This is a genomic window from Mesorhizobium sp. B1-1-6 (assembly GCF_006443035.1).
GTDB lineage: Bacteria > Pseudomonadota > Alphaproteobacteria > Rhizobiales > Rhizobiaceae > Mesorhizobium.
Map to the genome: position 1 here is coordinate 1 of NZ_VFWR01000021.1, position 55,638 is coordinate 55,638.

Annotated in this window: 55 protein-coding genes; 38 read left to right on the forward strand and 17 right to left on the reverse strand. The window is 63.7% G+C overall.

Annotation, left to right across the window (positions count from 1 at the left end):
* The first annotated feature begins 283 nt into the window (after positions 1-283).
* Positions 284-1,993 carry a pilus assembly protein gene (locus FJ979_RS29285; RefSeq protein ID WP_140584446.1) on the forward strand — a complete coding sequence of 570 codons (1,710 nt, stop codon included), beginning with the start codon at positions 284-286 and terminating at the stop codon, positions 1,991-1,993.
* Between the two features lie 45 nt (positions 1,994-2,038).
* Here FJ979_RS29285 and FJ979_RS29290 read toward each other — a convergent pair whose 3' ends face one another.
* Positions 2,039-3,967 carry an LTA synthase family protein gene (locus FJ979_RS29290; protein WP_224646406.1) on the reverse strand — a complete coding sequence of 643 codons (1,929 nt, stop codon included), beginning with the start codon at positions 3,965-3,967 and terminating at the stop codon, positions 2,039-2,041.
* Positions 3,968-4,243: 276 nt separating this feature from the next.
* Here FJ979_RS29290 and fabD point away from each other — a divergent pair, with 276 nt between their 5' ends.
* The 10 genes from fabD to FJ979_RS29340 all read left to right on the forward strand — a co-directional run bounded on the left by fabD (position 4,244) and on the right by FJ979_RS29340 (position 15,243).
* Positions 4,244-5,185, forward strand: a complete 942-nt coding sequence (fabD, locus tag FJ979_RS29295) for an ACP S-malonyltransferase (protein WP_140584447.1) — start codon at positions 4,244-4,246, stop codon at positions 5,183-5,185.
* 132 nt (positions 5,186-5,317) lie between these two features.
* Entirely contained in the window at positions 5,318-6,055 is a 738-nt protein-coding gene (gene fabG / locus FJ979_RS29300) for a 3-oxoacyl-[acyl-carrier-protein] reductase (protein ID WP_140494457.1), read from the forward strand.
* A 269-nt stretch (positions 6,056-6,324) separates the two neighbouring features.
* Complete coding sequence (locus tag FJ979_RS29305; RefSeq protein WP_006203723.1) at positions 6,325-6,561, forward strand: acyl carrier protein; 237 nt, start codon at positions 6,325-6,327, stop codon at positions 6,559-6,561.
* Positions 6,562-6,595: 34 nt separating this feature from the next.
* On the forward strand, positions 6,596-7,858 hold the full coding sequence (gene fabF, locus FJ979_RS29310; protein WP_140494455.1) for a beta-ketoacyl-ACP synthase II: 1,263 nt from the start codon (positions 6,596-6,598) through the stop codon (positions 7,856-7,858).
* Positions 7,859-7,960: 102 nt separating this feature from the next.
* Positions 7,961-9,169: an endolytic transglycosylase MltG gene (mltG, locus tag FJ979_RS29315; protein WP_140494453.1), complete on the forward strand. Its 1,209-nt coding sequence runs from the start codon at positions 7,961-7,963 to the stop codon at positions 9,167-9,169.
* 170 nt (positions 9,170-9,339) lie between these two features.
* Positions 9,340-10,230, forward strand: a complete 891-nt coding sequence (locus FJ979_RS29320; RefSeq protein WP_140584448.1) for a YicC/YloC family endoribonuclease — start codon at positions 9,340-9,342, stop codon at positions 10,228-10,230.
* A gap of 3 nt (positions 10,231-10,233) precedes the next feature.
* Complete coding sequence (gmk, locus tag FJ979_RS29325) at positions 10,234-10,890, forward strand: guanylate kinase (RefSeq protein WP_140494448.1); 657 nt, start codon at positions 10,234-10,236, stop codon at positions 10,888-10,890.
* A gap of 227 nt (positions 10,891-11,117) precedes the next feature.
* The gene (locus tag FJ979_RS29330) at positions 11,118-12,494 is read left to right on the forward strand and encodes a c-type cytochrome (RefSeq protein WP_140584449.1); all 1,377 of its coding nucleotides are present in this window, start codon (positions 11,118-11,120) and stop codon (positions 12,492-12,494) included.
* A complete protein-coding gene (locus FJ979_RS29335) occupies positions 12,491-12,994 on the forward strand; it encodes a (2Fe-2S)-binding protein (protein ID WP_140584450.1) in 504 nt (167 codons plus the stop codon). Before FJ979_RS29330 ends, FJ979_RS29335 begins: the two co-directional genes overlap by 4 nt.
* The gene (locus FJ979_RS29340) at positions 12,994-15,243 is read left to right on the forward strand and encodes a molybdopterin cofactor-binding domain-containing protein (RefSeq protein WP_140584451.1); all 2,250 of its coding nucleotides are present in this window, start codon (positions 12,994-12,996) and stop codon (positions 15,241-15,243) included. The genes FJ979_RS29335 and FJ979_RS29340 overlap by 1 nt, the downstream gene beginning before the upstream one ends.
* 57 nt (positions 15,244-15,300) lie before the next feature.
* Here FJ979_RS29340 and rsmA read toward each other — a convergent pair whose 3' ends face one another.
* The 6 genes from rsmA to lptF all read right to left on the reverse strand — a co-directional run bounded on the left by rsmA (position 15,301) and on the right by lptF (position 22,905).
* Entirely contained in the window at positions 15,301-16,137 is an 837-nt protein-coding gene (gene rsmA, locus FJ979_RS29345) for a 16S rRNA (adenine(1518)-N(6)/adenine(1519)-N(6))-dimethyltransferase RsmA (protein WP_140584452.1), read from the reverse strand.
* A 10-nt stretch (positions 16,138-16,147) separates the two neighbouring features.
* Positions 16,148-17,164, reverse strand: a complete 1,017-nt coding sequence (pdxA, locus tag FJ979_RS29350) for a 4-hydroxythreonine-4-phosphate dehydrogenase PdxA (RefSeq protein WP_181181820.1) — start codon at positions 17,162-17,164, stop codon at positions 16,148-16,150.
* Positions 17,165-17,177: 13 nt separating this feature from the next.
* Positions 17,178-18,110, reverse strand: coding sequence for a peptidylprolyl isomerase (locus FJ979_RS29355; RefSeq protein ID WP_181165136.1), 933 nt, complete (start codon positions 18,108-18,110; stop codon positions 17,178-17,180).
* Positions 18,111-18,200: 90 nt separating this feature from the next.
* Positions 18,201-20,621, reverse strand: a complete 2,421-nt coding sequence (locus FJ979_RS29360; protein ID WP_181168497.1) for an LPS-assembly protein LptD — start codon at positions 20,619-20,621, stop codon at positions 18,201-18,203.
* Complete coding sequence (lptG, locus tag FJ979_RS29365; protein WP_181165175.1) at positions 20,621-21,706, reverse strand: LPS export ABC transporter permease LptG; 1,086 nt, start codon at positions 21,704-21,706, stop codon at positions 20,621-20,623. The genes FJ979_RS29360 and lptG overlap by 1 nt, the downstream gene beginning before the upstream one ends.
* Entirely contained in the window at positions 21,703-22,905 is a 1,203-nt protein-coding gene (lptF, locus tag FJ979_RS29370; RefSeq protein ID WP_140517856.1) for an LPS export ABC transporter permease LptF, read from the reverse strand. Before lptF ends, lptG begins: the two co-directional genes overlap by 4 nt.
* Positions 22,906-23,267: 362 nt before the next feature.
* Between lptF and FJ979_RS29375 the strand changes: the two genes are divergently transcribed.
* Positions 23,268-24,788, forward strand: coding sequence for a leucyl aminopeptidase (locus FJ979_RS29375; protein WP_140584455.1), 1,521 nt, complete (start codon positions 23,268-23,270; stop codon positions 24,786-24,788).
* A 9-nt stretch (positions 24,789-24,797) separates the two neighbouring features.
* Positions 24,798-25,247: a DNA polymerase III subunit chi gene (locus tag FJ979_RS29380; protein WP_140517858.1), complete on the forward strand. Its 450-nt coding sequence runs from the start codon at positions 24,798-24,800 to the stop codon at positions 25,245-25,247.
* 93 nt (positions 25,248-25,340) lie between these two features.
* On the opposite strand, the gene FJ979_RS29385 is transcribed toward FJ979_RS29380, so the two are convergent.
* Together FJ979_RS29385 and FJ979_RS29390 are read right to left on the reverse strand one after the other, a co-directional pair.
* A complete protein-coding gene (locus tag FJ979_RS29385; RefSeq protein WP_140517859.1) occupies positions 25,341-25,940 on the reverse strand; it encodes a YdeI/OmpD-associated family protein in 600 nt (199 codons plus the stop codon).
* 140 nt (positions 25,941-26,080) lie between these two features.
* Positions 26,081-26,545: a carboxymuconolactone decarboxylase family protein gene (locus FJ979_RS29390; protein WP_140555737.1), complete on the reverse strand. Its 465-nt coding sequence runs from the start codon at positions 26,543-26,545 to the stop codon at positions 26,081-26,083.
* A 136-nt stretch (positions 26,546-26,681) separates the two neighbouring features.
* On the opposite strand from FJ979_RS29390, the gene FJ979_RS29395 reads away from it, so the two are divergent.
* The 5 genes from FJ979_RS29395 to FJ979_RS29415 all read left to right on the forward strand — a co-directional run bounded on the left by FJ979_RS29395 (position 26,682) and on the right by FJ979_RS29415 (position 29,646).
* Positions 26,682-27,290 carry a TetR/AcrR family transcriptional regulator gene (locus FJ979_RS29395; RefSeq protein WP_246679385.1) on the forward strand — a complete coding sequence of 203 codons (609 nt, stop codon included), beginning with the start codon at positions 26,682-26,684 and terminating at the stop codon, positions 27,288-27,290.
* Positions 27,291-27,327: 37 nt separating this feature from the next.
* Positions 27,328-27,939, forward strand: a complete 612-nt coding sequence (locus FJ979_RS29400; protein ID WP_140555734.1) for a hypothetical protein — start codon at positions 27,328-27,330, stop codon at positions 27,937-27,939.
* Positions 27,936-28,784, forward strand: a complete 849-nt coding sequence (locus tag FJ979_RS29405) for a 23S rRNA (adenine(2030)-N(6))-methyltransferase RlmJ (RefSeq protein ID WP_140584457.1) — start codon at positions 27,936-27,938, stop codon at positions 28,782-28,784. The genes FJ979_RS29400 and FJ979_RS29405 overlap by 4 nt, the downstream gene beginning before the upstream one ends.
* 35 nt (positions 28,785-28,819) lie before the next feature.
* Positions 28,820-29,080 carry a DoxX family protein gene (locus FJ979_RS29410; RefSeq protein ID WP_181168496.1) on the forward strand — a complete coding sequence of 87 codons (261 nt, stop codon included), beginning with the start codon at positions 28,820-28,822 and terminating at the stop codon, positions 29,078-29,080.
* A gap of 113 nt (positions 29,081-29,193) precedes the next feature.
* On the forward strand, positions 29,194-29,646 hold the full coding sequence (locus tag FJ979_RS29415; protein WP_140494414.1) for a hypothetical protein: 453 nt from the start codon (positions 29,194-29,196) through the stop codon (positions 29,644-29,646).
* A gap of 133 nt (positions 29,647-29,779) precedes the next feature.
* Here the strand turns inward: FJ979_RS29415 and FJ979_RS29420 are convergent, their stop codons facing one another.
* On the reverse strand, positions 29,780-30,091 hold the full coding sequence (locus tag FJ979_RS29420) for a transcriptional regulator (protein WP_140584483.1): 312 nt from the start codon (positions 30,089-30,091) through the stop codon (positions 29,780-29,782).
* A 226-nt stretch (positions 30,092-30,317) separates the two neighbouring features.
* On the opposite strand from FJ979_RS29420, the gene FJ979_RS32720 reads away from it, so the two are divergent.
* From FJ979_RS32720 to FJ979_RS29430, 3 genes are all read left to right on the forward strand, one after another.
* On the forward strand, positions 30,318-30,488 hold the full coding sequence (locus tag FJ979_RS32720; protein ID WP_181181821.1) for a hypothetical protein: 171 nt from the start codon (positions 30,318-30,320) through the stop codon (positions 30,486-30,488).
* A gap of 142 nt (positions 30,489-30,630) precedes the next feature.
* Positions 30,631-31,077 (forward strand): histone, encoded by a 447-nt coding sequence (locus FJ979_RS29425; RefSeq protein WP_140555732.1) that lies wholly within the window; start codon positions 30,631-30,633, stop codon positions 31,075-31,077.
* A 385-nt stretch (positions 31,078-31,462) separates the two neighbouring features.
* Positions 31,463-32,059: a glutathione S-transferase family protein gene (locus FJ979_RS29430; protein WP_140494408.1), complete on the forward strand. Its 597-nt coding sequence runs from the start codon at positions 31,463-31,465 to the stop codon at positions 32,057-32,059.
* Between the two features lie 62 nt (positions 32,060-32,121).
* Here the strand turns inward: FJ979_RS29430 and FJ979_RS29435 are convergent, their stop codons facing one another.
* Complete coding sequence (locus FJ979_RS29435; RefSeq protein ID WP_140494406.1) at positions 32,122-32,778, reverse strand: outer membrane protein; 657 nt, start codon at positions 32,776-32,778, stop codon at positions 32,122-32,124.
* A 411-nt stretch (positions 32,779-33,189) separates the two neighbouring features.
* On the opposite strand from FJ979_RS29435, the gene FJ979_RS29440 reads away from it, so the two are divergent.
* From FJ979_RS29440 to FJ979_RS29465, 6 genes are all read left to right on the forward strand, one after another.
* Positions 33,190-33,951, forward strand: coding sequence for an SDR family oxidoreductase (locus tag FJ979_RS29440; protein WP_140584458.1), 762 nt, complete (start codon positions 33,190-33,192; stop codon positions 33,949-33,951).
* A complete protein-coding gene (uvrC, locus tag FJ979_RS29445; RefSeq protein ID WP_140584459.1) occupies positions 33,948-36,011 on the forward strand; it encodes an excinuclease ABC subunit UvrC in 2,064 nt (687 codons plus the stop codon). Before FJ979_RS29440 ends, uvrC begins: the two co-directional genes overlap by 4 nt.
* A 171-nt stretch (positions 36,012-36,182) precedes the next feature.
* A complete protein-coding gene (gene pgsA / locus FJ979_RS29450) occupies positions 36,183-36,779 on the forward strand; it encodes a CDP-diacylglycerol--glycerol-3-phosphate 3-phosphatidyltransferase (protein ID WP_140494400.1) in 597 nt (198 codons plus the stop codon).
* A gap of 1 nt (position 36,780) precedes the next feature.
* The gene (gene moaD, locus FJ979_RS29455) at positions 36,781-37,035 is read left to right on the forward strand and encodes a molybdopterin converting factor subunit 1 (RefSeq protein WP_140520631.1); all 255 of its coding nucleotides are present in this window, start codon (positions 36,781-36,783) and stop codon (positions 37,033-37,035) included.
* Position 37,036: 1 nt separating this feature from the next.
* Complete coding sequence (locus tag FJ979_RS29460; protein ID WP_140494394.1) at positions 37,037-37,519, forward strand: molybdenum cofactor biosynthesis protein MoaE; 483 nt, start codon at positions 37,037-37,039, stop codon at positions 37,517-37,519.
* Positions 37,520-37,604: 85 nt separating this feature from the next.
* A complete protein-coding gene (locus FJ979_RS29465; protein ID WP_246679386.1) occupies positions 37,605-38,372 on the forward strand; it encodes a YbaY family lipoprotein in 768 nt (255 codons plus the stop codon).
* A 26-nt stretch (positions 38,373-38,398) separates the two neighbouring features.
* On the opposite strand, the gene FJ979_RS29470 is transcribed toward FJ979_RS29465, so the two are convergent.
* Positions 38,399-39,007 carry a class I SAM-dependent methyltransferase gene (locus tag FJ979_RS29470; RefSeq protein WP_140520628.1) on the reverse strand — a complete coding sequence of 203 codons (609 nt, stop codon included), beginning with the start codon at positions 39,005-39,007 and terminating at the stop codon, positions 38,399-38,401.
* 131 nt (positions 39,008-39,138) lie between these two features.
* The gene (gene ndk / locus FJ979_RS29475) at positions 39,139-39,561 is read right to left on the reverse strand and encodes a nucleoside-diphosphate kinase (protein WP_010915217.1); all 423 of its coding nucleotides are present in this window, start codon (positions 39,559-39,561) and stop codon (positions 39,139-39,141) included.
* 240 nt (positions 39,562-39,801) lie between these two features.
* Here ndk and FJ979_RS29480 point away from each other — a divergent pair, with 240 nt between their 5' ends.
* Entirely contained in the window at positions 39,802-40,050 is a 249-nt protein-coding gene (locus FJ979_RS29480; protein WP_224620106.1) for a DUF2934 domain-containing protein, read from the forward strand.
* Positions 40,051-40,114: 64 nt separating this feature from the next.
* Here the strand turns inward: FJ979_RS29480 and FJ979_RS29485 are convergent, their stop codons facing one another.
* On the reverse strand, positions 40,115-40,807 hold the full coding sequence (locus tag FJ979_RS29485; protein ID WP_140584462.1) for a glutathione S-transferase family protein: 693 nt from the start codon (positions 40,805-40,807) through the stop codon (positions 40,115-40,117).
* Positions 40,808-40,872: 65 nt separating this feature from the next.
* Between FJ979_RS29485 and FJ979_RS29490 the strand changes: the two genes are divergently transcribed.
* From FJ979_RS29490 to FJ979_RS29505, 4 genes are all read left to right on the forward strand, one after another.
* A complete protein-coding gene (locus FJ979_RS29490) occupies positions 40,873-41,385 on the forward strand; it encodes a DinB family protein (protein WP_140494383.1) in 513 nt (170 codons plus the stop codon).
* Between the two features lie 320 nt (positions 41,386-41,705).
* Positions 41,706-42,155, forward strand: a complete 450-nt coding sequence (locus FJ979_RS29495; RefSeq protein WP_140494381.1) for a MucR family transcriptional regulator — start codon at positions 41,706-41,708, stop codon at positions 42,153-42,155.
* Positions 42,156-42,291: 136 nt separating this feature from the next.
* Complete coding sequence (locus tag FJ979_RS29500; protein ID WP_140494379.1) at positions 42,292-44,169, forward strand: ABC-F family ATP-binding cassette domain-containing protein; 1,878 nt, start codon at positions 42,292-42,294, stop codon at positions 44,167-44,169.
* A gap of 155 nt (positions 44,170-44,324) precedes the next feature.
* Positions 44,325-46,433, forward strand: coding sequence for a molybdopterin oxidoreductase family protein (locus FJ979_RS29505; protein WP_140584463.1), 2,109 nt, complete (start codon positions 44,325-44,327; stop codon positions 46,431-46,433).
* Between the two features lie 11 nt (positions 46,434-46,444).
* Here the strand turns inward: FJ979_RS29505 and FJ979_RS29510 are convergent, their stop codons facing one another.
* Together FJ979_RS29510 and FJ979_RS29515 are read right to left on the reverse strand one after the other, a co-directional pair.
* Positions 46,445-47,587, reverse strand: coding sequence for an NAD(P)/FAD-dependent oxidoreductase (locus FJ979_RS29510; protein ID WP_140584464.1), 1,143 nt, complete (start codon positions 47,585-47,587; stop codon positions 46,445-46,447).
* Between the two features lie 69 nt (positions 47,588-47,656).
* Positions 47,657-48,142 carry an Lrp/AsnC family transcriptional regulator gene (locus tag FJ979_RS29515; RefSeq protein WP_181165174.1) on the reverse strand — a complete coding sequence of 162 codons (486 nt, stop codon included), beginning with the start codon at positions 48,140-48,142 and terminating at the stop codon, positions 47,657-47,659.
* Between the two features lie 96 nt (positions 48,143-48,238).
* On the opposite strand from FJ979_RS29515, the gene FJ979_RS29520 reads away from it, so the two are divergent.
* The 3 genes from FJ979_RS29520 to FJ979_RS29530 are packed head-to-tail and all read left to right on the forward strand — an operon-like array spanning position 48,239 to position 51,846.
* The gene (locus FJ979_RS29520; protein ID WP_140584465.1) at positions 48,239-49,447 is read left to right on the forward strand and encodes a diaminopropionate ammonia-lyase; all 1,209 of its coding nucleotides are present in this window, start codon (positions 48,239-48,241) and stop codon (positions 49,445-49,447) included.
* Entirely contained in the window at positions 49,444-50,670 is a 1,227-nt protein-coding gene (locus FJ979_RS29525; protein ID WP_140584466.1) for a Zn-dependent hydrolase, read from the forward strand. Before FJ979_RS29520 ends, FJ979_RS29525 begins: the two co-directional genes overlap by 4 nt.
* An 18-nt stretch (positions 50,671-50,688) precedes the next feature.
* A complete protein-coding gene (locus FJ979_RS29530) occupies positions 50,689-51,846 on the forward strand; it encodes a M20 aminoacylase family protein (RefSeq protein WP_140584467.1) in 1,158 nt (385 codons plus the stop codon).
* A gap of 213 nt (positions 51,847-52,059) precedes the next feature.
* Here FJ979_RS29530 and FJ979_RS32725 read toward each other — a convergent pair whose 3' ends face one another.
* Positions 52,060-52,200 (reverse strand): hypothetical protein, encoded by a 141-nt coding sequence (locus tag FJ979_RS32725; protein WP_181165131.1) that lies wholly within the window; start codon positions 52,198-52,200, stop codon positions 52,060-52,062.
* Between the two features lie 110 nt (positions 52,201-52,310).
* On the opposite strand from FJ979_RS32725, the gene FJ979_RS32730 reads away from it, so the two are divergent.
* From FJ979_RS32730 to dapB, 3 genes are all read left to right on the forward strand, one after another.
* A complete protein-coding gene (locus FJ979_RS32730) occupies positions 52,311-52,484 on the forward strand; it encodes a hypothetical protein (RefSeq protein ID WP_181168495.1) in 174 nt (57 codons plus the stop codon).
* 69 nt (positions 52,485-52,553) lie between these two features.
* Positions 52,554-54,647, forward strand: coding sequence for an ATP-dependent helicase (locus FJ979_RS29535; protein WP_140584468.1), 2,094 nt, complete (start codon positions 52,554-52,556; stop codon positions 54,645-54,647).
* An 8-nt stretch (positions 54,648-54,655) separates the two neighbouring features.
* Positions 54,656-55,429 (forward strand): 4-hydroxy-tetrahydrodipicolinate reductase, encoded by a 774-nt coding sequence (gene dapB / locus FJ979_RS29540; RefSeq protein WP_140584469.1) that lies wholly within the window; start codon positions 54,656-54,658, stop codon positions 55,427-55,429.
* Positions 55,430-55,638: the final 209 nt, after the last annotated feature.

Here is a 55,638-nt window from a genome sequence, read left to right on the forward strand (position 1 = left end):
GTGAACCGCTTCGACGCCAAAACAGAAGCGGACAGATCATGTGCTACCAAACCGGACAACTTGATTAGCTACCGACAGAGCAAGCGGCAATCCCGGATGTCGCAGGGCCGGAAAAACCGGCATGTGCGGAAACAGGACTCCGTGGTTCCCGGAAACCAGGCCTTAACCACCATGACAGGTTGTATGGGGTTGCGGCCCCGGCATCAACCGCCGATTCATCATGTCTGGCGCAAAAAGCGGCATCCCGCTGTCAGCAACGGGCTAGGCATTTCCGGGGGTAAGGATGCTTCTCAAGAAATTCTGGCGCTCGAAAAGCGGCAACTTCGCGCTTTTGCTCGGGATCGGCTTGCCGGCCATCCTGTCGGCGGTGGCCTTCGCAGCCGATGTCTCTACCATCATGCGGGCCAAGAGCAACCTGCAGAATGCGCTCGACGCGGCAAATCTCGCCTCCTCGCATCTCGGCGATCTGGACATCACCCGCACCGACGCCTTCAACCGCTATTTCCAGGCCAACGTAGCCGGACATGGCGAACTCACAAATGCGCAGGCCACGTTGACGGTCGACAGGGGCGTCAACTTCGTCAAGACGAAGGCCGTCGCCTCGGCTGACGTCGATTTGAACTTCGCCTTTCTGCTCGGTGAGAGCAGGCACATCGTGGTCGATGCCTCGGCGGTCGAATCGAACAACCAGCTCGAAGTCGTGCTGGTTCTGGACAACACCGGCTCGATGGCCGGCGCCAAAATTGCTGCCCTCAAGACAGCGACGGACAATCTGCTCAAATATCTGGAAGCGGCGCAATCACCGACGCGCAAGGTCCGCGTGGCGCTGGTCCCCTTCGTCACGGCTGTCAATGTCAACGGCGACGGGTTCGACCCGTCCTGGATCGACATGGACGGCAAGTCATCCACCAATGGAATCAATTTCCCCGTCATCAACGACAAGCGTCCCAATCATATGGCGCTGTTCAGGCAGTTGATGAAAGATCCGGCCTCTGCCGCCAAATTGACGGGGTGGAAGGACGGCAAGGGGGAGGATACGGGTTGGAAAGGCTGCGTCGAGGCGCGGCCTGGTGTCCTTAATATCGCCGATACGCCGCCTGATCCACGTTACCCTGACACTCTGTTCGTGCCTTATTTCGCGCCGGACAGTCCGGGAAAGGGGACGAGACCTTCCAGCGGCTATTCAAACGATGCCTATCACTACAACAATTCCTTTATCGACGACGCCCCCGACGAGGCCAAACTTGCTCGGAATGGCGGACTGAATATTCTCGGAATAGATCTGAGCGGCTTGCTTGGAAGTGCTGCCGGGCTTTTGCGGGGTGATCTTGAAACAGTCGCCAAATATGTGGCGCCGCAGAACACCGCCATTGCCACCGCGGTCACAAACGATCCAAACGCCTTGCAATTGACGGTGGGGCCAAACCGGTCCTGTCCCTCGCCAATCGTCCCCTTGACCGAAGACTTTACAAAACTTCGCAACGAGGCCGCCAAGATGCTTGCATGGGCGGGGTCCGGCACCAATGTTTCCGAGGGCCTGGCCTGGGGCCAGCGAGTGTTGTCGCCGAGTGCGCCATATGCCGAGGGGACGCCTTGGAAGACGCCTGGGGTGAGCAAGATCGTCATGTTGCTCACCGACGGCGAGAATGTCGTCTACGGCGCCAGCAACGAGACGACCAAGTCCGACTATACGTCCTATGGTTTTCTCGCGGGCTCAGCCTATGGCGCTGCCGGTCGGCTTGGATCGGACAATCAGACGACCGCCGCGCGCAATGTCGACGGATGGACCAAAAGCGTCTGCACGCAGCTGAAGAAGCAGGGCGCCGAAATCTACACGATGGTGCTGCAATCCGACACCGCCGCCAACCGCACGCTCTACAGCGCCTGCGCCTCGGATCCCAGCGACTACTACGCCGTCAACGATCCAAACAAATTGCCGAACGTGTTCCAGCAGATCGCCAACAAATTCTCGAAATTGCAACTGACGAATTGAACGCTCGACCCCGCTGGGCGGCATCCTGGAAGGATGCCGCGAATTTCAGCTCATATGGGCGACGACCTTGTCCACCGTTTCGGGGAAGAAGTCGGGCGCCGCGTGGCGTTTGCCGAACATCATGTCGTATTGCAGCAGCCGGAAGTCGCGGATCGCCGGGTCGATCTGCTTTTGCCGCGCCCAATCGGGCGTGGCTTCTCCCGCCGGCGTCAGCAGCAGATTGCGGTCGACCACGCGGTAGCGTTCGCGCATCTCGCCCAGGAAGCCGGTATAGTAGGGGTGGGTGATGCCGGCCGTTTTCAGGATGTGATAGGGCAGGAAGGCGGGGCTGACGGCGCCCATGTCCTTGGCAGGGCCTGTGCGGTTCGACCAGATGACCAGTGGCGTCTGATGATGCTCCAGCGCCGCCTCGGCGGAAGCCTCCTTGCGCGGCGCGACATTGTCCTTCATGAACCCGGTCTCTACATAGACCGGCCCAAGCGGCGGCAGATGGTCGCCGAAGAAGGCGATGACGGTGGGGCGAGAGCGTTTCTTTGCCCATTCGATCAGGCGTTCGAGACCGCGGTCCGCGTCGGCCGAGCCCTCGGTGTAACTCAGCAGCGATTCACGCGCCCATTGGCTGATCGGCGCCTGCACGGTGTGGGTCGGGTTGTAGTAGCGGTTCGGCTCGTAAGGGCCGTGGTTCTGCAGGCTGACGGCAAAGAAGAACACCGGGGCATCGCTGGCATCGGCCTCGCTGATGATCTCGTCCGTCATCGCCGCGTCGGATGCCAGCGGCCCGCGCTTTTGCATCGGCGGCAACGTCTCTTCCGATCTGAAGTCGTCGAAGCCGAAATCGGCATAGACCGCGCCGCGGTTCCAGAACCAGTTGGTGCCCGGATGGATGGCGCGCGCCCTGTAGCCCTCCCTCTTCAGGAAGGTCGCCAGCGACGGCGTCGGCGTGCGCACATATTGCTGGTAGGGGATGCTGCCGGCCGGCAGGAAGGCGTTGGAGAAGCCGGTCAGTGCCTCGAACTCGATATTGGCGGTCATGCCGCCGAATTCGGGTGAGAACATGGAGCCCGAACGCAGCGCCCGCACGTTGGGGATCGGATCGGGCGTGATGGTGACCCCGGGCAGCTTGGTCGGATCCCAGAAGGATTCGCTCATGACGACGATGATGTCGGGCTTTTCCTGGGGCACCGAGGCGGTCACCTGCGGCCTGTCGATGGCCGCGATCGCCTTTTCCGAATAGCCTGGCGGCGCCGAGACATGCGCCATCGGCACGTTCAGCGCGAAGGCGAGCGCAAAGCCGTTGGAGGCGTAATTTTCCTTCTGGTCCCACATAATCGGGATGATCTGCAGCCGGTCCCGGGTCCAGGAGAAGGTGGCATAGTCCATGATCGAGACGAAGAAGGCGAGCAGCGGCACGGCCAGCGTCAGCCGGGCGAGACGGCCCTTGCGGCTGAGTATGGGCACTTTTCGACGCCAGACCCGCCAGCCATAGATGAGCAGCGACAGGCCGGCGACGATGCCGACAATCATGGCAAGGGCAGTCATCGGACGGTCACGCACCAGAAGCGGCAGCAGCGCCACGATCTGGCGGGAGTAGAGGAAATCGGTCGGGTAGAGGGGATCGCCGAGATAATGTGATTTCTGGTGACCGATGAAAGCCAGCGAGAGCGTCAGCGGCGCGACGATCATCAGGCTTTGATAGCTGCGGCCGAAAACGGCATCGAGGCCGACCAGAACCAGTGCGAACACCACGATCGTGGTCCAGCCCGGCTTGAGCGGCTGCAGGAAGAAGGAAACCGTGCCGGCGAAGTCGCCGCGCACGATCAATTCGATGGCGAACACCAGGACGGCCGCGATCAGCAGGCTGGTCAGCCCATAGCGTATGGTCGGCCACTTCCGTCCCGGCAGGTAGCCGGTGGAAGGATCGTCTTCCAGAAACTGTGGCGCGGCTTTGCCTGCGCCTTTCGAAATCCTAGCCACTTTAACTTCCCCACCCAGCGACAGACCCGTCACTCGATTGTCATGGAATTGTCACGCAAAGCTAGCGCCTGTGGCGGAAATAAGAAGAGCCAGCAAACGATTCGTGAGCGGTTTTCATCAGGAGTGATCGCCAAAAAGCCTTTTGGAACAGGCACTCGGCCGGCAAAGCTGCCAAGGGGCCGGGTCGAACCGGGCTTGACTTGGCAGGCCGCGTTGCGTCACAGGCAGGAAAATTCGTGTATCAGGCAAGCAGAACCGAGCTTTGGGAGCCCACACATGGCCGTTGCATTCACCTTTCCGGGACAAGGCAGCCAGGCTGTCGGCATGGGCAAGGACCTCGCCGATGCCTTCCCCGAGGCGCGTAGGGTTTTTAGCGAAGTCGACGACGCGCTCGGCGAAAACCTGTCGAAGCTGATCTGGGAAGGGCCGGAAGAGACGCTGACGCTCACCGCCAACGCGCAGCCGGCGCTGATGGCCGTATCGCTGGCCGCGATCAGGGCCTTGGAAGCGCGCGGCTTCTCGCTGAAGGACAAGATTACCTACGTCGCTGGCCATTCGCTGGGCGAATATTCGGCGCTTGCCGCCGCCGGCTTCGTCTCGGTTGCCGATGCCGCCAGGCTGCTGCGCATCCGCGGCAATGCCATGCAAGCGGCGGTGCCCGCCGGCGAAGGCGCCATGGCGGCGATCATCGGACTGGAGCAGGCCGATGTCGAAGCCGCCTGCGCCGAGGCTGCCAAAGGATCGGTCTGCCAGATCGCCAACGACAATGGCGGTGGCCAGCTGGTGATTTCCGGCGCCAAGGCAGCGGTCGAACTGGCTGCCAAACTGTGCACGGAAAAAGGCGCCAAGCGAGCGCTGATGCTGCAGGTCTCCGCGCCCTTCCATTCGGCGCTGATGGCGCCCGCCGCCGAGATCATGCGCGAGGCGCTGGCCGGGGTAACCAAGAACGCGCCTGTCGTGCCGCTCGTCTCCAATGTCACGGTCACTCCGACCAGCGATCCCGAAATCATTGCGCGCCGTCTGTTCGAACAGGTGATCGGCCGCGTGCGCTGGCGCGAGACGGTGGAGTGGTTCGGCGCGAACGGCGTCACCACGCTCTATGAAGTCGGCGCGGGAAAAGTGCTTTCAGGGCTGGCCCGGCGCATCAACCGCGAATTCGCCACGGCATCGGTCGGTTCCGCGGCCGAGGTCGAAACCGCACTGGCGGCGCTCGGGTGAGGCGCCGCGTGTGAATTTGATGGCGCGGCTTGTATCGCTGAAGATATTCCGTTGGTGATGGCAATCGGATACCCGCGAGACGTATACAGATAAGGTTGCTCGCTGAGCTTCCGAAACCAAAGAGGAAAACACATGTTCGAACTGACCGGCCGCAAGGCACTTGTCACCGGCGCGTCGGGAGGCATCGGCGAGGCGATCGCCAGGGTGCTGCATGCGCAAGGCGCCATCGTCGGCCTGCACGGCACGCGCGTCGAGAGACTGGAGGCGCTGGCCGCCGACCTGGGCGACCGGGTGAAGCTGTTTCCGGCCGACCTGTCGAACCGCGACGAGGTCAAGGCGCTCGGCCAGAAAGCGGAGGCCGATCTCGAGGGCGTCGACATCCTAGTCAACAATGCCGGCATCACCAAGGACGGGCTGTTCGTGCGGATGTCGGACGCCGACTGGGACAGCGTGCTCGAAGTCAATCTGACGGCCGTGTTCAGGCTGACGCGTGAGCTGACCCATCCGATGATGCGCCGTCGCCACGGCCGCATCATCAACATTACCTCGGTGGTCGGCGTCACCGGCAATCCCGGCCAGACCAACTACTGCGCCTCCAAGGCCGGCATGATCGGCTTTTCCAAATCGCTGGCGCAGGAGATCGCCACCCGCAGCATAACCGTCAACTGTGTCGCCCCGGGCTTCATCGAATCGGCGATGACCGACAAGCTCAACGACAAGCAGAAGGAGGCGATCATGGCCGCTATCCCGACGCGCCGCATGGGCACCAGCGCCGAAGTGGCGTCCGCCGTCGCTTATCTTGCCTCCAACGAGGCCGGCTACGTCACCGGCCAAACCATCCATGTGAACGGCGGCATGGCGATGATCTGATCGGGTCGGCCAAAGCATGCATTTCGGGCCGGGCCCGGGCATTCGCGGTGGCTTTGAGACGGCGACAGGCAACGCCTGGGCGGGCTGTGAAAAGCGACCATTTCGGCTTGGACGCCCACGATTTTTCGTGTAATGCGGCCCGCAACCCGGCGGTTCGGGCAAAAACCGGTCTGCGGCCATTGCGTTTCCGGCGGGACCATCTTTCAGCTTGATTAGCGGCATTCCGCCCGCTAACGAAGACAGACAACCAAAAGACGAGGATGCCCCAAATGAGTGACACCGCAGAGCGCGTCAAGAAGATTGTCATCGAGCACCTGGGCGTCGATGCCGACAAGGTGACGGAGCAGGCGAGCTTCATCGACGATCTGGGCGCCGACAGTCTCGACACGGTCGAACTCGTCATGGCGTTTGAAGAAGAATTCGGCGTCGAGATCCCCGATGACGCGGCTGAAACCATCCTGACGGTGGGCGATGCCGTGAAGTACATCGACAAGGCTTCGGCCTGACGCTTTCCGCAGTCATCACCGGGGAGGACCTGCGATGAGGCGTGTCGTCGTCACGGGCCTTGGATTGCTGTCGCCGTTCGGCATGGGCTTCGAGCACAGCTGGAAGGAACTTCTGACCGGCCGCAGCGCCGCCAAGCGCATCACCGAGTTCGAGGTGGAGGATCTTGCCTGCAAGATCGCCCATGTCGTTCCGCGTGGTGACGGCAGCAACGCCACCTTCAATCCCGAGGCGGTGCTCGAGCCGAAGGAACTGCGCAAGATCGGCGACTTCATCCTGTACGGGATCGCAGCCGCCGACGAGGCACTGAAGGATTCCGGCTGGCAGCCGAAGACCCATGCCGAGCAGTGCGCCACCGGCGTTCTGATCGGTTCGGGCATTGGCGGCATCGAAGGCATCGCCGAGAACGCGATGATCCTGAAGGAGCGCGGCCCACGCCGCATCAGCCCCTTCTTCATCCCCGGCCAGATCATCAATCTCGTCTCCGGCCAGGTTTCGATCCGGCATGGGCTGAAAGGCCCCAACCATGCCGTCGTCACCGCTTGCTCGACCGGCGCGCATGCGATCGGCGACGCAGCCCGGCTGATCATCTGGGGCGATGCCGACGTCATGGTCGCCGGCGGCGCCGAAGCGCCGGTGACGCGACTGTCGATCGCTGGCTTCGCTGCCTGCCGTGCGCTGTCGACCGAGCGCAACGACGCGCCGCAAACGGCTTCGCGGCCCTATGACCGCGATCGCGACGGCTTCGTCATGGGCGAGGGCGCCGGCGTCGTCGTGCTTGAGGAACTCGAGCATGCCAAGGCGCGCGGCGCGAAGATCTATGCGGAAGTGACCGGCTACGGCCTGACCGGCGACGCCTATCACATCACCGCACCGGCTGAAGATGGCGACGGCGCATTCCGTTGCATGACGGCGGCGTTGAACCGGGCAAAGCTGACGCCCGCCGATGTCGATTACATCAACGCGCACGGCACTTCGACCATGGCCGACACGATCGAGCTCGGCGCGGTCGAGCGGCTGGTCGGCAATGCCGCATCGAAGATTTCGATGTCGTCGACCAAGTCGTCGATCGGCCATCTCCTCGGCGCGGCAGGGGCTGCCGAAGCGATCTTCTCGATCCTCGCCATCCGCGACAACATCGCGCCGGCGACCATCAACCTTGACAATCCGGAGCGTGAGACCGCGATCGACCTGGTGCCGAACAAGCCGCGTGCCCGCCAGATCGACGTGGCGTTGTCCAATTCCTTCGGCTTCGGCGGCACCAACGCTTCACTGGTCTTCCAGCGCTACAATGGCTGACCGTCCGCCTGCCGGACGGCGCTTCGGCGTGTCGTCAATTTTGCCATATTCGCCCCTACTCTGCCGCAGGGGATTCGTTGAGAGATCAAACGGTAGGGCGAAATGAACACAAATCCGGCCGGCAACGGAGAGTTCGGGCAAGGGCAGGCGACATCGGGGCCGATCGTACCGAAGACAGCCGCCGAAGCCTTGCGGCCGGAGGCCGGCACGCCACCGCCGAAGCGCTCGCGTGCTTCGCGCAGTCAGGTCGTCGTGTTCATGAACTTCGTCATCTCCTTGGTGATGCTGATGGTTCTGGCGGCGGGTATCGCGCTTTACTTCGGCAAGCAGGAATTCACCGAGCCCGGCCCATCGGCCAATGGCGACACCTTCCTGGTCAAGCCGAACACCGGCGTCCAGGATATCGCCGACCAGCTCGAGCGGCGCGGCCTGATCAGCGACGCCCGCATATTCCGTCTTGGCGTTAGGGCCTTCGGCAATGATTCGGCGCTGAAGGCCGGCGAATACGAGATCAAGCCCCGGGCGTCCATGCGCGACATCATGGAATTGCTGAAGAGCGGCAAGTCGGTCATGTACTCGCTGACCATTCCCGAAGGGCTGACAGTCGAGCAGGCGCTGGCGCGCATCGCAGGCGAGCCCGCCTTGAGCGGCGACATGCCGGCCACCGTGCCTCCAGAGGGCAGTCTCGCCACCGATACGCTGCGCTTCACGCGCGGCGCCACGCGCCAGCAGATGATCGACAAGCTGCTGGCCGACCAGAAGAAGCTGGTCGAGGAGGTCTGGCAGCGGCGCGCCGCCGACCTGCCGCTCGCCAGTATTGACGAGTTCGTCACGCTGGCCTCGATAGTCGAGAAGGAAACAGGCAAGGGCGATGAGCGCTCGCGCGTCGCCGCGGTCTTCCTGAACCGGCTGGCCAAGGGCATGCGCCTGCAATCCGATCCGACCATCATCTACGGTCTGTTCGGCGGCAAGGGCAAACCCGCCGACCGGCCGATCTATCAGTCGGACATCCAGAAGCCGACGCCCTACAACACCTATGTGATCAACGGCCTGCCGCCGACGCCTATCGCCAATCCCGGCCGCGCGGCGCTGGAGGCGGTAGCCAATCCATCAAAGACCGACGACCTCTATTTCGTTGCCGACGGCACTGGCGGACACGTCTTCGCCGCCACGCTTAACGAGCACAATGAGAACGTTGCGCGCTATCGAGCCCAGCAGAAGAAGCAAGTCGACGACGCGGCCAAGGCTGATGCCAAGGTGGAGGGGCAGACCGACGCGCCCATTGACGGCGACGCGGGGGCGGCCCAGTAGCGGCGCACGGTTTTTCCAGCTCGTCCACGCTATCGGTTGAAGACAGGAGCGTTTGGATTTATCGGGGCGCCTCGTAAGCCGATTGGCAGGCGGGCATTTCGGCTTTCTGAAGGTGCGCGAGGCCGGATCAAGCAGTATCCGTAGTACGCGCCAGGGGGTATGCAGGCACCATGAATTTGCAGAGCATGACCGGGTTTGCGCGTGCTGTCGCCGAGCATGACGGCACCTCGATTGCCTGGGAGGTCAAATCCGTCAACGGCAAGAGCGTCGAGGTGCGGCTGCGGCTGCCGCAGGGCTTCGAGCGGCTGGAGCCGGCCATCAGGCAGACGCTTCAGAAACGTTTCGCGCGCGGCAATTTTCAGGCGACGCTGACCATCACGCGCGCCGCCGGAATGCAGTCCCAGCCCGTTGTCAACGAGGCCTTCCTCAAGGACCTGGCCGGGCTCGCCAAGCGGATCGAGGAACAATTTGGTGTTGCTCCTGCGACCGCCGACGGATTGTTGTCGCTGCGCGGCGTGCTCGATATTCCCGAGACCACCGAAACCGAGGATGTGCGCACGGCGCTCGACAACGCCGTCATGGCGGCACTCGAGGTGGCGCTGGAGGGGCTGGAGCGGTCCCGCCAGGGTGAGGGCGCGGCACTTCGCACGCTTCTGCTGGGCCACATCGACGCCATCGAGGCGCTGACGCTGGGCGCTGAAGCGGATCCGTCGCGCGAACCGGCGGCCATCCGCGAGCGCCTCGCCGAACAGGTGCGGCTCTTGATGGATGCTTCGGCCAACCTCGATGTCGGCCGCTTGCACCAGGAAGCCGCCTTCCTCGCCACCAAGGCCGATATTCGCGAGGAGATCGACCGCTTGAAGACGCATGTGACGTCCGGTCGTGCGTTGCTTTCCGGCGGCGGCGCCATCGGACGCAAGCTCGATTTTCTGGCACAGGAATTTAACCGCGAATCGAATACGCTGTGCTCAAAGTCGAACGCTGCCGCGGTCACCGCCATTGGACTGGAACTGAAGGCCGTGGTCGATCAGTTCCGTGAACAGGTCCAGAATCTGGAGTAGCCGATGGTCGCCAGGGATTTAGGGTCCCGCATTCGCCGCCGGGGCCTGATGCTCGTGCTGTCGTCGCCGTCGGGCGCGGGCAAGTCGACGATTGCGCGCAACCTTCTGGAAAGCGATTCCAGCCTCGAATTGTCGGTCTCCGTCACCACCAGGCCTCGCCGCGGCTCGGAGATCGAAGGCGTTCACTATCATTTCCGCACCATGCGCGAGTTCGAGCGGCTGCGCGATTCCGACGCCCTGCTCGAATGGGCGGAGGTGCATGGCAATTGCTACGCGACACCGCGCGAGCCGGCGGAACTTGCGCTGGCTCAAGGGCGCGACATGCTGTTCGACATCGATTGGCAAGGTGCCCAGCAGCTCAAGGAAAAGATGCGCGCCGACATTGTCTCGATCTTCATCCTGCCGCCGTCGATGAAGGAGTTGAAGGCAAGGCTGAAGCGCCGCGCCGAGGACCAGGAAGCGGTGATCGAGACGCGGCTGAAGAACGCGCGCAACGAGATCGAGCACTGGAAGGAGTATGATTTCGTCATCGTCAACGATGATCTCGATCGCGCCTTCGCCGAAGTGCGCGGCATCGTTGTCGCCGAGCGGTTGCGGCGCGATCGTCGGCCCGGCTTGTTCGACTTCGTCTCGGGACTTTTGGACGAGAAGACGAGCTAGCCTTTCCTTTGCCCACGAAGATGGGCCGGCGGACAAGCCGAAGGCCGGCAGCACCAAACGATGTGCCCGGGCAGGTCGCGCCTGCAAGATGCGCTTTTCGGCGCCATAAATCAGACAATTGACGAAGAGGGCAGCGCCCCTAGTTTCTCCCGCACGAACGCGTCCGCGGCGCCGGTAACGGCCGGGGCGGCAGCGTTTCAGCGTACCGCCATGAGGGAGAGCAGATCTTGAAACGCTTCTGGCTGGGCGTTCTTCCCATCATCATTGTCTGCGGCGCCGGATTTTTCGCCTATGCCTGGAAGCCGGCGATCGATCCTGTCGAGCCGCCGCAACGATCGTCGTTCGATCCGGCGTTGATCGAGAAAGGCGCTGTACTGGCCTCCGTCGGCAATTGCACCTCCTGCCACACCAGGCCCGGTGAAAAGTCCTATGCCGGCGGGCTCGCCGTGCCGACGCCGTTCGGCACCATCTATTCGACCAACATCACGCCAGATCCGCAGACCGGTATCGGCCGCTGGTCGCAGGCAGCCTTCGACCGCGCCATGCGCGAAGGCGTCGACCGCGAGGGCAGGCATCTCTACCCGGCCTTCCCGTTCGATCATTTCACGCGTGTCTCCGATGAGGACGACCGCGCGCTCTACGCCTATCTGATGACGCGCCAGCCAGTGAACAACCGGCCGCCTCCGAACGAGCTGCCTTTCCCGCTCGATATGCGCCTCGTGCTGGCCGGTTGGAAGCTGCTGTTCTTCGACAGGGGCGCCTATCAAAACGATACGTCGCAAAGCGCGCAGTGGAACCGCGGCGCCTATCTGGTCGATGGGCTCGGCCATTGCGGCGCCTGCCATACGCCGCGCAATCGGTTCGGCGCGGAAGAGAAGGGGTCGCACATGGCCGGCGGCGAGGCGGAAGGCTGGACGGCCTTTGCGCTCGACGGCACTTCACCGGCGCCGATACCGTGGACGCATGACAGCCTGTTTGCCTATCTCAGGCAAGGCTGGCATGCCGACCACGGCGTCGCCAATGGCCCGATGGGCGAAGTGACGGGCAATCTCGGCCGGCTTCCCGATGCCGACATCGACGCCATGGCCACTTACGTCATGTCGCTCATGGGCGAACCATCCGCCGAACGGACGGCCGCCGCGCGGGCCATCCGTGGCCGCGCCGCGGCCGACCCGGCGTCGACCGCCGGCGTGGCGCCGACATCCGCCGATACGCCGGCGGCGCGTGGAGCCGTCATCTACCAGGCGGCATGCGCCACCTGCCACGACGGCAGCCGTCCGCCGCCTTTTGGCGGTATCAATTTCCATCTGTCGAGCGCGGTCAACGCGTCAGATCCGCAGAACGTCATCAACACGGTGCTGTTTGGCCTGCCGGCGGCGAGTGGGCGCCCGAGCGCCATCATGCCGGGATTCGCAGCGACGCTAAAGGACGATCAGGTGAATGATCTGCTGGCCTATCTGCGCGATGCTTTCGCCGGCAAGCCGGCCTGGCAGGATGCGGCCGCCAGGATCGCCGACACCAGGAGCGGAAAATACCAGGTCAGCGTCCGGCCCTCGGACGGCATCGAGCGCGGCCCGGACAATGTAGGAGCGAAGGACAGATGATCAAACTCAACGTCAACGGCATCTCCCACGACGTCGACATCGATCCCGCGACGCCGCTGCTTTATGTGCTGCGCAACGATTTGAAGCTGAACGGCGCCAAGTTCGGCTGCGGCCTTGGCCAATGCGGCGCCTGCACGGTGATGGTCGACGGCAAGCCCGTCTTCTCCTGCCTGACGCCAGCGATGCTGGTGGAAGGCCGCGAGGTCAAGACCGTCGAGGGCTTGGGCACGATCGAGAACCCGGGTCCGATGCAGAAAGCGTTCATCGAGGAGCAGGCGGCGCAATGCGGCTATTGCATCGCCGGCATGATGATGCGGGCGCAGGCGCTGCTCGAGGCCAAACCCGATGCCGGTGACGCCGATATCAGGCAGGCGCTGGAACCTAACCTCTGCCGCTGTGGCACGCATATGCGCATCCTGCGGGCAGTGAGCCGCGCGCGCGACCTGATGAAATCGAAATCGGCCGGCCTGGCACCGGCCGCGGCCGCGGGGAGGGCATGATGAACGCGCCAACCTTTCCCGACCTGACACGACGCGGCTTTCTCGCCGGGACCGGCGCGCTGGTCGTGTCCTTCACCATTCCCGTGCAGGCTCAGGAGGCCGCGCCCACGGCGCAGACGCCCGCGACGCCGGCGCCGGCCAAGAAACTGCCGGGCAGCCTTGCCGATGCGCCCTCGCTCGACGCCTGGATCAGGTTGGATGCCGACGGTTCGATCACCGTCTTCACTGGCAAGGCCGAACTCGGTCAAGGCACCAGGACGTCGCTACGCCAGATCGCCGCCGAAGAACTGGAGGTCGAGCCGGCTTCCATCAAGCTCATCACCGCCGACACCGCGCTGACGCCGAACGAGGGCTATACCGCCGGCAGCCAGACGATCCAGAACAGCGGCACCGCCATACGCTACGCCTCGGCGCAGGTGCGCCAGATCCTGGTCGCCAAGGCCAGCGAGAAGCTCGGCGTTCTGGCCGACCAGCTCAAGGCGGCAAGCGGCAGGATCACCGGGCCGGATGGGAAGTCCGTGGGCTATGGCGAACTGGTGGTGGCGGATTTGCTGCATGTGGACGCATCGGCCGACACAGCGCTGAAATCGCCGGACAGCTATCACGCGATCGGCAAGCCGTTTGCCCGCGTCGATATTCCGGCAAAGGTAACGGGCGGCGAGGCCTATGTTCAGGACATGCGGCTTCCCGGCATGGTGCATGCCCGCGTCGTTCGCCCACCAAGCTATTCGGCCAAGCTCGTCAGCGTCGACGAGGCCGCCATCAAGACGATGCCGGGCGTGCTGGCGGTGATCCGCGACGGCGACTTCCTGGCCGTGGTGGCCAGGCAGGAATTCCAGGCGGTCCAGGCCATGCGCGCCATGGCCGCCAAGGCGAAGTGGCAGGAGCAGCCGGCCTTGCCGGACCAGGACAATATCCCCGCCTTCCTCGAACGCTCGGTCGCCGAGGTCGGCACCGTGACCTCGGTCGGCGCGGACACGGCAGCCGGCGCAAAGACGCTGCAGGCGCAGTTCACCCGCGCCTACCAGATGCACGGGTCGATCGGCCCCTCGGCTGCCGTTGCCCTGTCGGACAAGGGTCTCATCACGGTGTGGACGCACACTCAAGGCGTTTATCCAGACCGCAAGGCGATCGCCGAGATGCTCGGCGTCGGACCGGAAAAGGTGCGCTGCATCCACACCGAGGGATCAGGCTGCTACGGCCACAATGGCGCCGACGACGCGGCGGCCGACGCCGCGCTGATCGCACAGGCGCTACCCGGCACGCCGGTGCGCGTGCAGTGGATGCGCGATCAGGAGCATTTGTGGGAGCCTTATGGCCCTGGCATGCTGACGCGCGCCAGCGCAACGCTGGACGCCAGCGGCAAGATCGTCAACTGGCACTATGACCTGTGGAGCAACAGTCACGGCACCCGGCCGGGAACCGCAGGTTCGCTGATCGCCGGCCGGCTGATGGCGAAAAATTTCCCGCCCGATCCGGCCAAGCTGCAGATCTCGCCGCTCGGCAATGGCGACCGCAATGCCATCCCGCTCTACGACGTGCCGAACCAGCGGGTGAACTGGCATTTCGTCGCCGACATGCCGGTGCGCGTCTCGTCGCTGCGCGGCCTCGGCGCCTACTGCAACGTCTTCTCGATCGAAAGCTTCATGGACGAGCTGGCCCTCGCGACCGGCGCCGACCCGGTGGAATACCGGTTGAGGCACATGACGGATCCGCGCGCCAGGAAGGTGATCGAGGTTGCGGCGCAAAAATTCGGCTGGAGCAATGATCCTATGCCGGAGGGCCGCGGCCGGGGGTTCGCTTTCGCCAAGTACAAGAACCACGCCGCCTATCTCGCAATCGCGCTTGAAGCGGAGGTCGATCGCGACAGCGGCGCCATCGCCATCTCGCATGTGGTCTCGGCGGTCGACTGCGGCGAAGCGGTGGCGCCGGATTCGATCGTCAACCAGACCGAAGGCGGTATTCTGCAGTCGCTGAGCTGGACGCTTTACGAGGCCGTCCATTTCGACGACACCCGCATCCTGAGCGCGGATTGGTCGGCCTATCCGATCCTGCGCTTCAGCGCCGTTCCGGACAGCGTGGAAGTGCATGTCGTCGACAATCCCGGCACGCCCTATCTCGGCGTCGCGGAAGCAGCGCAGGGCCCGACAGCCGGCGCGATCGCCAACGCCTTCCGCCATGCGGCGGGAAAACGCATCTATGACCTGCCCTACACGCGCGAGCGCGTGAAAGCGGTGTTGGGCGTCTAGTTCGAAGCGTGCGCTCGACAAGGATCGGATTGCGCGGCGCTTCCACGGCCGGCGGCGCTACACCGCATTGGTCAGCCGCACGAACTCCTCGACATCGAGCGTCTCGGCGCGCCGGGTCGGGTCGATCCCGGCGCGTTCGAGCAGGGCTTCGCCGCCGAGGCTCTTAACGCTCTGCCGCAGCATCTTTCGGCGCTGGCCGAAGGCGGCTTCCGTGACGCGGCCGAGTTTTTTCACGTCGGCATGTAGCGGTGTCACACGCGGCTCGAGATGCACGACGGAAGAGGTCACCTTGGGGGGCGGTGTGAACGCCTGGGACGGCACGTCGAACGCTATCCTGGCCTGCGTGCGCCACCCCGCCAGCACGCCGAGCCTGCCATAGGCCTCGCTGCCAGGCGCGGCGACGATACGCTGGGCCACCTCACGCTGGAACATCAGGGTCATCGAGGCATAGAAGGGAGGCCAATCCGCGACGGTCAGCCAGCGGACCAGCAGTTCCGTGCCGATATTGTAGGGCAGGTTGGCCACGATCCTGACCGGACCGCCGTCTCCGGCGGTCGCGGCAAGCGTCGGGAAGTCGATCTTCAGAGCGTCGCCGGAAACGACCTCCAGCCGTCCGGGATAATGGGCCGATATCTCGGCGAGGGCCGCCAGGCAGCGTTCGTCGCGCTCGATGGCGACGACCTTGCGCGCGCCGTTGAAAAGCAGGGCCCTTGTCAACCCGCCAGGGCCGGGGCCGACCTCGATTACGGTCGTCTCCGCCAGGCTGCCGGCGGCGCGCGCTATCTTGCCGGTCAGGTTGAGGTCGAACAGAAAATTCTGGCCCAGTGCCTTCTTTGCCTGCAAACCGTGGCGCTCGATGACCTCGCGCAGCGGCGGCAGCCCATCCATGCTCATGAGTTGAGCCTCATTGCGTGACAAACTTGGCGTCGGTGTCGGCCAGCTGCCGTGCAAGCCGCAGCGCCGCCATCAGGCTGTCGGGCCGGGCGATGCCCTTGCCGGCGATATCGAAGGCGGTGCCGTGGTCGGGCGACGTGCGGATGAAGGGCAGGCCGAGCGTGACGTTGACCGCTTCGTCGAAGGCCAGCGCCTTGGCCGGTATCAGCGCCTGGTCGTGATACATGCACAGCGCCACGTCGTAGCCGGCCCGGGCCCGGGCATGGAACAAGGTATCCGCGGGCAACGGCCCGAACGCGTCGATGCCTTCGGCTCGCAGGATCTCGATCGCCGGTCGGATGATGCGCTGGTCCTCCTGGCCCATGGAGCCATCCTCGCCCGCATGCGGATTGAGGCCGGCGATGGCGAGCCGTGGGTTGGCGATGCCAAAGCGGTCCCTGAGGTCGGCGGCGGTGACCCGCGTCGTGGCGAGGATCAGGTCGGTGGTCAGCGCCTTCGGCACTTCGGCCAGCGCGATGTGAATGGTGACGGGAACGGTGCGCAGGTCGGGGCCTGCCAGCATCATCACCGGCATCGCTTCCACGCCGCTGTGCCGCGCCGCCAGATACGCCAGATATTCGGTGTGGCCGGGAAAGCGGAAGCCGGCGTCGTAGAGCGGCTTCTTGGCGATCGGGCACGTGACGACGGCCGCGGCGTCGCCGGCGAGGCTAGCGGCCACCGCCCGATCGATCGCTTCGATGATGCCCGCCGCATTGGCCGGGTCCGGCTGGCCGGGGCTGTCGATGAAGCGGGCAGCCAGCGTAACGACCGGCAGTGCGTGGCCAAAGACCTCGGTTGCCTGCGCTGGCGTCGTTTCCTCGATAGGCAGCGAAACGCCGAGGCGGCGCGCCCGCGAGGCGATCAGCGCGGGATCGGCGAGGAGATAGAAGGGCGGAAGGGCCGCGGCGGTACGCGCCAGAAACGCGGCAATCGCGATTTCCGGCCCGATGCCGGAAGGATCGCCGACGCTCAACGCCAGCGCGCGCATCGCCCTGTCCACCTCAGCGCTTGACGATGCGGGCTTTTGCCTTCAGCTCGTCGACATATTTCTTGCTGAGATCGTCGGCCGCCTTGTCGTTGGAGCCTTCGCTCTGGAACACCATCTGGGCGACCTTGTCGTCCGACACCTCGCGCGACGAACAGATGCCGATGAACTCGACACCGCGCTCCGTTTGGCGGGTAGGCGTGGCGCCGCCAACCTTGGTGGCCTTGATCTGCTCGGCCCAGTCCGGCGGCAGTTGCGGCGCCAGCACCCGGCCGAGATCGCGAACCGTGACGTCGATCAGGCCCTTGGCGAACTGCCGCGTCGTGTTGCAGCCATTGAAGCGGGCACGCATGGCGTCGGCTTCGCGCTTGCGCTTGCCCAGCGTCGCGCTGCGTTCGGCCGCTGGCACGACGAAGATGACCTGCTGGAGCATGTATTCAGTGGCGCTCGGCTTGGAGCCGCCCTTGTCGAGCATGCGCCTGACCGCGTCCTGCTCGGTCACGCTGCCGCCCTCGCCGGAACGGTACCGCGCGCTCAAGGCCTGATTCCAGGCCATCTGGGCGCGGATGAACTCCTTGAAATGGCCCTTGCTGACGCCGGACTTTTCCATGACGCCGTCGAGCTGGCTGAGCTGCATCTTGTTGCTCGAGGCAAAGCGCTGGTACGCGGCCTCGACCTGCGCGTCGCTGATGTGAATCCCAAGCCGTCTGGCTTCGGCCATGCGCAAGGTCTGATCGATCATTTCCTGGCCGGCGTCGCCCTTCTTGCGCTGCAGCTTGAGGAAGGCGGCGCGATGCGCGATGTCGCCGCTGGTGATCGGTATGTCGTTGACGACGTACTTGATCTCGCTGGCGAAAGCCGGCGGCGTGATGACGGTCATCGACACGGATGTCGCCACCACAAGCAGCGCCAACCCTGCTGAAAAGAGGTATTTCCTCATCGCAAACATCCCAATTCTATCCCGGTCCCGCCCAACTTCATCCTTCTTCGGGGTTTGTGAAGTCCCTGCCAGCCCTATGCGGCGAAACGATGTCGCGGACTACTGGGTGGTGTCGAAGGCGCTGCTCGACGATCCGAAATCGCCGAGGGTGCGGAACGACAGGTTGAAGCCGACACTCTGCGTCACCTCCCTGGTGTGCAGGTCGCGCGACTGCGAGTACGTCATCAGATAGGTGAAGCAGGAATCATTGTAGGCGAAACCGACCCCGTCCTTGACCAGCAGGCTTTCCTCGAGGTCATAGGTTCCCGTCCCGAACACGCGCCAGTTCTCGGCAAGATGCGTGGACGCGCCGAGCGTGACCTCGTGGCGGTCGGTGGTGAAACCATAGAGCGGCTGAGCCTGGATGAAGGCGTATTTGGCGCTCAGCGACACCGGTAGGCCGGAATAGGCGGCCTTTACCTCGGCGCGGCGAACCTCGAAGCTCTGCTCGTCGAAACGGCCGCTGACCGAGGCGGCGAACCCGTTCGGGCTGCTGACGCCAAACAGGCCGACATAGTCCGACTTGGTGTTTTCGAGGCCCGAATAGGCGCCGACATTGACCAGGTCCGGCGCGTCGAAGGAGTTCTCGCCGCCGATCTGGTAGGACTGGCCGAAGATGGCGTTGGTGCCCCAGCCGTTGATGTAGGAACCGGAATAGCGAAGGCCCACATTGGCGCGCGAGCCGCCTTCGATGCGGTCATAGCCGGAGAACTTGTCGCGCTCGAACAGGGTGCTCGCGTCGAAAACCATGCTCTGCGCATCTTCGTTCGGGACGGCAAGGCCGCCGACATATTGTTCGTTCGGGCGCAGGAAGACCTGCGCCATCGGCTCGAACACATGACTGGAGCCGCTGGCCATCGAAAACAGCAGCGGCCAGCTCATCTCGAGTCCGGCGGTTGCCATATAGCGGGCGAAAGACGAGCGCATGTCATCCTGCTCGCCCAAATTCGTCGCCATCTGGTTGACGGCTGCGAGTGAAGCTGATGACGCGTTGACATAGTCGACGTCGCCCTGCAGCGCCAGCAAGGGTGTCAGCACCAACCCGTCATCGGTGACAAATGACCGCTTCCATTCGGCTTGGGCGGTGAGCCGGCCGGATTCGCCCTCGATGCCGCGCACACGTTGGGTGCCTGAAGGGGGGAAGTAGGGAGTGAAATAGGTCTCGTCGAGGTCATCGCGGCGGATGACGCGCGAATTGACGTTGAACGACAGCTGGCCGCCTGCGACCGATGTATCCGGAATGTAGGCATAGTCAAGCGAGGGCAGCACCCAGGGCTGCTGGCCGCTTCGCGCAGCGATGCTGCTGTCGAGCGTGTTTTCCTGCACCTCGAAATGCATGGCGCGCAGGTCGAAATAATTACGGCCGTCGAGCCCCGTCAGGTAAACCGACGACTGGTGAACGTACCCGTTGTATTTGTCGATGGCGTAGGTATTCGAGAAGTTCTTGTCGGTCTGCAGCAGCACGTCCCAGCCGAAATTCCAGCGCGAATTGATGGCGAACTGGCCTTGTGTGCCCATCATGCCGCGGAATTTGTTGGGATCGCCAGCCTTGCCCGAATCGATATTGCGGCCGGCGGCGTCGATGAAGGCGTCGGGGTCTCGCTGCTGAATCCCCGCGATCTTCAGGCTGTATTCGCCATTGTTGAAGCGCTGGCGCCACTCGGCCTCACCGAGAAAGCCCTGCTTGGTAAAGCCGGTGCCGGTGACGGTCAGGTCGTAGGTCGGCGAGAGCGCGAAATAATAGGGGACCTTCACCCCCACGCCCAGATCGCTTTTGAAGACGATGCCGGGGATCAGGAAGCCGCTCTTGCGCTTCACCGTCGGGTCGGCGATCTCGAACGCCGGCAGGTAGGCTAGCGGGAAGCCGAAGAATTCGAAATTCGCGTTCTCGAAGCGGACCGTCTTCTTTTCGCCGTTCCAGATGATCTTCCTGGCCTTCACACGCCAGGTCGGCGCCTTGTCGGGCTTGTCCTCGCACGGTTCGCAGGCAGTGTAGACGCCATTGTGGAAGGTGGTCAGCACGCCGCCCATGCGTTCGGCGCTTTCGGCGGCGAAATAGGCCTTGTCGATGGTTTCGACGCGGAGCGCGTTGACGAAACCGTCGGCGAAGTCGTCGGTGATGTCGATATGATCCGAATTGATCTTGGTGCCGTCGCTGTTGATCACCTCGACATTGCCGCTTGCGACCATGCGCTTGGTGTTGCGGTTGTACTCGACCTTCTGCGCGACAAGTCGGTTGCCGCCATAGTCGATCTGCACGCCGCCGACGGCGGTCACGGTCTGATTGTCGTTGTTATAGACCAGCGTATCGGCCGCCAGCAGCATCTGCGAGCCGGACGGCACCTTGGTCGCCATGTCGCCGACATCCTGCGCGATCGCAGGCAGCGGAACCGCGCATGCAAACAGGCATGCCAAGGCGGTCGCCGCATAAAGGCGCGCCAAACCGGCCTGCCTGTTACTGGGCAAAAAGGCCTCCCTCACTAGCCGTCTTCCTTGTATAGCAGGAAAGTCACCCCGAAGAACATAGCTACCACGACCGGCACCCAGGCAGCTACGACAGTCGGCACGAACCCCGCCACGCCGAATGCCTTCACCAGCACCGAAACGACATAAAGCAGAAACCCGGCAACGACGCCACCCAGAATCATCGTTGCCGATTGCCCCATCCTCGCAAATCGCATTGAAACTGTTGCCGCAATTAGCGTCATAGCGACGAGCAGGAACGGCAACGCCACCAGCGAATCGAACTGCATGGCAAAGGCATTTGCCTTGAGGCCGAAGGAACGGGCAACCTCGATTTTTCCCGGCAGATCGTAGAATGGAATGGTCTCCGGGCGCGCCAGCCGCTCCTGCACGAATTCGGGCTTCAGATTGGTCGGCACGCGATCGTTTGCCGCAGGCTGGATGGTGCCGTTCCTGAAGGTCTTGACGTCCTGCAATTCCCAGTAGCCGTCCCGCAGGTAGGCGCGCGCGGCATCCTTGCGCTCGACGATATCGCCTTGCGGGTCGAGGATGAAAAAGACAGCGTCAGCCATCTCCAGGCCCTGGTTGAGGATGGCGCGCGCTCCGATGATGGTGTCTCCGGAGCTGGTTTTCTGCCGGATCCAGGGCGCGGCGTCGGCCGACACCGTATTCGACTTGCCCGAGCGCAACTGGGTTTCGATCTGTTCGGACCAGGAGAAGGCGTGCGCTGCGAGCGGGTTGATGAGACCGACCGACAGGACGCCGAACAACAGCGCTCCGATGCAGCACGGCAAAAGGAACTGCCAGGCCGAAACGCCGGCTGAGCGCGCTATGACCAGTTCATACCTGCGGTTGAGCGAGACCAGCGTCGCCATCGCCGAGAAGAGACCGACAAACGGCACGGTCTGCAGCATGATCATCGGCATCCTGAGTCCGGAAATGGCCAGCGCCGTTCCATAGGTGAAGCCGGGCAGGCCGGTCGTGCGGCCGGAAAGCTCGGTGAAATCGATCAGGAACACCAGCGCAAGCAGGCCGATGAAGAACCACACGGTGATCGTGACATAGCGGAAGAAGAAGTAGCGTCCCAGCGTCCAGCCCATCAGCTGACCCCCTGGCCCGAGGCGCTGCGCCTGGACAGGCGCAGCTTGACGGCATTCCAGGCGTCAGCCATCCGGCTGGCGAGATTCGTCAGCCAATCTGCCCAGGCCACTGGCAGTTCCATCGTCCGGTTGGATGCGATGAACCAAATTGCCACCGCCGACGACACGATGGGCACGCCGTAGACCATATACGCATATTGCGGGACCTCGTCGGCCTTGCTGGCGGCGAAGAAGCCCAGCCAGCGCACGAACAGCGATATCGCGATGGCCGTGATCAGCGGATTGACGCGCGCCTCGCGATGCGAGCGTGCGTCTCCGGCGACCGCGAGTGCGATCAAGGCGAAAACCATGGAATAGAGCCATTCCGAGAACCGCTGGTCGACCTCCGCCCGGTATTCGTTCGGGCGCTGCTGGTAGACCTTGTCGTTGGCACTCGGGTTGAGCAGGTACTGGGTCGTCTGGTCTTTTGGCATCAGCGTCACCTCCGACGCTGCCGCCATGAAGGCCGACATGTCGAAGGCATAGGAGGTGAAGCGGATGACCGAGAGGTCGCCGGTCAGTGTCTTTCGATGGATGACGCCGTCATTCATCATCAGCACCTTTTCGCCGCCGCGTTCGATGATGCTGCCCGTCTTGGCATAGTAGACGAGGTTGACGCCTTCCTCGCGCGAATCCGCGACGAAGATGCCGCCCAGCCGGTTGTCGGGAAGCCGCTCGCCTATCTGCAGGAACAGCCCATCATCGATCTTGCGGAATGTGCCCTCCTGGATGATCAGCGACAGAAGATCCGCGCGTGACTCCGCCACCAGCATCCGGTTCTTCTGGCGCGCGTAAGGGTCGATGCCGTTGTCGACGGCGAAGGAAAAGACGCTGGCCGCGGCCGCGAGAATCATGATCGGCCGCACGATGGTCCAGCGCGAGGCGCCCGCTGCGTTGACGACGGCGAGCTCCGAATCCGAATTCATGACGCTGAGCGTCTGGGCAACCGCCACCACGAGCGCGAAGGGCACCACGATCGGAATGATCGAGGGAAGAATGAGGGCCGCAACCTCGAAGAAGGTCAGCGCCGACTGGCCGCTGTCGGTGACGAGGTCGATCTTGGCCAGCACCTGCGTCGTCCAGACAATGGCCAGCGTCCAGGCCAGCGCTGCAATAAAGACCACGAAAGCGCGGCGCATGATGTAGCGTTCAACGACCTTCATGAAGGCTTTTCTCAATTTTCTCGAACGGCATCATGCCACCGGATAAGGGTAGCCGTCCGGTGACGCCCGCACAACTGGCTGCGTCGGGCTCTGTCAGGCAGACGATCCGGTTCCCGTCCCACATCGCGCGCCAAGTTGGGCCGGAGTGTCGGCGGGATTGGATAAGAAAGGGCGAACATCGATGGTTAACAACAGGTTGCGGCCAAAAAGCGGAGCCGTGCCGCGACGAATCGCCGTCGATTCATGTGCCATATGGGGAGCCCGTTTGGCAAAGTCTTGCCAAATGCCGGAAAACGACCAAATGTCGCGGATCGCTTCCAACCGCTTCGCGCGAGCCGCGCATTCCCCGAAAGCAGGACATGATGAACCAGAGACCCTCGATCGCCTTCGCAAAATTCGCCGCGCCGCAGACCGCCGCGAACAGGAAGGGGACGGTCTTCGTGCTGGCGGCGGATGATGGCGGCCTGAGCGAAACCGCCGCGGCGTATGATCCCGGCAAGACGCTGGAACGGGCCTTCCCTGTGGCCGAATTCACGGCCAAGTTCGCCAGCGTGGTGGAAGTGCTGACGCCACAGGCAAGCTCGCTCGACAGGCTGGTCGCGATCGGCGCCGGCAAGGTATCCGGGCTCGACGAATACGCCTGGACGAAGCTTGGAGGCACCATCGCGGGGTCGCTACGCAAGGCGACGGACGTGGCGGTGGTGCTCGACGTGGTCGGCGCCTCGTCAAGCGGTGCGCAGACGGCCAGCCTTGCCGCGGGTATTCTTCTGCGCAGCTATTCCTTCGATAAGTACAAGACCAGGAAAGACAAGGACGATGGCCAAGGCGACAAGGCCGAGCCGAAAAAGCCGGCCAAGATAACCATCCACACCGCCGATCCGGCGGGCGCGAAGAAGGCCTTCGCCGAGACTGAGGCTGTGATCGACGGCGTGCTTTTGGCGCGTGACCTCGTCAACGAGCCGGCAAACGTCCTGGGACCGGTCGAGTTTGCCGCCCGCGCCAAGGAACTGGAGGCCCTCGGCGTCAAGGTCGAGATCCTGGCCGAGAAGGAAATGAAGAAACTCGGCATGGGGTCGCTGCTCGGCGTCGCACAAGGCTCGCCGCGCGGCGCCCGCATGGCCGTCATGCAGTGGAACGGCGGCAAGGCCAAGGACAACCCCGTCGCGTTCATCGGCAAGGGCGTCACCTTCGACACCGGCGGCAATTCGATGAAACCGGCATCCGGCATGGAGGACATGAAGGGCGACATGGGCGGCGCCGCGGCGGTGACCGGACTGATGCATGCGCTCGCCGCCCGCAAGGCGAAGGCCAATGTCGTCGGCATCATCGGGCTGGTGGAAAACGCCGTCGACGGCCATGCGCAGCGTCCCGGCGACATCGTTACCTCGATGTCGGGCCAGACCATCGAGGTGCTCAACACCGATGCGGAGGGGCGCCTGGTGCTGGCCGACGCGCTCTGGTACTGCAATGACCGCTTTCAGCCGAAGTTCATGGTCAATCTGGCGACGTTGACCGGCGCGATCATGGTCGCGCTCGGCCAGCACTATGCCGGCCTGTTCTCCAACAATGACGAACTGGCGGAACGCCTGGCGACAGCCGGGCAGTCGACGCAGGAGCGGCTGTGGCGCATGCCGCTCGGTCCTGAATATGACAAGCTGATCGATTCCAAGAATGCCGATATGAAGAACATCGGCGGCCGCTATGGCGGCGCCATCATCGCCGCGCAGTTCTTGCAGCGCTTCGTCAAGGACACGCCCTGGGCCCATCTCGACATCGCAGGCACCGCCATGGGGGCGCTGTCGAACGAAATCAACCAGTCCTGGGGTTCCGGCTTTGGCGTGCGGCTGCTCGACCGGCTCGTGCGCGACCACTACGAGAGCTGATCGGGACCCATGGCCGACGTGCTGTTTTATCACCTGACTGAATCGACGCTGGAGGATGCGCTGCCCGGCCTCCTTGAGCGCAGCGTCGATCGCGGCTGGCGCGCCGTGGTGCAGACCGGCACCGAGGAGCGGCGCGACGCGCTCGACCAGCATCTGTGGACGTTCCGTGACGATTCTTTCCTCGCGCACGCCACCGACCGCGAAGCCCATCCCGCCGAGCAGCCGATCCTTTTGACCACCGGCGAAGCCAACCCGAACGCGGCGCAGATACGCTTTCTGGTGGACGGAGCGGCGCCGCCTGACCTTGGCGGCTACGAGCGCGCCGTATTCCTGTTCGACGGTCACGATGCCGCCCAGGTCGAGGCCGCCCGCGGGCACTGGAAGACGATGAAAGACGCCGGCCACGCGGTGACCTACTGGCAGCAGACGCCCGACCGCCGCTGGGAACGCAAGGCTTGAGGGACGTCAGCGGCGGCTGATCACTGCCTTGTTGATAATGTGGATCGCGATCATCGAGCCGGAAGAAACCTGTCGCTCGTCACATGAGCAGCCTTACTTCTTCACTTGCGGATGGATCGTCTCCCCGCGCTTGAGCATCTCGACAAAAGTCTCGATCTTCTTCCTGCGCCCGGCTTCGGTCTTCATGTTGTGGATACGGAAGGCGAGCGCGAAGCGGTTCTGCGCGCTGAGTTTTTCGAGCATTTGCCGAGCCTCTGGCTCGGCATCGATCGCGGCCTGCAGGTCATCGGGAATTTTCATGTCCTTGCCGCTGGCATAGGCACGCGCCCAGCGGCCATCGGCCTTGGCGGCTTCGACCTCGGCGAGCCCATGCCGCGTCATCCGGCCGTCGTCGATCAGCCGGGCGACATTGTCGATGTTGATCTGGCTCCAGATGCTTTTCTTCGTCCTCGGCGTGTAACGCTGCAGGAAGCTCTTGTCGTCGAGCCCCTTGCGCACCGCGTCGATCCAGCCCCAGCACAGCACGACCTCGATCGCCTCCTTTGCCGAGATCGACTTCAGTCCCGAGCCGGTCTTGTGGATTTTGATCCAGACCTCGGTTTCCCTGTCATGATGTTCACCGAGCCAAGTATAAAAGCTCTCGGCGTCCTCGAATTCGTGCACCTTGTCGGGGTCGACCTTGACCGGCGCCATTTGCGGCCTCGTCCATGCTTTGCGATTGCACTTTCAATGCGGCATTTCCCGCTGGATGACAATCGAAGGCGAAGATGACGGCTGTCGGATGAGGGCAGTTCTGCGGTGGCCCGCAGGCGCGGACCACCGCGGGTGTCGTTTCACTGCCCGCCCATTTCCTTCTTGAACGTGTCGAAATCGACCTGCATGCCATTGAAGATGGTGCTCCAATGGCGGGTCAGCGCCGCCATCGCCACCGCCTCCTGGATTTCCTCATCGGTAGCGCCGGCGCGCTTGGCGTTTTGCGTGTCCGACCAGATGCAGTAGTTGCACGGGATCTGCGCCGCCACTGCCAGCGAGATCAATGACTTTACCTTTGGCGGCAGCGCCGTCTTGTCGCTGAGTTCGATGGCCTTGACCTCGGCCCAGGCGCCGGGCAGACCGGCTTTGGGAAGTTGCTTCACAAAGCTCGGCACGCCGCCCATGGTCGACTGGATGTCCTTTATGGTTGCATCGTAGTCGTCGGCATAGGCAGGGGCCGCGGCGAGGACGCAGGCCAGGGCGGTTAGAGCCAACGCACGATGGAGGGACGAATGCACGGATTTGGCAATGCGATGGTGTGACATGTTTTCCTCCTCTGGTCTTTGTTAGCCTTACTGTGTAAGGTGAAGTGAAAAATGAACCTTACGCTGTAAGTTGTCAAGCGCGGCCATGGACTCATCGATCAAAAAAAAGCGAGCACGCGGACGGCTGTCCCGCGAGATGATCGAGAATGCCGCTTTCGAGGTGATCGAGAAGGAGGGCCTTTCCGGTTTTTCGATGCGCAAGCTCGCCGCCGTGCTCGGCTGCGAGGCGATGAGCATTTATCATCACTTCCCCTCGCAAGCGCACCTCTATGAGGCGTTGGTCGATCGCCAGGTCAGCGGGATGGTTATCCCCGACGACAGCATGCCGTGGCGCGACAGGATTCGGATGGTCATGCATCAGTTTCGCCGTGTTGCGAGGGAGCACCCGGCCTTTGCGCCATTCCTTGTCGTCTACCGGATGAATTCGCCGCCTTGCCTTGCGATGCTGAACGGCGTCATCGGCCTGTTCGAGGCTGGCGGTTTCGGCCCGGAACTCAGCGCCAGGCTGTTTCGCACCGCCAGCTATTATCTCATGGGCGCGATCCTCGACGAGACCGCGGGCTACGCCAAGGGCCCGTCGGCGGTGACCACCGTCGACGACGAGCAACTGGCGAAGGATTTCCCCAGTGTCATGGCGGCCGGGACCTATTTCGGCACCGGCGGTTTCGACAAGACATTCGAACTCGGCCTTGACATGCTATTGGACGAAATGGAGCGCCTGCGCGACAGCGCCAATGCAGCCTAATTGTCCGGCAACGTCCGATTACAAGGTGATTCCCTGAATGCGCTTTCTGTTCCTGTTGATCCTGCTCGCCGGCATCGGCGTCGGCGCCATCTATCCATGGGCGATGACCAATTTCTCCGGTCACCAGATCGGCAGCTGGCGGGTCTATGAGGGCGGCCGCTTCAGGCAGGTCACAGTGCCGCTTGCCGCGCGCGATGCGCCGGTCAGGGTGCTGGTCGACTTGACCGCGAGGGCCGAGCGCATCGTTTCGCAGCAGCGCACGGTGCTGACGCTGACAGCCGCCTCCGGCGGCCGCACGGTGCTTGCCTCGACGCTTCAGTTCAATCATTCCGACAATCCGCGTCAGGCGAGCCCGCAACTGCCCGACAAGATCTTCCGCGATGAGGCTGGCGTGATCCGGACCGTCGGCCCCGGCCCCTATGTCTTCACCGTCGGTCCCGGCGACGCTGACGACATCCCGATACGCGCGGTCGATCTTGTCTTGCGCTCCGGTGTGGGCGAGACCGACAGCCGTGCGCGACCGGTTGGCTTCGCGCTGATGGCGATCGGCTTGATCGGCTTCCTGCTGTCCTTGCGTTCTGCCGGCGGCCGGCCGCAAAATCCGAATTCACAGCCACCGCCGCCACGTTGGGGCAGGGGTTCCACATGAACTATCGCCACGCCTATCACGCCGGAAATTTTGCCGACGTCCTCAAGCACGTCGTGCTGACGCGGCTGCTTGAATACCTGAAGCAGAAGGACAAGGCGTTCCGCGTCATCGACACTCATGCAGGCATCGGCCGCTACGATCTGTCCTCGCCCGAGGCGCAGAAGACCGGCGAATGGCAAGGCGGCATCGGCCGGCTGGTCGATGCCGCGCCCGAAGCCCAGGCCGCAATGCTGCTCGCGCCCTATCTCGACGCGGTGCGTGCGTGCAACGCAGACGGTCCATTGAAAAAATATCCGGGCTCGCCGCTGGTCGCGCGGCACCTTCTGCGTAAGCAGGACCGGCTATCGGCGATCGAGCTGCACCCGAAGGATGTCGCGAAGCTGAAGACGGAATTCGCCGGCGATTTCCAGACAAGGGTGATCGAGCTCGACGGCTGGCTGGCGCTCGGCGCACACCTGCCGCCGAAGGAAAAGCGCGGACTGGTGCTGATCGATCCGCCATTCGAGGAAGAGGGCGAGTTCGGCCGCCTCGTCGACGGGCTGGCGAAGGCGCACAAGCGCTGGCCGGGCGGCATCTATGCGCTGTGGTATCCGATCAAGGACCGCAAGGCGGTGATTGGCTTCCGCAAGGCGCTGAAGGAAACCGGCGTTCCGAAATTGCTCGACATCGAATTCGAAATCCGGCCCGCGTCGCAAGAGCCCAGCCTCGACGGCAGCGGCCTGGTCGTGGCCAACCCGCCTTTCACGCTGGAAGGTGAATTGCGCATTCTCCTGCCGGCCCTGCACAAATTGCTGGTCTTGGAAAAGCCGGCCCACTGGACGCTGAACTGGCTGGCAGGGGAGTAGCAGCGGGATGCAGGCTGCGAGCGGCGTCCTTACAAATGCGCCAAGACAAACAGTTAAAGCGGGTCTGCGGCCGGCCCGGCTCCGCTCTGCTGGAATTGGTGGCCGGCTTCTGCCTCGCCATCGGCGCCGCGGTGCCCTATGCCGCCGGCGCGCTCATCCTGTTCACGGTGGCGGCGAACCTGCTCGTCCTGCCCTTCTGGCGCCATCACGGGCCGCAAAGACAGGCGCTGAGGTCCGCCTTCCTGGTCAACATCGCCGTTATCGGCGGGCTGCTGCTGGCGGCGCGCCCCGGCTGATGGCCGGCGGCCAAAGCCGGCGGCCACGCCCTGGAAACCATTGTCAATGCAATCGCTTGACCGCCGCCCGGCGAATCCCGCACAGTGCGCGCAATCGACCTTGAGAGGCTGCCATGACTCGCTTCGCCCGCTCCGCCCTTGCCGCCCTGATCTCGCTCTGCACGCCATTTGGCACATCGCTTGGCTTCACCCAGGCGGCGCAAGCCGCCGATCTTGCCGTCTATTCTGACGAGGACAGCGGCATTTGCGGCGAAGCCTGGGTGCTGAACAAGATCACCAGCCGCTTCTCCTATCAGGTGCGGCACGTCCCGCACCTGCCGGATGTCGCGATCACCGATTTCCACCGCATCCACCAGCACCGCTACTTGCCGGCCAGCGAGGAATGGCCGATCGGCCGGCGCTATTGCGGCGCCACGGTCGCCCTGTCAGATGGCCGCGACCGCGCCATCTGGTACCTGATCGAGGAAGGCCAGGGCTTTGCCTCGATCGGCGACAATGTCGAATTCTGCGTCTCGGGCTTCGACCGCTGGATGGTCTACAACGGCCGCTGCCGCATCCTGCGCTAGCGGGCGGTTTCCAGTCTCGATTTCGTTAGAGCCTGCGGCTCAAGCCGCGGCCCTTTTCTGCGACTCGGGGTATCGGCCCTGACGAAAATATGTGCCGCGCGGCACGCGCCGACAATGTTTGCCAATCGCAGTGCTATTTCCTGCCTCGCGTCGCCTCGGCTTCACCGATGATCTTTCGAAGAAAGGCAACGTGACCGCGAAAAGCGCGGCGACCGATCGTCGTTGCTTTGATCCGTGTCCGCGGCCGCCGCCCGACGAAAAGCTTTTCAACATCGACGTAGCCCGCTTTGGCCAGCGTATCGAGATGCGCGCCGAGATTTCCGTCGGTGGTTTCGATCATGGCTTTCAGTTGCGTGAACTCCAGCGCCTCGCGTCTTTCCAGCGTGTTCAGGGCGGCCATGATCCTGAGACGCGTACTCTGATGGATGATGTCGTCGGCACTCATCAATTGGCTCCAATGCTGCGGACCTTGAGCTGTCACCCTACGGCTCTGCAGCTCGGGCAGTACTAACCATTCGCCTTTGTGAAAGACATCGAACACACTTGTCAGAATACTCTGGCATGCAGAGTAATCTGTCAATTCAGTGATGAAGCCAGGCTTGACAAGGTGATCGCCAGATCGGCGCATCGCATTGCACTTGTAATGCGAAGGGACCGGTCGCCTGCAAAAGATGATCATTCTCTATAAGCCGCAGCTCGTGATATTCGCGGCCGAAGATCAATGCGCGAAGCTGCTTGCTGATCTTTGCAGCTTCATGGCAGGCGCGCCCACGCAGCGCATCGAGAATGTCGATGCCAAATTGCTGGCGATATCGGAAGATAACGCCATATTTTTGCGATGATGAGTGTGATCATGTGTCGATCGCAACGAAAATTTAAGCTGAGAAAATCATATCATTGCTTCGCTGGCTAGCGAGGCGCGAGTCAGATAAGCATGACACGCCGGGCCATTAACGGTCGTCGGCATAACGCAAGGGGCATCGCATGGCTAAGCAGTCATCAAAAGCGCCGGCATCCAAGGCACCGGCAAAGAAAGCACCTGTAAAAGCGGCGGCGGCGAAAGCCGCGACCGCGGTCAAGAAAGCAGCACCCGCTGCCAAGCCAAAGGCGGCAGCGCCGAAGGCAAAGGCGGCACCGGCCAAGAAGCCGGCAGCCAAGGCCGCCGCGAAACCGGCGGCGAAGAAGGCAGCGCCCGCCAAGGCCAGCGCCGCATCCGCAAAGAAGGCTGCACCGGCCAAGAAGGCCGCTCCGGCAAAGAAAGCCGCTCCGGCCAGGAAGCCGGCTGCCAAGGCCGCGGCCAAGCCCGCTGCAAAGAAGACAGCCCCTGCCAAGGCTCCGGCCAAGGCTGCCGCGGCGAAGTCTTCGGCACCGGTGAAGAAGGCGGCGCCAGCCGCCAAGAAAGCAGCGCCGGCGAAGGCCGCGAAGAAGTAGTCGCGTTTCTTCGCGCCGGGGACCGTGTCGGCAGAAATGAGGGCAGGTGCCGTTGAGGCCTCGCGCCCTCTGCTCTGGCATTGGGGCGCAACGAGAGGGGCGGACGCCAGATATCTTTCGCAGCTCCCAGGACTTCGTCGCAGGGCGAAGTCCGGTGGGCTTTTTGTTGCGCGCTATCGTGCGGCGGCGGAACGATCGTTGGTCTTGTCCGGCCTGTCGGAGTGTTGCCGCCGTCACCATGTGGCGCATCCTGATCAAGGCGTACAAGAGACCAGGGCATGCAGGAGTGGTCGCCGGCTGCTGGCGGCTGGTTTTTCCGCTTCTGGCTGTTGCGCGGGGAAGGGCGCCCGGTCAACAGTGACGGGCTGCCAACAGGAACCCGATCATGCCGAAGCTGCTTTACGCCTCCACGTCCCCCTATAGTTCCAAGGTACGAATGGCGGCCCTTTATGCCGGCATCGCGGTCGACCTGGCGCCTGTCAAAACCGAAGACAAGCCGGCCGAACTGATCGGCGCCAATCCGCTGGGCAAGATCCCCGTGCTGGTGCTCGACGACGGCCGCTCGATCCACGACAGCCGAGCCATCACCCAGCAGCTCAACCGGATGTCGAAGAGCGCGCTGTTTCCGCGCAATCCCGACAAGCGGCTGGAAGCGGAAGTGCTGGAAGCGTTGGCGGACGGCATCTGCGACTGTGCGCTGTCGATGGTTTATGAGCGCCGCACGCGGCCCGAGGAGATGGTCTACCAGCCCTGGCTCGATCGCCAGTGGGCGAAGATCACCGCCGCGCTCGATCTACTCAACGCCAATCCGCCGAAACTGCCGAAGAAGATCACCGCCGGCCAGATGGCGCTGCGCGCCTGCCTTGGCTACCTGGCGCTGCGTTTCGCCGGGAAATGGGAAAAAGGCCGCAACCGGCTGGTCCGCTGGGCCGCGCGCTTCGATGAGAAATTCCCTGACCTGAAACCCTGCGTTCCCGCGTGAGCGGCCGACAATAAAAAAGCCGGGCGCGAGGCCCGGCTTCTTCGTGTCGTGGCTTGAACGACTTAGAACTTCATACCGACGCCGAAGGTGACGCGGTTGTCGGTGGCCTTGACCTTGCCGATGCCATCGAAGTCCTTGCTGCCGAAGTCGGTGTAGCGGTATTCGACGCGGCCGAACACATTGTCGGTCAGCTTGATGTCGGTACCAAGACCGGCGGTCCAGCCGATCATGGTGGCGCGGTCGCTGGCGCCGAGGACGCTGTCCTCCACCTTCAGGCTCCTGCCGGCGAGACCACCGGTGCCGTAGAGCAGGATTTCCGGGGTCACAGCGTAGCCGAGACGGGCACGCAGCGAGCCTTCGAAGCCGGCCTTGGAATCGATGCCATTATCGTCGCCCTTGACGCCGTTGTAGCCGAGTTCGGCTTCACCGCCGTAGACGAAGTTCTCCTGCTGCCACTGATAGCCGCCGAAGACGCTGCCGATGAAGCCCTTGGTATCGGTTTCAACGTCGAAATCCTTTTCCTTGGTACGGCCGCTGAAGCCATAGCCAAGATTAAGACCGGCATAGGGGCCGGCCCAGGACGCGACGGGCAGTTCGGCGACCGGGGCAGGCGCCGGCGGCTCTTCCTGGACCACATCGGCGGCATAGGCAGTTCCACCGAGGGCGAAGAGCCCGAGCGCTACGGCCAGCGGCCGTGCGAATTTGAGATTGGCTTGCATTGTTGTTTACTCCTTAAGCCACAGGACACAGGCTTGTTCTTACGATCGCCCATCAACCCGTCCGGGGGGTGAAACGGATCTGGCGTTCGTCGGTTCCAAATGTCGTGTCGAAATACGGCTGAAGCGAACCTGAACTTGGGTCATTCCCCGGCGCGAATGAGGCAGAAATTTGGCGTTGCATCTTCGCAACAGCGAAATGTCAGCAGATTGGCCGTGCTGCACCGCAGGTGGCTTGGTGCAAGGAGTCCAGCCCCCTATATTGTGTTGAGGCCGGCTCATTGCCGGCCGGCTCGAGATGCCGAACCGGCCGTTTCGCCACAATGTTGCCGCAGCTGCGAACGCCATTTAACGGGTGGCGGGCCATATTTTGCCGGCGCCCTCCTTCGCGCCGAAACCGAGGATTGACAACAGATGAGCAAAGCCACCGCGGCGCTGGTGACGGGCGGGGCAAAACGGATCGGTAGCGCGATTGTCGAGGATCTCGCCGCCCACGGTTTTGCCGTCGCCATTCACTGCAACCGCTCGCGCGACGACGCGGATGCGCTTGCCCAGCGGATCAACCGCGCCGGCGGCCACGCCGCCGTGGTCGCCGCCGATCTGACCGATATGGCCGAGGTCGGCGACCTGGTCGGCCGCGCCGAAGCCGCGCTCGGGCCGATCTCGCTGCTCGTCAACAACGCTTCGCTGTTCGAGGACGATTCGGTTCTTGATTTCGACTGGCAGGGCTGGGACCGCCACTTCGCCATTCATGTGAAGACTCCGGCACTGTTGACGCAGAACTTTGCCCGGGCCCTGCCGGACGGGCAGGAGGGGCTGATCGTCAACATAATCGACCAGCGTGTCTGGCGGCCGACGCCGCGCTACTTCTCCTATGCGCTGTCGAAGTCCGCCTTGTGGACGGCAACCCAGATGATGGCGCAGGCGCTCGGCCCGCGCATCCGCGTCAATGCCATCGGTCCCGGCCCGACCTTGAAGAACGCGCACCAGGAGGACAGCGACTTTGCCGCGCAACTCGCCGGTCTCATTTTGAAACGCGGCCCGCAATTGCCGGAATTCGGCGCCACAATCCGCTATCTCTGGGAAGCCCGCTCGGTTACCGGGCAGATGATCGCGCTTGATGGCGGCCAGCATCTTGCATGGCGCACACCTGATGTGACAGGCATGACGGAATGAGTCCCGCAGAGCAGAAACACAAGATGCGTGGCGGCGCCGACGATCTGCCTCCCGAAATCGACGTCGAGGACGAGGCGGCGGAGGAGATCGTCGAACCGGCCGGCCCGGACGTCGCCTTCACCGCCATCGACTGGGCGCCGCATGCCGGCGATGCCGACGGTATGGTCGGCGCCGAAGTGATCCAGACGCTGGTCAAGCGGCTGCCCAATGCGCCGGGCGTCTACCGCATGATGAATGCCAATGGCGACGTGCTCTATGTCGGCAAGGCCCGCAGCCTGAAGAAGCGCGTCACCAATTACGCGCAAGGCCGCTTCCACACCAACCGCATCGGCCGCATGGTGCGCGAGACCGCGACGATGGAGTTCGTCGTCACCCGCACCGAGATCGAGGCGCTGCTGTTGGAGGCCAACCTCATCAAGCGGCTGCGGCCACGTTTCAACGTGCTGATGCGCGACGACAAGTCGTTTCCCTACATTCTCTTGACGGGCGACCATGTCTCGCCCGGCATCTACAAGCATCGCGGCGCGCGTTCGCGCAAAGGTGATTATTTCGGCCCCTTCGCTTCCGCGGGCGCGGTCGGCCGCACCATCAATTCCTTGCAGCGCGCCTTCCTCCTGAGGAGTTGCACCAACTCCTTCTACGAGAACCGCACGCGGCCTTGCCTGCTCTATCAGATCAAGCGCTGCGCCGGTCCGTGCACCGGCGAGATTTCGCATAGCGACTATGCCGAGCTGGTCGCCGAGGCGAAGGATTTTCTTTCCGGCCGCAGCCAGAAGGTGAAGACCGAGATTTCGGCCGCCATGCAGCAGGCCTCGCAAGACCTCGATTTCGAGCGCGCCGCCATCTATCGAGACCGGCTGGCGGCACTCTCGCACGTGCAGAGCCACCAGGGCATCAATCCGCAGACCGTCGACGAGGCCGATGTCTTCGCAATCCATCAGGAGGGCGGCCAGGTCTGCATCCAGGTGTTCTTCTTCCGCACCGGCCAGAACTGGGGCAACCGCGCCTATTTCCCGAAGGCCGATCCGGCGCTGGAAGGGGCCGAGGTGCTGGGCTCGTTCCTGGCGCAGTTCTATGACGACAAGCCGACGCCGCGCGCCATTCTGCTGTCGCACGCCGTGGAGGACCAGGAACTGTTGGCCGAGGCGCTCTCGACCCGCGCCGGCCGCAAAGTATCGATCTCGGTGCCGCAGCGCGGCGAGAAGAAGGACCTGACCGACAACGCGTTGCAAAATGCCCGCGAGGCGCTCGGCCGTCGGCTGGCCGAAACCTCGACGCAGGCCAGGTTGCTCGCCGGCTTCGCCGAGACCTTCGGGCTCGAAAAGCCGCCGGTGCGCATCGAGGTCTACGACAATTCGCACATCATGGGCACCAACGCCGTCGGCGCCATGGTCGTCGCCGGGCCGGAAGGTTTTGTGAAGAACCAGTACCGGAAATTCAATATCCGCTCGACCGAGATCACGCCCGGCGACGATTTCGGCATGATGCGCGAAGTGATGGAGCGGCGCTTTTCACGATTGCTCAAGGAGCATGGCGATGTGACGCCCAACGATGCCGCGGCAGGCGAGGCGGACAGCGATGAGGGCGACATGTCGGGCGGCTTCCCTGCCTGGCCCGACGTCATCCTGATCGATGGCGGCCAGGGCCAGATGAGCGCCGTGCGCAAGATCCTCGCCGATCTCGGCATCGAGGACCGGGTCGTGGCCATCGGCATCGCCAAGGGCCAGGACCGCGACGCGGGCCGCGAGCGCTTCTTCGTCAAGGGCAGGGACTCGTTTTCGCTGCCGGTACGCGACCCGGTGCTCTATTTTGTCCAGCGCCTACGCGACGAGGTTCACCGTTTCGCCATCGGCTCGCACCGGGCCCGCCGCAAGAAGGAGATGGTCAAGAGCCCGCTCGACGAGATCGGCGGCATCGGCCCCAGCCGCAAGCGGGCGCTGCTGATGCATTTCGGCACCGCCAAGGCGGTCGGTCGCGCGGCAATCGAGGACCTGGTAAAGGTCGAAGGCATTTCCGAGCAGGTGGCCAGACTGGTTTACAACCATTTCCACGAGAACTGATGCATGTCGCCCGAAAGCGACCGTCGGCTCCCGGGCGAAGCAAGGAGCGGCGCGGCGTAGCCCGCGAGATGACAAGATTAGCCTATTTTTGCTGGCCAATCGATTTTGGCCTGTTGACCCCCTACATCAGCTTCTGATTTGAGTACGCAGGCAGAAAGAGTTCCCCCGGATATGGCTCAGCGCGCGTTCAACCTTCCGAACATCCTCACCTACGCCCGCATTATCGCGGTGCCGCTGGTGGTGCTGTGCTTTTTCCTCGAGGGACATCTGAAGTCGAGCGACTTCGCCCGCTGGTCGGCGCTGATCATTTTCCTGCTGGCGTCCATCACCGACTATTTCGATGGCTATTTCGCCCGCGCCTGGAAGCAGACCTCGAACATCGGCAAGATGCTCGACCCCATTGCCGACAAGCTGCTGGTCGCGACATGCCTGCTGCTGCTTGCCGCCGACACCGACCGCCATGCCGGCATTGCCGGCTGGTCTCTGTGGGCGGCGATCATCATCCTGTGCCGCGAAATCCTGGTTTCGGGCCTGCGCGAATATTTGGCCGCGCTCAAGGTCTCCGTGCCGGTGACGCAGCTTGCCAAATGGAAAACCACTATCCAGATGGTCGCCATCGCCTTCCTGCTCGCCGGGCCGGCCGGCGACAAGATTTTTCCGCTCACCACACAGACCGGCCTGGTGCTGTTGTGGATCGCTGCCCTGGTCACGCTTTACACCGGCTATGACTACTTCCGCGCCGGCCTCAAGCACATCATGGACGAATAGGATGACGAAGCTCATCTACTTCGCCTGGGTGCGGGAGCGAATCGGCAAGCCGGACGAAGACGTGGACTTGCCGCATGGCGTCGAGACGGTCGCGGACCTCTTGCGCTGGCTGAAGTCGCGCGGCGAGGAATACGACCATGCGCTGCAATATCCCGACGTGATCCGCGTCGCTATCAACCAGGAACATGTCGAGCACGGCGAAAAGATATCTGGCGCGCGCGAGATCGCGCTGTTTCCGCCGATGACCGGGGGCTGAGATGGCCGGCGCGGTCGTACCTGTCGTGCGCGTTCAGCGCCGAGATTTTGACGTCGCCGCCGAAATCGCCAGACTGACGCAAGGCCGCGCCGACATCGGCGCTGTGGTCACCTTCTCGGGCCTGTGCCGTGACGAGCAGGGGACGCTCTCGGCCCTTGAGCTCGAGCATTATCCGGGTATGGCAGAGGCCGAAATCGCCCGCATCGCGGCCGAAGCGGTTCAGCGCTGGCCGCTGCAGGGCATCACCGCCATCCACCGTCATGGCAAGATCCGGCCAGGCGAGAACATCGTGCTGGTGGTGGCGGCCTCCGTGCATCGGCAAGCCGCGTTCGAGGCGGCGAATTTCCTCATGGATTATCTGAAGTCGCAGGCTCCCTTCTGGAAAAAGGAGCATCATGCCGACGGCTCCGAGGGCGGCTGGGTCGAGGCCAAGGAGAAAGACGAGCAGGCGGCAGGGCGCTGGAAAAGGCCACCGTCCGAATAATTTTGCATCAGCCACGCATTGACCGCAATCCTTTGGCCAATTCGTTGTTGGTCAGCCTGGGCTGTGGCCAGCCCGGGGAAGGGAGATGGTCGTGCTGGACAGGATAGCGGAGTTCTTCGTCTTCGGTTTCGTGCCTCTGGTCGTCGGTATACTGGCCGTGCCGGAACTCTCCGTGGCCGCCGAAAAAGCCCTGAAAGGCGAGGTGACCTACCGCGAGCGCATCGCTTTGCCGCCCAATGCCGTGCTCTCGGTCCAGCTTGCCGATGTCTCGTTGGCCGACGCGCCCGCCAAAATCGTCGGCGAACAGAAGCTGACGCCGGCAGGCCAGGTGCCGATCAGCTTTGCGGTCAAATTCGATCCGTCCCGGATCCAGCGGCGGATGACCTATGCGTTGCAGGTCCGCATCACCGTCGGCGACAGGCTCCTGTTCATCTCGGATGAGCGCCATCAAGTCGATCCGCTGACCGATGCGCCGCAAACAATCATGCTCAAGATGGTGACGCCAAGTCCCGAGCCCACTGCTTCCGTTCTCGATCAGCTTTGGCTTCTCGATTATGTCGACGGCGTAGCCATCACCGCATCGCAAGCGACATTCCGGGTGAGTGAAGCAGGCAAGGCCGACGGCAACGGTCCCTGCAACAGCTATTTTGCCACCGCCAACCTCGATGGCCAGAAGATCGCGATCCGCGACATCGGCTCGACCTACAAGGCCTGCGCGCCCGAGGTGATGGCGGAGGAAAAGGCGCTGTTCGAGGCTCTGGCAAAGGCGGCTTCGTATAAAGTCGATGCCGGCAAGTTGACCATCGCCGACGGGAACGGCCGCGAAATCCTGCGTTTCAGCGCCGCGAGCTGATGCCGTGAAAGGGCTGTCGGCGGAGGTCAGCCGCTCATTTTTTCGAACACGGCGCCATAGTGGTAGGGCGGCACCTCGACCAGCTCGATGAATTTGAGGCCGGCCGCCTCGACGGCCGTGATGGTCTGTTCCGGCGATATCCTCAATTCGGTCTTCGGTCCGCGGGGCTCGCCGAGCACCGTGGTTTGTTCACGCGGCTGCTGATGCCAGTTGACGACAACAAAGCGTCCGGCAGGGACGAGCGCTTCGCTAACGGCTCGCGCCAGCCGTGGCCGGTCCGGCACGCCGTGGAAGGCGTTTGCCATGAAGATGAAATCGACGGGGCGGGATATCAGGCTCGCGAGTTCATAGGCATCGCCCGCTACGAGATCGAAATTCCTCGTGCCGTTTTCATTGAGCCGGCGACGGGTGACGTCGAGCAGGTCGGTATCGATATCGATGCCGACGACATGGCGGGCGACCCTGGCGATGGGCAACGTAAACCAGCCGTCGCCACAGCAGAGGTCGGCCACCTCCATGCCCGGCTTCAGTCCCGTTGACGAAAGCACGGCACCGGGGTCGGGCCACAGCACCTCCCACCAGCCGCTCGATGGCATCTCGGTGCCCTGGAAGAAGCCGGGAATGGTGCTGGTCATGCTTCGCCGGCTCCCTGTGCCTGACCGACTTTAGCGCGGGCAAGGGTTCAACGGCAGTGCCGGATCGATCCGTTTCAATGAAAAAGGCCGGCAATCCGCCGGCCTTTTTCGGTCACAATGCCAGGGTCGGCTCAGCCGACGATCTCGGTGTCGGAGAACCAGTACTTGATCTCCTGCGCGGCGGTTTCCGGCGCGTCCGAACCGTGCACCGAATTCTCGCCGATCGACAGCGCATGCACCTTGCGGATGGTGCCTTCGGCGGCGTTGGCCGGGTTGGTGGCGCCCATCACCTCACGGTTCCTGGCAATGGCGTTCTCGCCTTCCAGCACCTGCACGATCGTCGGCGCCGACGACATGAATTCCACCAGCTCGCCGAAGAACGGACGATCCTTGTGGACGGCGTAAAAACCTTCCGCCTCACGGCGGCTCATCCAAACGCGGCGCGAAGCGATGACGCGCAGACCGGCATCTTCCAGCATCTTGGTGATAGCGCCGGTGAGATTGCGCCGCGTTGCGTCCGGCTTGATCATGGAAAAGGTGCGTTCGAGCGCCATTGGGTCGTCCTTGTCTGGTTGGATTGGGAGTGGCGGGCTCTATACAAGCCGGCCGGCCCATTGCCAAGAGGAAGTCGACAGAGGTGTCGACAGGGGAAGTCGACGCCATGCGCGTTTGCGTGCCGGGCCGATATCGGCGATGCCGCCAGCCCGAGATCGGACGGCTGCAATATTAGGCTTTGCTTGCTATAGTCACATGTCGGCGCCGCGCTGAGGTCGGCCCGGATGGAGACCATGACCATGACAGACGATCGCCAGGAGCGCATTCGCAGCCGCGCACATCATATCTGGCAGGAAGAAGGGCAACCGGCCGGACAGCATGAGCGCCATTGGCAACAGGCGACGGCCGACATCGACCAGGAGGACGCAGGGTCATCCGCGGTGAAGAAGCCAGCAAGAAAGGCGGCCGTCGCCAGCAAGGCAAAAACCGCGCCCAAAGAGGCCAAGACCGCCGCCAAGCCCGGCAAGCCAAAAAAGGCGGCCAAATAAGACCTGGCCATAGCGGAGCCGATGGCTCGTCGTTGGCCCTGCCGCAAGGTCAGGCGCTAAGGTTTCACGCGGCCGCCGCAACCGTCCGACCCAGCCCGCCATGCAGGTCGAGGCAGCGGGCGAACCACTGCGCCACGACATCGTGGTCGTCGAGCAATGGGTAGGGCGAGGCGATGCGTGCCCATTGCAGCGCGCCGAACACGATATAGTCGGCAAACAGGGGCGAATCTCCGCCTATGAATGGCTGATAGGCGAGCATCGAGCGCAGCGGCTCCAGCGAAGCCCTGAAATTGCCAAGCCCGGCGTCCCGCGCGGCCATCACCTCTTCCAGGCTCTTGCCCAGGCGCTCCTCCCGGCTCTGGCGGAAATAGGCGGCGTTCTCCGTATCCTGCATGGCATAAAGGTCCATGATCGCGGCGGTGGTCACATAGGGATGGATGGTCAGTTGCGACCAGCGCTCGATGAAGCGCGCCATGGCCTTGCCGCCTTCGCCGCCAAACAGCGACGGCCGGTCCGGATAGGTTTCGTCGAGATAAAGCGCGATGGCGAAGGAATCCGCGACGACCGTCTCGCCGTCGCGGATCACCGGCACGAGTTTCGATGCGCCGCCCTCGACGCGGGGCACTTCGAGAAAACGCGTCGGCACCGCGCTGATCTCCAGCCCCTTATGCGCCAGCGCCATCGTCGCCTTCCAGCAATGCGGGCTGAACGGGCGGGTGGCGTCGCGTCCGACGAGATCATAAAGCAGAATGGTCATTGGCGGCGGCTTCCTTGCGGTTTAGGTATCCCGCAACGCCTCGACACAGGCCGGCGGGAGAAAAGATGAAACGGCACTTCATGATGTTTGCGGCCTATAATCAATGGGCCAATGGCCGCATCTACGATGCCGCCGCCGATCTCGACGAAGAGGAATTCAATCGCGACGTCGGCGCTTTCTTCGGCTCGATGAAGGGCACGCTCAACCATCTCCTGGCCGCCGATCGCATCTGGATGAAGCGCTTTACCGGCGAGGGCGATGCGCCGACGGCGCTGGACGCCATACTGTACCAGGCGTTGCCGGGCCTGCGCATGGCGCGCGAGGCGGAGGACCGGCGGATCGTCGACTGGGTTGGCGGTTTGAGCGACAAGGCGCTGTCGGGCCGCTTTATATACATGACGGTATCGGACATGCGCACCGTCTCGCAACGGCTGGCTCCGGCGCTCGACCACGTCTTCAACCACCAGACCCACCACCGCGGCCAGGCCCATATGATCCTGACGGTTCTGGGCCGCCCTTCCGTGCAGCTCGATCTGGCGCATTTCCAGCGCACCGAGGAAGGGCGCGCATACGCCTGATTTCGGCCGCCGGCTGCGATAGAGCAGTTTTCACCGTTTCACGGAAACTGCGAACTGAGGGCCGAAAGACGTTGGAGCGCGTTATGACCGACGGCGCGTGTTTTACAGATATTGGCCTTCCAACCGGGCCGCCCAAGTCTGCCGACCCGAAAAATTAGCTTTTCTAGTTTGCACGGAGCCGATTTCCCTAAAAAATATTTGACTGCAAGTCTTGATTCGTTTTGAGATTTGCTGGTCCGTTTGGGGGACGCGGTTAAATAAATGCATCGACGAAATTCTTCTCTGGGGTAGATGATTTTGTCGCAAATAGGGTGAAAGATTTGTCAAATATCGAGGATAAGACCGTTATCGAGCTGACCGCTGACATTGTCTCGGCCTATGTCGGCAACAACCCGCTGCCGGTTTCCGGCCTGCCTGACCTGATTGCCAGCGTCAGTGCCTCGGTGCGAAAGCTCGGAGGTGCCGTTGTCGCGGAAAGTCCAAGCCTGGTTCCTGCGGTGAACCCGAAGAAGTCGGTTTTTCCCGACTACATCGTCTGCCTGGAAGACGGCAAGAAGTTCAAGTCGCTCAAGCGGCACCTCAGGACGGACTATGGGCTGAGCCCGGATGAGTATCGCACCAAATGGGGCCTGCCGCCCGACTATCCGATGGTCGCTCCGAACTACTCAGCGACACGGTCAGCGCTGGCGAAGTCGACGGGACTTGGCCGCAAGCCGGCAGCGCCGGCCCCCGTGGCCAAGGCGACAAAGCGCGGCAAAGCCAGCGCCTGAGCGCGGCCGACCGCAGCCGGAAGCCTCTGAGCTGCGATGTTGACGGCGCCATTGCGCGCGCCGTTTTCATGCCTTGCGTGGCCAACCGGCCCGCAAGGTCTTGCGAAGCGCCGGTCTCCCGTGCAAAAGCGCGGCCATGCTTATCATCAACGACCTCTCGCTGCGCATGGCGGGGCGCTTGCTTCTCGACCATGCCTCGCTGACCTTGCCGGCCGGCACCAAGGCCGGACTTGTCGGCCGCAACGGTACCGGCAAGACCACGCTGTTCAAGGCCATAACAGGCGATTTCCCTTCCGAGACGGGCTCGATCAGCCTGCCGAAGAACACGCGGATCGGCCAGGTGGCGCAAGAAGCGCCCGGAACCGAGGAGCCGCTGATCGAGATCGTGCTCAAGGCCGACCTCGAGCGCACGGCGCTGCTCGAGGAGGAAAAGACGGCGACCGATCCGCACCGTATTGCCGACATCCATATGCGGCTGGCCGATATCGACGCGCATTCGGCCGAGTCGCGCGCCGCCACCATCCTGGCCGGTCTCGGCTTCGACGACGCCGCGCAGCGCCGTCCGGCCTCCTCATTTTCCGGCGGTTGGCGCATGCGCGTGGCGCTCGCTGCCGTGCTGTTTTCCGAACCCGATCTTCTGCTGCTCGACGAGCCCACCAACTATCTCGATCTCGAAGGCACGCTGTGGCTCGAAAACTATGTTTCCAAATATCCGCACACGGTGCTGCTGATCTCGCACGATCGCGACCTGCTTAACCGCGCCGTCAACTCGATCGTCCATCTCGACCAGAAGAAGCTGACCTTCTGGCGCGGCGGCTACGACCAGTTCGAACGCCAGTACACCGAGCAGAAAGAACAGCAGGAAAAGGGCCGCATCAAGCAGGAAGCCGCCCGCAAGCATATGGAATCCTTCGTCGAGCGTTTTCGCGCAAAGGCATCCAAGGCAAGACAAGCTCAGTCCCGCATCAAGGCGCTTGAAAAGATGAAGCCGATCACGGCCATCGTGAACGACACGGTGCGGCCATTTTCTTTCCCGGAGCCGGTGAAGACGGTGGCCTCGCCGATCGTCGCGCTGAACAATGTCAATGTCGGCTATACCCCCGGTGAGCCGATTCTGAAGAAAATGACCTTGCGCATCGATGCCGACGACCGAATCGCGCTGCTTGGCGCGAATGGCAACGGCAAATCGACCTTCGCCAAGCTTCTGTCCGGTCGCCTGAAGCAGGAGACCGGCACCATGACCGTGGCGCCCGGGCTGAAGGTGGCGATCTTTGCACAGCACCAGCTCGACGATCTCAGGCCTGAGGAAAACGCCTATGAGCATGTTCGCAGGCTGATGCCGGAAGCGCCGGAATCGAAAGTGCGCGGCCGTGTCGCCCAGTTTGGGCTCACCACCGAAAAGATGAACACGGCGGCGAAAGACCTGTCCGGCGGCGAGAAGGCGCGGCTGTTGATGGGTTTGTCGGCCTTCGAGGGGCCGAACCTGTTCATCCTTGACGAGCCGACCAATCATCTCGACATCGACAGCCGCGAATCCTTGATCCATGCGCTGAATGAGTTCCCCGGCGCCGTCATCCTGATCTCGCACGACCGCCATCTCCTGGAAGCGACGGCGGACCGGCTGTGGTTGGTCAAGGATGGCGCCGTCAACCCCTATGACGGCGACCTCGAAGACTACAAGACGCTGGTCACAGGCGTGTCCGGCGACCGGCGCGAGCGGCGCGAGGCGGAAAAAGCCTCGAAGGCCGACCGCCGCCGCGAGGCGGCCCAGCGCCGCGCCGCCTTTGAGCCGCTGGCCAAGGAAATTCGCGCCACGGAAGCGCTGATGGACCGCATCCGCAAGCGCATCGACGGCATCGAGGACGAACTGGCCAACCCGGCGATCTACGAAAAGGATCCGTCGACGGCGACAAGGCTGGCGAAGGAGCGATCGCAACTCGCCCAGACGCTCGCCGGCCACGAGGAAAAGTGGCTGACCATGTCGGCCGAATACGAGGAAGGCACGGCGGAGTAGTTACCCTCCCCTTGTGGGGAGGGTCGATCCGCGAAGCGGAGCGGGGTGGGGGTCTGCGCCACAACCCACCCGGCGCTACGCGCCGACCCTCTCCTTCAAGGGGACGGTCAGATCTGGCCCTACACGCCTTGTTCGAAAGCGGCTAAACAAACCCCATGAACCAGCACGCCAGCCTTCGCATCGGCCATTCGGCCTGTCCGCATGATTGCCCGTCGACCTGCGCGCTCGAGGTCGAGTTGCTTGACGGCAACCGCATCGGCCGCGTCCATGGTGCCAAGTCCAACAACTATACGGCCGGCGTCGTCTGCGCCAAGGTTGCTCGTTACGCCGACCGCGTCCACCATCCCGACCGCTTGCTGAAGCCGCTGGTGCGCAAAGGCGCCAAGGGCGAGGGCGCCTGGCAGGAAACAAGTTGGGAGGCGGCGCTGGACCTCGTCGCCGAAAAGTTCATCGCGGCCGAGGAAAAATACGGCTCGGAGACGGTCTGGCCCTATTTCTATGCCGGCACGATGGGGCTGGTGCAGCGCGACGGCATCGAGCGGCTGCGGCATGCGAAGAGATATTCGGGCTTCTTCGGCTCGATCTGCACCAACCTGGCCTGGACCGGCTGGATGATGGGGGCGGGCGCGCTGCGCGGTCCCGACCCGCGCGAAATGGCCAAGTCCGATTGCGTGGTGATCTGGGGCACCAATGCCGTGGTGACCCAAGTCAACGTCATGACCCACGCCATCAAGGCACGCAAGGAGCGCGGTGCCAGGATCGTGGTCATCGACGTCTATGAGAACGCCACGATGAAGCAGGCCGACATGGGCCTTGTCCTGAAGCCTGGCACCGATGGCGCGCTGGCTTGCGCGGTCATGCATGTGCTGTTCAGGGAAGGCTTGGCCGACCGCGCCTATCTCGAGAAATACACCGATGACCCGAAAGGTCTGGAAGCGCATCTGCGCACGCGCTCACCCGAATGGGCGGCCGCGATCACTGGACTGACTGTGGCCGAGATCGAGAACTTTGCCCGTCTCGTCGGCATGACCAGGAAAACCTATTTCCGCCTCGGCTACGGCTTTGCCCGCCAGCGCAACGGCGCGGTCAACATGCATGCCGCCTCCTGCATCGCCGCCGTCACCGGCGCCTGGCAATATGAGGGCGGCGGCGCCTTCCACTCCAATTCCGGCATCTTCAAGCTCAACCAAGAGGTGCTGGAGGGCACGCGCATGCGCGATCCCTCGATCCGCTATCTCGATCATTCGCGCATCGGCCCGGTGCTGACGGGAGCGCCGGATGCGCTCTATGGCGGGCCGCCGGTGACGGCGCTGCTCATCCAGAACACCAACCCGGCCAATGTCGCGCCCGAGCAGCGACTGGTGAAGCAGGGTTTCTTGCGTGAGGATCTGTTCACCTGCGTGCACGAGCAGTTCATGACCGACACGGCCAAGCTCGCCGACGTCGTGCTGCCGGCAACGATGTTCGTCGAGCATGACGACATCTACAAGGGCGGCGGCAACCAGCACATCACGCTCGGCCCGAAACTGATCGAGCCGCCGGAAGGGCCGCGCACCAACCATTTCGTCATCGAGCAATTGGCTGAGCGCCTCGGCGTCGCCGACAGGCCGGGCTTCGGTCTCACCGAACAGCAGCATATCGATATCATTCTGGGCAAGCGCGGGCTGGGCAGCTTTGCCAGCCTGAAGGAGCAGAAATGGGTTGACCTGCAGCCGGATTTCGAAACCGCGCATTTCACCAAGGGCTTCGGCCATGCGGACGGCAAATTCCGCTTCCGCGCCGATTGGACCGGACAAGCCGCCCCCAATAGGCCGCCGAAAAGCATGGGCCTGTTCGGCCCGGTGGAGCAGTTGCCGCAATTTCCTGATCATGTCGACCTGATCGAGGTTGCCGACGAGGCGCATCCGTTCCGGCTGGCTACGTCGCCGGCACGCAACTTCCTCAACTCGACCTTTTCCGAAACGCCGGTGTCGAAGGCCAAGGAAGGCCGGCCGGAATTGCTCTTGCATCCCGACGATGCCGCCGCACACGGTTTGGCAGAGGGCGATCGTGTCGAACTCGGCAATGCGCGCGGCGAGGTGGTGCTGCATGCGAGGCTGTTCGACGGCATCAAGCGCGGCGTGGTGATCGCCGAAGGCATCTGGCCGAACAGCGCGCATGAGCGCGGCGAGGGCATCAACGTGCTGACTGGCGCCGATGCACCCGCACCCTATGGCGGCGCGGCATTCCACGACAACAAGGTGTGGCTGCGCAAGGCAAGCTGAGCGGCCTCAGCTCATACCGGCAGGGTTTCGGCCGTCCTTTTTCTGTTCTGCCGGAGACGAATGTCGTCGGCGATCGCCTGGGCTTCGATTCCGATTTCGCGCAGCAGGCCGGTGACCGAATTGTGGAAGCCGACGAGATAAAGACCGAGTTCCGAAGCGCGCGCATTGACGCCGCTGGCGCCAGGCTCGACGCCGGGCTGGAGGAATTTGGCATAGGCTGGGCGGTAGCCGGTGGCGAAGATGATCGCGTCGAAGTCGCTGTGCCGACCATCGACGAAACGGGCGCCGCCTTCTGATATCTCGGCAATGTCGGGCGCGACCTTGATCGCGCCTTCGCGGATCTTGCCGATGGTGCCGACATCGATCACCGGGATGCGCGACGCCAGGGATATCTGCTCCAGCAATCCCTGCTTGGGCCGTTTGAGCCCATATTTCTCCAGCCTGCCCAACACCAGATCGAAGATGATAGGGAAGACGGCGTCATTGACGCGTCGCGGCCCCAGGCGCGTCGCCATGCTGACGACCTGGATGGGCACCCCGAGCAGTTCGCGCGGCACGATATGGACGCCGCCGCGCACGGAGATCGTCGGATGCGCGCCGCCTTCCGCCAGGTCGAGCGCGATCTCGGCGCCGGTGTTGCCCATGCCGATGACCAGCACCGACTGGCCGGCAAACGGCGTGTTGTTGCGGTAATCCGCGCTGTGCAGACTTTTGCCCTTGAAACTGCCGGCGCCGGCGAATGCCGGCATCAGCGGCTCGGCATTGTATCCCGAGGCAATCACCACATGCGAAGCGCGCACGGTGCCTGATGTCGCTTCGACGCCCCAGCTTCTGCCCTGCCGGCGGATCGCCCGCACCGCTTCTCCAAAGCGGGGCCGCAGATCGAAGCGTTGCGCATAGGTATCGAGGTATTCGACGAACAGATCACGTGGCACATAGCGCGGATAATGCCTGGGGAAGGGCACGAAGGGCAGGGATGAATAGCGCTTGGTCGTGTGCAGGTGGACGCGCTCGTAGTGGCGCCGCCAGGCGGGAGCGGGCTGCTGCTCTTTTTCAAGCAAGATGAAGTCGACCCCGGCCTGCCGCAGGCACGCGGCAACGGCCAGGCCCGCCGGCCCGGCACCGATGATCGCAACCGGGGTGGTGTCGTGCAAGCGCGCCTCCCGCCGCTAATTCGCGATGCGGAGAATGGCGAAAGCATGCCAGACATGCAACCTGATCGCTCATCCCGGCAGCGGCACCGTCAGGCCGACCTTGACGCGGTCCATGGCCACGAAGGTGCGGAATTTGCGGACATTGTTGCTGTTGAAGAACAGGCGCCGCGTCAGCGCCTCATAGGCGCTCATGTCGGCCACCGTGATGGCCAGGATGAAGTCGGCCTCGCCTGTCACATAGTAGCACTGCTGGACTTCCGGCGCCGCCAGGAATTGCCGCTTGGCCGCGTCGATAAGTTCGGTGCGTTCGCTTTCGAGTTCGACCTCGACGAAGATGGTGATGGGCTGGCCGACCGCCGCCGGTTCGATGACCGCGACATTGGCCGCGATGACGCCGGTCTGTTGCATGCGCTTGATACGGCGCTGCACCGCCGGCGCCGACAGGTTCACGGCCTCGCCGATCAGTCGCTGCGGCGTCGTGTTGTCCTTCTGCAGCACGGCGAGAATGGCGAGGTCGAAACTGTCGAGCGAGGCTGGCAACGCGGGCAATGGCATGTCCTGAGGAAACAAACTTGCATTTCGGGGCCTTGAATACAGCGCTTTTTGCGCCTGCCTTGCAATATAGTCTCGTTGTCAGCCAAGGAGGCCTTGATGTTCCTGCTCAACCGCAATGCCTTGCACGGCAGCCCACTCGATCCGGTCGACGCCGAAACGCTTGGGGTTGCGGGGGCCGACGCGGCCGAGCGTTTCCTGTCCCATCGCGCCAATCATCAGGAGACGCCGCTGGATGCGCTGCCGGCGCTGGCCGCCGAACTGGGCATTGGCGCCATCCACCTCAAGGATGAGGGTTTTCGCCTCGGCCTCGGTAGCTTCAAGGCTCTTGGGGGCGCTTATGCCGTCGTTCATCTGGTGCTGGAGGAAGCCGGCCGCCGGCTTGGCAGGCCGCTCGGCATCGCCGATCTCGATCAGCCCGATGTCAGGGCGGTCGCCGCCACCATGACGATGGTTTGCGCGACCGACGGCAATCACGGCCGCTCGGTGGCACAGGGCGCGCGGCTTGTCGGGGCCAGGGCGACGATCTTCGTCCATGCCGGCGTCAGCGACGAGCGCATCACGGCTATCGCCCGCTACGGCGCCGAGATGATCCGCGTCGACGGCAACTACGATGATTCGGTCAGGCAAGCCGCACGCGTCGCGACGGACAAGGGCTGGACCGTCGTGTCCGATACGTCGTGGCCGGGCTATGAGCGCATTCCAGGCCTCGTCATGCAAGGCTACACCGCGATCATGCGCGAGGCGCTGCGCCAGCTCGGCGAACCGCCGACCCATGTCTTCGTCCAGGCTGGGGTCGGCGGCATTGCCGCCGCCCTGGCTGGCCATCTCGCCATCGTGCTCGGCGATGCCAGGCCGGTCTTCACGGTGGTCGAGCCCGCACGTGCCGCTTGCATCCTGGGCGCCGCCAGGGCTGGCCATCCTGTCAAGATCGCGCATGGCGAAGCGACTGTCATGGCAATGCTCGAATGCTACGAGGCGTCGCCTGTCGCCTGGCGCGTGCTGGCGCGTGCCGCCGATGCGTTCATGACCGTCGACGAGGAGGATGCGGTCGCCGTGATGCGGAGGCTTGCGCGGCCGGCCGGCGGCGATCCGGCCATCGTTGCCGGCGAAAGCGGCGGGGTCGGCCTGGCCGGATTGGTCCGGGCGCTGGCCGACAACAGGGGCGAACTCGGCCTCGACAGGCTCTCGCGGGTGCTGGTCGTCAACACCGAAGGTGCAACCGATCCCAAGCGTTATGCCGAACTCGTCGGCGTGGCCGCCGCGGATGTACTTGCGGGCAAAGTACTTTCTGGAGCAACGCCATGATCTCGGTCGACGCGCGGCGGCTGCTTGACCGTATTCGGGACCTCGGCGCCATCGGCCGCGACGGCGAGGGCCGGCTGGTGCGGCTTGCCGCCTCGGACGCCGACCGGCAGGGCCGCGACCGCTTCGTCGGCTGGTTGCGCGAGGCGGGGCTCGAAGTCGCCATCGACCGCATGGGCAATATCTTCGGCATCTGGCGGACGCCTGGGAATGCCGGGCAGGCGCCGATCCTGATAGGCTCGCATATCGATACGGTCATAGATGCCGGCATTTATGACGGCTGTTACGGCGTGCTGGCCGGGCTGGAGGCAATCGAGACACTGAAGGCGTCAGGCTTTGTCCTGTCGCGCCCGTTGGCCGTCGCCGCCTTCACCAATGAGGAAGGCGTGCGCTATTCCCCCGACATGATGGGCTCGCTGGTTCATGCCGGCGGTGTTGCGATCGACGAGGCGCTGGCGGCCGTGGGGACGGACGGCAGCGTGCTCGGGCAGGAACTGGCGAGCATCGGCTATGCCGGCGACGAGCAGCCGGGCTTCCTCAAGCCGCATACCTATCTCGAACTGCATATCGAGCAGGGCCCGGTGCTGGAGCGCGAAGGCGTGCCGATCGGCGCGGTGGAAAACCTGCAAGGCATCTCCTGGCAGCGCATCACCATCGACGGGGTCGCCAACCATGCCGGCACCACGCCGATGTCGATGCGCAGCGACGCCGGCCATGCGGCCGCCCGTGTCGTCGCCTTCCTGCACGATCGTGCCAAGGCTTCGAACACGCCGACCGTCGCCACCGTCGGCACGATGCGTTTCGAGCCCAACGCCATCAACGTCATTCCCTCGCGAGCGGTCTTCACCATCGACCTGCGCGATCCTTTCGAGCACCGGTTGCAGGCGGAGGAAGCAGCACTCGCCGCTCACCTCGAAGAACTCGCCGCCGCCGAAGGCGTGACGATCTCGGTCGAGCGGCTGGCGCGCTTCGAGCCGGTGATCTTCGACAGCCGCATCGTGGAGCTGATCGAGGCCGCTGCCATCAGTCGCGGGCTGGTTTCGAAGCGCATGACGTCCGGCGCCGGCCATGATGCGCAGATGATGGCGCGTATCGCACCTGCCGCGATGATCTTCGTGCCGAGCGCCGGCGGCATCAGCCATAATCCGCGCGAATACACCGAGGATACCGAGCTCGTCGCCGGCGCCAACATTCTGCTCGATGTCGTCACCCGACTTGCAACCTAGTTTGAGAGGGGCGGAGAAATGGCCAAAATCGATCTCGATGCCTTGAAGCAGGAGATGACCGGCTGGCGGCGCGATCTGCATGCCCATCCGGAATTCGGGCTCGAGGAAAAGCGCACCGCGGCCTTCGTCGCTGCCAAACTGCGCGAATTCGGCCTCGACGATGTGACCGAGGGCGTCGGCGGCACCGGCGTCGTCGGCACGCTGAAGCGCGGCAGCGGCAACAGGGCGATCGCGCTCAGGGCCGATATGGATGCCCTGCGCATCACCGAGCAATCGGCTGTGGCCTATGGCTCGCAAAATCCCGGAATCATGCACGCCTGCGGCCATGACGGCCACACCACCATGCTGCTCGGCGCGGCGAAGCTGCTGGCCGGGGAGGGCGGGTTCAACGGCACGGTGCGCTTCATCTTTCAGCCGGCCGAGGAGTGGGGCAGGGGCGCGCTGGCCATGCTCGACGATGGGTTGATGCGCCGCTTTCCCTTCGATGAGATTTTCGGCCTGCACAATCTGCCCGGATTGCCGATTGGCCATTTCGAAACCCGCCCCGGCCCGATGATGTCGGCCGAGGATATCTTCGAGATCGTTCTGAGAGGCCTCGGCGGCCACGCTGCCGGGCCGCAGGACGGCCGGGAGACACTGGTCGCCGCTTGCGCGCTGGTCACCAATCTGCAAACCATCGTCTCGCGCCGGCTGAGCCCGGCCGACATATCGGTGGTCTCGGTAACCGAGCTGATCACCGACGGCACCCGCAACGCGCTGCCCGGCCTTGCCCGTATCCTGGGAGACGCCCGCAGCTTTCGCCCCGAGGTCAGCGCCGAGATCGAGAAGCAGATGCGCACCATCGCCGCCGGCACCGCCGCCGCCTACAACGTCACCGCCGAGGTCGCCTACAGCAGGGAATTCGTGCCGCTGCACAACGACGCCGAATTGGTCGACGAGGCCTTTGCAGCCGCCGGAAACGTGTTCCTGCCCGAAGGCGTCGCCGTCGCCCGCGAGCCGATGACCGGCTCTGAGGATTTTGCCCGTTTCCTCGCTCACGTGCCCGGTTGCTTTGTCTTCCTCGGCAATGGCGACACGGCGCCGCTGCACAATCCGAGCTACGACTTCAACGATGACGGCCTGCTGTTCGGCACGAATTTCCATGCCGCGGTCGTCAGACGGCGATTGGGAGCATGAACGGCGCGGTCGTTCCGGAATTTGGCGGGAAGCCAAAGGGGTGGAATCCCCATGACGCTACGGCAAGACTCAGCTAACATCCACATTGCGGCGGACCTGATATCCGCCTGGCCGGCGCTATCAGGCACCTCCCAAGCGGCGCCGGCCGTCCTCTCCAGGCTGTGCTTTGTGCTGTCCCGCCGTGGTCCGCGGCGTTGCTGCACGCATGTCAACTCATTTGCCGGTCTTATCGGCTACAGGATTGCCGTCGGCGTGCGGGTTTTCCGCTGCCGGAGCCTTGGTTGGCGGGACGTTGTTGTCGCAGGCCGACACGGCCAGAACGATCAGCAGAAGGCCTAGGGAGAGCTTCTTCATCGCTACCTCCTCTCGTCTGACAACGAGACGACTTCCGTTTGGTTGCGACGATCAAGCCGAGGAACAAAAGCTCATGTCTCCGGTTGGATCAGGCAAAGGAGGACTGCTGGATGATCCGTCTGCTCTTGGCCTGCACCATCGCCTTCGTCACTTACCGCCTCGCGCGCAAGCTGATCGAGGACGTACCCGACACCGTCGATCCCCTGTTGCTGCCAGTCCCGAAGAATGATCGGGAGACATTGCGCAGGCAGTCGGCGGGGATGGGTGTCGATCCGGAACGCTGACCTGTCGACCTTGAGCTCGCCGCGCCGCTTCCTTGTTGCGAACAAAGCGGAAACGATGCTTGATGGGCGATGAACCTTGCCGCTCATGATTCGACATTTCGGGAACCGACCGACCAGCCTGCTTATCTCGCAAGGCTGAACGATGCCCAACGCCAGGCTGTCGAGCATGGCGACGGCAGGATCGCCGGACCGCTGCTGGTCATTGCCGGCGCCGGCTCGGGCAAGACCAACACGCTGGCGCATCGCGTAGCCCATCTCATCGTCAAGGGCGCTGATCCGCGCCGCATCCTGCTGATGACGTTTTCACGTCGCGCCGCCTCCGAAATGGCCCGGCGCGTCGAGCGCATCGCTGGCGAGGTGCTCGGCCGTGACGCCTCGATCGTCACTGACGCGCTGACCTGGGCCGGCACCTTCCATGGCATCGGTGCACGGCTCCTGCGCGATTACGCGCAGGAGATCGGCCTCGATCCGGCGTTCACCATCCACGATCGCGAGGATTCGGCCGACCTGATGAACCTAGTGCGCCACGAACTCGGCTTCTCGAAGACGGAAGCGCGCTTTCCCACCAAGGGCACCTGCCTTGCCATCTATTCGCGCGCCGTCAACGCGCAGGCGCCGCTCGGCGAGGTGCTGGGCTCCGCCTTTCCGTGGTGCGCCGGCTGGGCCGAACAGCTGAAGCAGCTGTTCGCCGGCTATGTCGAGGCCAAGCAGGCGCAGAACGTGCTCGATTACGATGACCTGCTGCTCTACTGGGCGCAGATGACGGCCGAACCGGAGATAGCGACGCATCTGGGCGGGCGCTTCGACCATGTGCTGGTCGACGAATACCAGGATACCAACCGGCTGCAGGCCTCGATCCTCATGGCGCTCAAACCCGATGGCGCCGGGCTGACGGTGGTCGGCGACGATGCGCAATCGATCTATTCGTTCCGCGCCGCCGAGGTGCGCAATATCCTGGACTTCCCAAACCAATTCGCGCAGGCCGCCGATGTGGTGATGCTGGAGCGCAACTACCGCTCGACCGAAACCATTTTGGCCGCCGCCAATGCGGTGATCGGCGAGGCCTCGGAACGCTTCACCAAAAATCTGTGGTCGGAACGCAAATCCGCCGCCAAGCCGAGGCTGGTGACTGTACGCGACGAGGTCGAACAGGCCAATTTCGTCTGCGAGGTCATCCTGGCCGAGCGCGAGGCTGGCACGGCACTGAAATCGCAGGCGGTGCTGTTTCGCGCCTCGCACCACAGCGGGCCTCTGGAAATCGAGCTGACGCGGCGCAACATTCCCTTCGTCAAGTTCGGTGGGCTGAAATTCCTCGATGCCGCTCACGTCAAGGATGTGCTGGCGGTGCTGCGCTTTGCCGAAAACCCGCGCGACCGCGTCGCCGGATTTCGGGTGCTGCAGCTTTTGCCGGGCATCGGCCCCTCGGCCGCCGGGCAGGCCGTCGAGACAATGACATCGGCGCTTGACGAGGCGATGGGCCTTGCCGGCTGGCGGCCGCCGCAGCGCGCGGCGGATGACTGGCCGGGCTTCGTCTCGCTCTACTCCGGCCTGCGTGCCGGCGCCAAATGGCCGGCCGATCTCGAACAGGTCAGGCTCTGGTACGAGCCGCATCTCGAGCGCATCCACGAGGACGCAACCACGCGCCGGGCCGACCTTCTGCAGCTCGAGCAGATCGGATCCGGCTACGCTTCGCGCGAACGGTTCCTGACCGAGCTGACGCTCGATCCGCCGGACGCGACCAGCGACCAGGCCGGGCCGCCGCACCGCGACGAGGATTATTTGATCCTGTCGACCATCCACTCGGCCAAGGGCCAGGAGTGGAAGAACGTGTTTGTGCTCAACACTGTCGATGGCTGCATTCCGGCCGATCTCGGTGTTGGTACCAGGGAAGATATCGAGGAGGAGCGCCGGCTGCTTTACGTGGCGATGACAAGGGCCAAGGACAGCCTCAACCTGGTCATGCCGCAGCGCTTCTTTCCGCATGGCCAGGCGGCGCGCGGCGACCGTCATGTCTATGCCTCGCGCACGCGCTTCATCCCGGCTTCCCTCCTAGCGGCATTCGAACAGACGGTATGGCCGGGCGCGCAAGCAGCACCGGGCAGGGCGCCCCGGCCGGAGATACGCGTCGACATTGGCGCGCGCATGCGCGGCATGTGGAAATAGTCGCGGCGATGGCGCCAGTCAGGATCGCAATTGCCGGTGCGCTCGGCCGCATGGGGCGCCAGATGGCGGACGCCGTGCAGGCCGACTCGCGGCTGGCGCTTACTGCCCGCTTTCATCGACCGGGCGTCGTCGGCGATGGCCTGGTCAGTCGCGACGAGGCGCTCGGCCTGGCCGATGTGGTCGTCGATTTCACCACGCCGGCGGCATCGGCCGATCTGGCGAGAGCCTGCGCCGGCCGTCGCGGGCCTGCCATGGTCATTGGCTCGACCGGTTTCGATGACGCTGAATTGGCAGCCATCGCCGATGCCGCGAAAACCGTTGTCATCGTACGCTCCGGGAGCTTTTCGCTTGGGCTCAACATGCTGGTCGGATTGGTCGAGCAGGCGGCGAGAGCGCTCGGTCCCGCGGACTGGGATGCAGAGATTTTAGAGGCGCATCACCGCCACAAGATCGATGCGCCATCGGGCACCGCCCTGATGCTCGGCCAAGCCATTGCCGACGGACGCGGCGTCGAACTCAATGCGATGGCGAGGCGTGTTCGCGATGGTGCCACTGCTGCGCGGCCTGCCGGCGAGATCGGCTTCGCGATGCTGCGCGGCGGCAGCATCGTCGGCGAGCACAGCGTCAGCTTCTGCACCGGGGGCGAGATCGTCACCCTGTCGCATGCGGCCGAGGACCGCGTCATGTTCGCCCGTGGCGCCATCGCCGCAGCCCTCTGGGTGGCCGGGCGACCGCCCGGTCAATACGGTATGCGCGACGTCCTTGGCTTTGGCGCTTCTTGACGGGCCAGAACCCGCCGCTTTCCATTTCTCCAGTCGGCAAAATGACTGAAAGCTTGCGCCCGCCGCGACCGGAGGCGAAGCCTCCGCGTAGAGAATGCGGCGCGCCTCTTGGCGCGTCCTTCAGCCCGTTTGCAAGCGACAATGTCGACCCAGCCGCAAAGCAAACGCCCGGATGCGGCCACTTGCGCGGGCCTTACGTAGATAAGACC

Coding starts and splice junctions, on each gene's coding strand:
- uvrC (WP_140584459.1), top strand. CDS start 33,948: ATGAGTCCCGCAGAGCAGAAACACAAGATGCGTGGCGGCGCCGACGAT.
- FJ979_RS29485 (WP_140584462.1), bottom strand. CDS start 40,807: ATGACCATTCTGCTTTATGATCTCGTCGGACGCGACGCCACCCGCCCG.
- rsmA (WP_140584452.1), bottom strand. CDS start 16,137: ATGAGCATGGATGGGCTGCCGCCGCTGCGCGAGGTCATCGAGCGCCAC.
- FJ979_RS29285 (WP_140584446.1), top strand. CDS start 284: ATGCTTCTCAAGAAATTCTGGCGCTCGAAAAGCGGCAACTTCGCGCTT.
- FJ979_RS29490 (WP_140494383.1), top strand. CDS start 40,873: ATGAAACGGCACTTCATGATGTTTGCGGCCTATAATCAATGGGCCAAT.
- FJ979_RS32725 (WP_181165131.1), bottom strand. CDS start 52,200: ATGAAGAAGCTCTCCCTAGGCCTTCTGCTGATCGTTCTGGCCGTGTCG.
- FJ979_RS29420 (WP_140584483.1), bottom strand. CDS start 30,091: ATGAGTGCCGACGACATCATCCATCAGAGTACGCGTCTCAGGATCATG.
- FJ979_RS29430 (WP_140494408.1), top strand. CDS start 31,463: ATGCCGAAGCTGCTTTACGCCTCCACGTCCCCCTATAGTTCCAAGGTA.
- fabG (WP_140494457.1), top strand. CDS start 5,318: ATGTTCGAACTGACCGGCCGCAAGGCACTTGTCACCGGCGCGTCGGGA.
- mltG (WP_140494453.1), top strand. CDS start 7,961: ATGAACACAAATCCGGCCGGCAACGGAGAGTTCGGGCAAGGGCAGGCG.
- FJ979_RS29415 (WP_140494414.1), top strand. CDS start 29,194: ATGACTCGCTTCGCCCGCTCCGCCCTTGCCGCCCTGATCTCGCTCTGC.
- FJ979_RS29355 (WP_181165136.1), bottom strand. CDS start 18,110: ATGTTTGCGATGAGGAAATACCTCTTTTCAGCAGGGTTGGCGCTGCTT.
- FJ979_RS29390 (WP_140555737.1), bottom strand. CDS start 26,545: ATGTCACACCATCGCATTGCCAAATCCGTGCATTCGTCCCTCCATCGT.
- FJ979_RS29435 (WP_140494406.1), bottom strand. CDS start 32,778: ATGCAAGCCAATCTCAAATTCGCACGGCCGCTGGCCGTAGCGCTCGGG.
- FJ979_RS29530 (WP_140584467.1), top strand. CDS start 50,689: ATGGCCAAAATCGATCTCGATGCCTTGAAGCAGGAGATGACCGGCTGG.
- FJ979_RS32730 (WP_181168495.1), top strand. CDS start 52,311: ATGATCCGTCTGCTCTTGGCCTGCACCATCGCCTTCGTCACTTACCGC.
- FJ979_RS29500 (WP_140494379.1), top strand. CDS start 42,292: ATGCTTATCATCAACGACCTCTCGCTGCGCATGGCGGGGCGCTTGCTT.
- FJ979_RS29535 (WP_140584468.1), top strand. CDS start 52,554: ATGAACCTTGCCGCTCATGATTCGACATTTCGGGAACCGACCGACCAG.
- FJ979_RS29340 (WP_140584451.1), top strand. CDS start 12,994: ATGAACGCGCCAACCTTTCCCGACCTGACACGACGCGGCTTTCTCGCC.
- FJ979_RS29385 (WP_140517859.1), bottom strand. CDS start 25,940: ATGGCGCCGGTCAAGGTCGACCCCGACAAGGTGCACGAATTCGAGGAC.
- fabF (WP_140494455.1), top strand. CDS start 6,596: ATGAGGCGTGTCGTCGTCACGGGCCTTGGATTGCTGTCGCCGTTCGGC.
- pgsA (WP_140494400.1), top strand. CDS start 36,183: ATGGCTCAGCGCGCGTTCAACCTTCCGAACATCCTCACCTACGCCCGC.
- moaD (WP_140520631.1), top strand. CDS start 36,781: ATGACGAAGCTCATCTACTTCGCCTGGGTGCGGGAGCGAATCGGCAAG.
- FJ979_RS29440 (WP_140584458.1), top strand. CDS start 33,190: ATGAGCAAAGCCACCGCGGCGCTGGTGACGGGCGGGGCAAAACGGATC.
- FJ979_RS29480 (WP_224620106.1), top strand. CDS start 39,802: ATGACAGACGATCGCCAGGAGCGCATTCGCAGCCGCGCACATCATATC.
- FJ979_RS29460 (WP_140494394.1), top strand. CDS start 37,037: ATGGCCGGCGCGGTCGTACCTGTCGTGCGCGTTCAGCGCCGAGATTTT.
- dapB (WP_140584469.1), top strand. CDS start 54,656: ATGGCGCCAGTCAGGATCGCAATTGCCGGTGCGCTCGGCCGCATGGGG.
- FJ979_RS29405 (WP_140584457.1), top strand. CDS start 27,936: ATGAACTATCGCCACGCCTATCACGCCGGAAATTTTGCCGACGTCCTC.
- FJ979_RS29375 (WP_140584455.1), top strand. CDS start 23,268: ATGAACCAGAGACCCTCGATCGCCTTCGCAAAATTCGCCGCGCCGCAG.
- FJ979_RS29320 (WP_140584448.1), top strand. CDS start 9,340: ATGAATTTGCAGAGCATGACCGGGTTTGCGCGTGCTGTCGCCGAGCAT.
- FJ979_RS29505 (WP_140584463.1), top strand. CDS start 44,325: ATGAACCAGCACGCCAGCCTTCGCATCGGCCATTCGGCCTGTCCGCAT.
- pdxA (WP_181181820.1), bottom strand. CDS start 17,164: ATGCGCGCGCTGGCGTTGAGCGTCGGCGATCCTTCCGGCATCGGGCCG.
- FJ979_RS29395 (WP_246679385.1), top strand. CDS start 26,682: ATGATCGAGAATGCCGCTTTCGAGGTGATCGAGAAGGAGGGCCTTTCC.
- FJ979_RS32720 (WP_181181821.1), top strand. CDS start 30,318: ATGATCATTCTCTATAAGCCGCAGCTCGTGATATTCGCGGCCGAAGAT.
- FJ979_RS29525 (WP_140584466.1), top strand. CDS start 49,444: ATGATCTCGGTCGACGCGCGGCGGCTGCTTGACCGTATTCGGGACCTC.
- FJ979_RS29305 (WP_006203723.1), top strand. CDS start 6,325: ATGAGTGACACCGCAGAGCGCGTCAAGAAGATTGTCATCGAGCACCTG.
- FJ979_RS29515 (WP_181165174.1), bottom strand. CDS start 48,142: ATGCCATTGCCCGCGTTGCCAGCCTCGCTCGACAGTTTCGACCTCGCC.
- FJ979_RS29380 (WP_140517858.1), top strand. CDS start 24,798: ATGGCCGACGTGCTGTTTTATCACCTGACTGAATCGACGCTGGAGGAT.
- FJ979_RS29520 (WP_140584465.1), top strand. CDS start 48,239: ATGTTCCTGCTCAACCGCAATGCCTTGCACGGCAGCCCACTCGATCCG.
- FJ979_RS29335 (WP_140584450.1), top strand. CDS start 12,491: ATGATCAAACTCAACGTCAACGGCATCTCCCACGACGTCGACATCGAT.
- FJ979_RS29410 (WP_181168496.1), top strand. CDS start 28,820: ATGCGCCAAGACAAACAGTTAAAGCGGGTCTGCGGCCGGCCCGGCTCC.
- fabD (WP_140584447.1), top strand. CDS start 4,244: ATGGCCGTTGCATTCACCTTTCCGGGACAAGGCAGCCAGGCTGTCGGC.
- lptF (WP_140517856.1), bottom strand. CDS start 22,905: ATGAAGGTCGTTGAACGCTACATCATGCGCCGCGCTTTCGTGGTCTTT.
- gmk (WP_140494448.1), top strand. CDS start 10,234: ATGGTCGCCAGGGATTTAGGGTCCCGCATTCGCCGCCGGGGCCTGATG.
- FJ979_RS29470 (WP_140520628.1), bottom strand. CDS start 39,007: ATGACCAGCACCATTCCCGGCTTCTTCCAGGGCACCGAGATGCCATCG.
- FJ979_RS29465 (WP_246679386.1), top strand. CDS start 37,605: ATGGTCGTGCTGGACAGGATAGCGGAGTTCTTCGTCTTCGGTTTCGTG.
- FJ979_RS29400 (WP_140555734.1), top strand. CDS start 27,328: ATGCGCTTTCTGTTCCTGTTGATCCTGCTCGCCGGCATCGGCGTCGGC.
- ndk (WP_010915217.1), bottom strand. CDS start 39,561: ATGGCGCTCGAACGCACCTTTTCCATGATCAAGCCGGACGCAACGCGG.
- FJ979_RS29425 (WP_140555732.1), top strand. CDS start 30,631: ATGGCTAAGCAGTCATCAAAAGCGCCGGCATCCAAGGCACCGGCAAAG.